Genomic DNA, 43562 nt, shown 5'->3' on the forward strand with positions numbered 1-43562 from the left:
AGTTTGTCACATTAAGATGCAGTTTGAGACATTTTTGGCTTGGTGAAATTACGATTTGTCTCATTGTGTATGTGTTTAGGACACTTTTAGCTTAAGTTGATTTTGGTTTGTCCCATTAGGGAGGATTTCGCGACACTTCGGGTTTGATCGTGCTTCGGTTTGTCACAATAAGATGCAGTTTGAGACATTTTGGCTTGGTGAAGCTACGATTTGTCTCATTGTTTATGTGTTCGGGACACTTTTAACTCAAGATGATTTTGGTTTGTCACATTAGGGAGGATTTCATGTCACTTCGATTTTAATCGCGCTTTGGTTTGGCATATTATGATAACCTTCCCCTCTATAAATAACCTCGCGAAGTGCTTCATTCACCCTATGATGACCTTCTCCCCAATTCGCATTTCTAATAACTTCAATCCGAAGCTTGGAATCCATTCCTTTCACCCAAAATCACAATAATTCTTAAAAGGTTGTATTACTTTTCAAAATTAATCTTTATCTTATATAATAATAGATATAAAGTATACTTGAAAAAACAATCCCACATCATTTTCAATTAGCTCACCCTATTTTCAATAAGTCGTATTCCTCATACATAACAAAAACTCTAAGTGATCTTATAAACCTGTTTAATGGCAAATATATTAAACCCCTCAACTTAACCTACACTGTTGTTTTCCTCGCCATCCCTTAATCAAGAATAACCGATCTCCATCGCAGTAAAAGTCAAATATTAAAAATAGTACATTAAATATAAACATTTCTTAAAAAGAATTATTATAATTTAGTAGAAATTATGATTTAGTTTTGTTATACTCGTTTTTGAAGAGTTTTAATTTAATTAGGAGGTACAAACATGACAAACAATAACCAACGTTTGACTACTGCTACTGGTACTCCAGTTGTAAGTAATGATGATGTATTAACAGCTGGTCGTCGTGGCCCAATTTTATTACAAGATGTTTTCTTAATTGAGAAATTAGCAAACTTTAACCGTGAAGTTATTCCGGAGCGCCGTATGCACGCTAAAGGTTCTGGTGCATTTGGTACATTCACAGTAACTCATGATATTACTAAATATACGAAAGCAAAAATCTTCTCTGAAGTTGGCAAGCAAACAGAAATGTTCGCTCGTTTCTCTACTGTTGCTGGTGAACGTGGAGCTGCTGACGCAGAGCGTGATATTCGTGGATTTGCACTTAAATTCTACACAGAAGAAGGTAACTGGGATTTAGTTGGTAACAACACACCTGTTTTCTTCTTCCGCGATCCATTACACTTCCCAGATCTAAACCACGTTGTTAAACGTGACCCAAAAACTAACATGCACAACGCTAATAGTAACTGGGATTTCTGGACAAGCCTACCAGAAGCATTACACCAAGTAACAATCGTAATGTCTGACCGTGGTATTCCAGATGGCTACCGTCACATGCACGGATTCGGTTCTCACACTTACTCAATGATTAACGCTGACAATGAGCGCGTGTATGTGAAGTTCCACTTCCGTACTGAACAAGGCATTAAAAACTTATCTGGCGAAGAAGCAGCAAAAGTAATCGGTCAGGACCGTGAATCTTCACAACGTGACCTATTCGATTCTATCGAAAAAGGCGACTTCCCTAAATGGAAAATGTACATCCAAGTGATGACTGAAGAACAAGCTCGCAATTCTAAAGATAACCCATTCGATTTAACTAAAGTTTGGTACAAATCTGAATACCCACTAATTCCAGTTGGTGAATTCGAGTTAAACAAAAACGCTGAAAACTACTTCGCTGATGTTGAGCAAGCAGCATTCGCTCCATCTAACGTTGTACCAGGTATTGGTTTCTCTCCTGACCGTATGTTACAAGCGCGTCTATTTGCTTATCAAGATGCAACTCGTTACCGCTTAGGTGTAAATCATCACCAAATCCCGGTTAACCAACCACGTTGTCCATTCATGGTTTACCATCGCGATGGTCAAGGTCGTGTTGATGGAAACAATGGTAGTGCGATTTCTTACTATCCAAACAGCTACGGTGCACTGCAAGCTCAACCACAATATAAAGAGCCTGCATTAGCATTAGATGGTGGTGCTGACATCTACGACTTCCGCGAAGATGACAACAACTACTTCGAGCAACCGGGTAAATTATTCAACTTAATGTCTGCAGAGCAAAAAGAAGTTTTATTCCAAAACACTGCAGAAAACTTACAAGGTGTAGAAGAATTCATTCAACGCCGCCACATCTTACATTGCTACTTAGCTGATCCAGCTTATGGTGAAGGTGTTGCAAAAGCTCTTGGCTTAACTTTAGATGGCATGGACCTTTCAAACCCTTACTTAACTAAAGTAGGTCAATAATTGCAAAACGAGATAAGGTGTAATACAGGCTTATCTATTATTCATTGATATCCAATCCAAACTAAAAGCTTCGCAATCTATTATTTATATGATTGCGAAGCTTTTTCAAGATTTTATAACTGTGATCAAACTACTCCGGATGCAGCCTTGGACACTAAATTGCCAAGCTGGCACCCACTATTCATTCCCCCATACTATTTAACCAAACAAGATCGTTGATAAATAGATGACAAACGTTACCGTTAAGCAGCTAACGATGGTAGAAAACAAAACGGTTTGCGCGGCAGTATTTGACTCGATATCGTACTCGAGCGCAAGGCTTGAGCTGTTTCTGGAAGTTGGGAATGAACTCGCGATTAACAGCGACTGCGCCACCACCCCATCAATTCCCAAACAATAAATGACAACCAAAGCCATGGCCGGCCCAATAATCAGTCTCGTGAAACAACTGATCAAGATCGTTTTATTTATCATAGTCCTTAGTTCAATTTGAGCAAGCTGCGCGCCAAGTGTAATCAGTGCCATGGCAACAAACCCGTCGGAAATATGATCAAGAGGAATTCGGAACGATTGCGGTATTTCAACATTAAAGATATTCAGCAATACTCCTAAAATTAGGGCATGAACAATCGGCATTTTCAAAAAGTCTTTAAAGATTTCCTTCCCCGATTTGGTCGCTGAGATTAGATTGTACAAACCATATGTATAGGTCGTCATATTTTGGAAAATTACGAGGATTACCTGAATTGCAACCCCTATAGGTTGGGCAGCAAAAACCAATTGGGCTACCGGGATTCCGTAATTTCCTGAATTAATCAGGACAACACTATTTTTAAAGACAGCTGATTCCCTTCTGTCAAGACCAAGAAATTTGGCAATATAATGGCTCAAAATCATTTGACTCCCGATAAAAATGATTATAAATAATGCCACTTGCCCAAGTACGGTCAATTGGATAGAGGTTTCGTAAATATTTAGAAAAACCGCTATAGGCATAAAACAATACGTGAGCAACTGAGACATTGCTTTTAGATTAAATTGGAACTTCTTCTGTAATCCCACACCAATCACCAACAACACCAAAATCGGTGCGACGATTTGGAAGAATATCATAGATAAGTAGGTCATCGTCCATTCATCCTTTCCATGAGCACGGCTTAATTATTTTTATTTTACCTCTTTCTCAGTTGATAAGATATATGAGAATAACACCTAGCAAATGTACCGCTTATTCAAGAACGTCTCGGAAGATCCAAACTCTCTACTCAGAAAAGTGAATATTGCGTACTATAATCGATAAGCTACCGTGCAATTATAGCAGATTATGATTTTTGGAATTGCCAGGAGGGAACGAATGGATTGCCAGCACTTCCCTAACTCTGTTACCATCAAAGTAAATCCAACTAAACGAGGTTATTTATGAAAACACGTAGTAATAAAAAGCACTTCTACATATGTCTTTTTATCTCTGTCCTATTTACAATCAGTTTAATAAGGAGTTATTCCAATACCGGTGAATTGCCGATTGGAAGCGTTATATTTACAGTTGTTGTTTATATTGCAACAATTCTATCGGCATTGACGTTAAAGAGTGCTCCTAAAAAATAAAAGCGTCTATAAAGGGGAGACTTCCCCCTTTACAAGACGTTTTTTATAATAGTAATTTGATGAAATTTGTAAATTTCAGTTTTTTGCACAATGAAGCCTAATTTTTTGGTATATTTTGATTATCATTCTTTTGGAAGGAAGATTACAATGCTAAAAGTTGATGAATCGCTACTGAACACTTCTAAAGGGATGGTTGGAGAAGCTCTTGAAAGTGCAATATTGAGCTTGACTCCAAGTGGGGGATTCCATCATGACATTTTTGGCGCGCTACTTCCGATTGAAACTATACTGGTGAGTAAAACGAGAGCCCAAAACCTTCTCTTCTCAGTTGCTAAAAAATACTGGGGAAACATAGATTTATTTTTACATTCAACCTTGCATGAGACGGCAATAGATCTTGAAAGTGCCAATGATCGTTTAGCAGCATTTTTCTCTACTCAAGCAGGTAAGAAAGCTGTTTGGGATTATATCACCATCCACAACCGGTTGGAGTTTGATAATTTGATCGCGCTTGTTTTCGGGAAGGAAATAAAGTTATCTAAATCAAGATCTGTCGGAGGATTAAGAAAGCTTTATCTTTATCAAGTCGGCAATAAATATTTCTTGCATACAGTCCTTAATGATACTTACAAGTTTTGGGATATCCTGTTTATAAAAAAAATATATTCTTTATTTATGCAAACCCCGCTGGATAATATCCATAATGCCAATGAATTAATAAAGCACTTTAAATCATTACTAGAAATCCATTTAACGCTAAATCAATCAGTCATCATCACCAATCATTTAATAGCCTTTATAGATCAGGAAAATATTCGTTCATATCATTTAAAAGAGCTTCATCTATATAATTTAATCTCGCATTTTAATGGCGGAAAACGACACTTTCGGAAAGTAGATTCGCTGATCGAAGAAATAGTTGCTTCTTGGGGGAAAGGAAAATGGGCTCTATCTGAGAAGGAATATACGCTTTTGTCCTATATTCGAGCTATCACTGCTTCAGAGCATAACGATGCGTCCAGCGTTATTGAATATGGCAGTTACTTAATTACGAATGACCGATTAATCAATCATGCCATCGAACTATTCTTAGAATATAGTGATGTCCTGCCCCATTTAAAGCCTGAACCGGACACACTCGTAAAACGTTATGATAAAAACTACTTAGAACAAATCTTTTATGTCCTCATTGACGCACTTGTCCAGAATAGCAAATATCATGAGGTTGTTGAACTGCTGAAACAACATGAAATTGCTTCATGCGCCAGTCTTTATGCATATTTTAACCGTGAGCACTCAGACCAAAATGCAATCTTCAAAATCGAAGCTACTGTACAACGTGATATTGCTTATATTGTCGATAATTCGCCCCAACATGTTGTACAGTCCATCGAAATTTGGTTACAAAACTATCCAGACGAGCAAAGCCGCTATTTTGAAATTGCCCTTATGACATCAAAACATCTATGCAACATCCTAAAATCACTTTTTGTTACGCAGCACTATGAGCTATTTGAGAAATTAATAGAAGTATACAAAAAATATTTAGTAATAGATGCACACTTTAGTGATTTAAGAGACTTTGTTTCTGCCCATGTAAATAGCTGATAGGGCGAATGCATGGATAGAAGCAAGTCTTTTTTTCTTTTGCTTTTCTTCACTGCAATAACCGATGAAATTTTCCACTTTTCCTTTATAGACAAATGTTAAATATGGTAAATGTACAAAATCGTACGGTTTCATGAAGTATGGGCATTTTCCATAAAGCGGGAGATCTGCTTCTTCGAATAAAGTTGCTATAAATTGAGAGCAGAAAAAAGCTCTCTCCCTTTTTATTTTCACACGGCAAGCAACACCAAATAACCCTATGAAATTATATTTATATTCATTTTTATTTTGTTTATAGTAAGCTATTCTATTTTTTAGAATAGCATATTGGTGTTCTGTTACAGGACAAGCAAAAATTACGCAGTTGGATTCTCTTAGCAGGGTTGATGATGGATTTTCATGAACAAAACCGCCGATCCAAGGATTATTAATATTTTTCCTCCCGAAACTATACATCTCTTTTAACTCCGCATCGAAGGAGATTGAGACATGATTGAAATCATGCTGCGTATAGATCTGGATAGCCTTTGATAATACCGTTTTTGTTTTCGTTAGCACAATATAAATCGTTTTGTTCATTTCATCACCCCGCAAACTCAATCTACTCTCTATAATAACAAGAAATTGTTAAGAATAAATTAATAAAAATATGAAGATTTCCTTAATTTTGGAACCTCACTAACAAATACGTTTCAAAATAAAAAAAGTTTCAAAAGGAGGCGCCTTATTCAGACACCCCCATATAATTCATTTATTCCAACACTCCACTTTCATTTAACCACTTGATTTGTTCCTCTGAGTAGCCGATCGATATCAAAATTTCTTGTGTATGTTCACCGAGCTTAGCCCCTGCAAAGCTATAGATAGGCTCCATTTGATCAAATTTTATGGCAGCCCCAATTTGCTTTTGCAGACGACCATCCGCCAAAGGAACGTCAACAACCATATTACGCGCTTGAATTTGTGGATGGTTGATAGCCTCCTCGAATGTTAAAACCGGTTCGACACAGCCATTAAAATCTTCGATAATTTCGAGCCATTCATCAAAATTTTTCGTTAGGAACGCATCTTTTATCGCTTCTTTATAACGTTTTTGAGTATAGGATGAATCATTGAATGTACTTTGAATCAACTCCGGTATATCTAGCGCCTCACATAAAAGCTTTCTAAATTGCGGCTCCAAGCTGCCGACAGAGAAATAACGGCCATCCTTTGTTTGATAGTAGTCGTAAAAGGTACCCCCGTTTAATATCTCTTCTTCAGGCCTCGGCAATTGCCCACTTGATAAGAACGAAGTCCCATATAAAGCATTGAAGGTAAATGCCGCATCGGTCATGGAGACATCAATTAATCTTCCTTCACCTGTTTGTTCACGATGTAAAGCTGCAGCGAGCACCCCTACTGCTGCATGTAATGATCCCCCAGCGATATCTGCAATTTGAATCCCCATAGCTACCGGCTTTTTTCCCTTTAACCGGGAATGATCAAGCACCCCTGCTATCGAGAGGTAATTATTATCATGACCTGGTCGGTACTGATAAGGTCCACTTTGTCCATAACCAGTGATTGAACAAAAAATAAGCCTAGGATTTACTTCTTTTAAAGTTGCATAATCCATCCCTAAACGCTTCATCACCCCGGGTCGAAATCCTTCAATGACAATATCATATTCATGAATTAAAGATTTTACGATTTCGACGGCTTCCGTTGTTTTCAAATTGAGTGTAAGCGATTTCTTGGAACGGTTTAAATGCTGATGAATGTAGGATTCCTTATCCTCATCATAAGGTGGCATAATGCGCATCATTTCCACTCTTCTTGAAGATTCAACATGAATTACATCCGCCCCATAATCAGCAAACATCATCGTTGTAAAAGCCCCTGGCAATAATGAAGAAAAGTCGAGAATTTTTAATCCCTTTAAAATCGTCATCTTCCCATCCCCCTTAGTACAAAATGAATTGTACAATGCATATAATGTTATAATACAGTTTAAAATTTAATTATCAGTATTATAACAGAATGTTCCGTATATTTGTATATGAAAGAAATATTCATGTATTATTATCTGAAAATTATATGGGGGGTACGGAATAATTATGAATAAGCCGCACCTTTCTATCCTGAGCTTTTCAGTGTGAAGTTTAAATTGTGCGTTTAATTTCCATCAAGTTAGTTTTATTATCCGACTTGAACTCCTTGCATTGGATTGCATGTTATTTCGAATCTAATCTAAACCCTTCAAACAAACGTCCTCCGTAGGGCTGTAAAATTTGATCTACTAAGTCGATAATTTTAGACTTATCATCTTTCTTATAAAAGGTATCTAATGCATCTACAAACTGACTTGCAAATAATTTATCTAAGTTGTTCAACTCTCGTATGATCCATTTCGAAGAGCCTATCCAACAACCATTACTCCTTAAAACAAATTCCTGAATCATATCCGTCAATGTATTGGCTATCATCAGTTCTTCAGCTCTAGTAGTAGAACCAATAAAATCGTCGAGTACGTCGGTGATAAAGTACCTTTTAATTTGAATTATTTCTGAATTCCATATTTCAGGACCCTCGCTCAAAATAATATTGGCTTCCCTTTTAATCTGCTGAATAACACCAAGATCTCTAATGATAATCCCCTCTGAGATCATTCTTGGTAAGGAAGGTCTTGCTCTTTTAGAATCCTCTTCGAAAAATTGTTTATATGAAGATAAATTATGAACAAAAACTTCAATTGCCCATTCAAATTCCATGATTGATTGTCTATAGGAGGCTAGAATATTGTCGTCGAATATTACAATATCAAGGTCGGAAGTATCCGTATCCTCCCCTCTTACAACACTTCCAGCGAGCAGTGCACCTTGGCAATTTGGAAAATTCTTATCTATAAATTGTTTGGCTGCATAGAGAGGTTTAAGTCTCTTTTTAGTGTCCATATGATCCCCCTAATTTCAACTTCATTATCATTGTACATTGGAAATATTATACATATAGACATTGATTTTTCCTAGACATACTTCAACAAACTTTCGAATTCCCCCATCCCGTTCTTCTCTTGGAAATTATTAAGTTTATTAATTATTATTAAGACTTTGTAAAACCACTCCCTTTTTAATAAATTTACAGTATGATTAATTCAGAGCTAGAAGCTATCATTCATGGCAATAGCTCCCTTTATACGTGAAATAGCCTAGCTCCCCGTGTTGGCAGCTAGGCTATTTATATTTTAATATGTTGTATAAATCCCACCCAATATTGAAAAAAGAGGTACAACTATAAGTTGCACCTCCTGTTAGGCTATTCACTATTCTCTTTTGTTAACTCTTCCTTGCAGAAGTTTAAGATCATTGCTTCTTCATCTTCTTCAAGTTCAAAATCTAAGTAAGAATTATCCCCTTTATCGATGATGAAATAATTTAGAAGGAAGATGTCGTCTTCCGCTTTTTGGCCGATTAAAACACGAATTTCTAAACCTGCCACTGTATACAGCTCGTCCTCTTCATCGACTTCAACGTCCAGTAAAAACTCAAACCGTTTTCCTTCAATAATATTTGTTGGATCTTTAATTTCTTCAAACGAGTATTGTGTAATCTCCATTCATCAAACTCCCTTACGTTTCTCTAACAAAGAACGATATACCTTATTGTAGATAGTTTTATAATACACATACCTTAATTAAATTGTAAATTTAGATAGACGTACTTGTAATTCTTCCGCAAGATTCGCCAGTGAGACTGCTGCTCCCGAGATTTCTTCCATTGAGGCTAATTGCTCCTCGGAAGTGGCCGCCACAGAAGTTGAGTTATCAGAAGTTGACTTAGAAACCTCCGACATTTCCTTCGCATGTGCCGATACTTTTGAAACCTCAACTTCGATTTTGTCTGAAATTGATGTGATATTCACAACTTGAGTTTGGACTTGTCCGACCGCCTCTTGGATTTCACCAAATGTAGTTTGTGTATCAAAGGCGATTTCCAATCCTTTTTGGACACGATCCTTTACGTCATTTATTGAAGTCACTGTTTTTTCTGTATCCACATCGATTTGTTTTGCAATTCCAGTTATATTCGCAACTAACTGTCTTGTTTGATCGGCAAGTTTTTTAACTTCATCCGCAACTACGGCAAATCCTTTTCCGGCTTCACCCGCTCTTGCTGCTTCAATGGATGCATTTAATGAGAGCAAGTTTGTTTGGTCGGCTACTTCCGTAATTTGAGATAGGACTTTAACAATTTCTTTTGTTTGATTGTTTAGGATGGATAATGCATGGTCGGTCTCATCAACTGATTCATTAATTTTCTCCATTTGCGAAACCGTTACCTCTACAAATTTTGATCCTTGTTCTGTCTTCTTGCCTGTCGAAACAGATAATTGTTGTGCCAAGCTTGCGATCGTTGAAATTTCATCCACATAGGATTTACTTTTATCGGCTGATTGAACCGACTCAACCGACATGAAAGATTGCTTCTCCGCCCCACTTGAAACCTGTTGAATCGAATCCGAAATCAATTCGGCACCCTTCATTGTTTCATCCGCACTTGCCATCAGTTCTTCCGAAGATGCTGCAACCTGGCTTGAACTATCCTGGACATGGGATAAAAATTCCCTTAGATTTGAAGACATCTTTTTGAAGGCACGCTGTAAGGTAGCCACCTCGTCTTTTGATTTTACATCTTCCAGTTCAATAGCCAAATTCCCGTCGGCAATCTCTTCCGCACTTCGCGTCACTTGCTCGATACGACCTACAATACGATTCGTTAATAAAAGTACCGTTATGATACTTCCTATTAGCAAGATGGCCATCAAGGCGATCGAAATATAAATAATTCTATCGATATTATTTTGTATTTCGATTTGCATCGTTTTGTATTGTTCATTAATATCCCGTTTCAGCTCAATGACATCATTGATTAGACCTTTGATTCTGAATGATTGTCTCTTAATTTCTGCTTGATTGTTCGCTTCAACTGCAGGCGTGGATTCGTCAAGGATTTGGTCGTATTTGCGCGCAATCTTATCACTATGCTGTTTTTGTTCTTTACTTACTAGTAACGGTGCCAACGCCTCATAATTTGCTTTCACTAATTGCAGGTCTTGTTCGATGTTATTTTTATTGCTCTCTGATATATTAAATGCATAACTATCCAATGACTTTTGCAAGCTTTGGGCAGAGCTATTCAACTCTTCTACCGTAATTAGTGAATCCACTATTTCCTCCGTTGAGGACTGCAGGGTAAATAATTGGCTAATATTAAAACCAATAATGCCCGTAGAAAGTAGTAAAGGAACAATGGATAGCAGCAATAATCTTTGTTTCAACTTCATCTTCATCACCCTATTCTAGTATTGTAACTTTTCCGTTAGAGATATCTTCGATGTACTGATCAAGCTTCTCCTGCTCTTCTGGTGACAAGTCAATCACTCGAATAGGGGCAGTGCCAACTCCATTTTCTTTTAAACCGAGATGTTTATTCTTTTCACTAATGGAACCATTTTCGACTAGTTCCTTTACTGTATCGTAGATGGCGACATCTACCTGTTTGACCATTGAAGATACCACTGAGCCTTCCGCTAAATAAAACTGGTCGCTGTCTACTCCGAAGGAATACGTTCCAGCTCTCTGTGATTCAAGGATAACCCCTACCCCGGTAAATCCGGCTGCAGGGTAAATATAGTCCGCTCCTGCTGCAATCATTTCTTTTGCTATACTTTCTCCCAACTTATCGTCTCCGAAAGTTCCGGAATACTTCGATAGAATTTTCGCCTCTGGGTTTCCTGCCTTTACTCCAGCTACAAAGCCATCCTCAAATTTGTGGATGAGTTCCACATCTTCCCCACCAACGAAGCCAACCACATTACTTTTTGTTTTCATGCCGGCTACCAATCCAAGCAAAAATGATCCTTCTTCTTCTTTAAAAGTAATATTATATACATTCGGCAATTCCGATTGGGAGTCGATTATTAAGAAGGAGACATCTGGATTTTTCTTTGCGACCGTTTCTAATGCCTCTTGAATCGAAAAGCCAAGACCGATCACTAAGTCGTTTCCTTGTTCCACTAATTCTTCTAATCCTTGTTCATAGCTTCCTGTATCTTGCAATTCACGATAATCAAAGGAGATACCTAGGTCATCCCGTGCTTGTTCTAGTCCTGAGAATCCCATATCCGAGAAAGACTGGTCACCTAACCCAGCGTCGGATAACATGATTCCAACATGAAGAGATTCCGATTCTGTACTCTCCTGCTCATTAGAACAAGCAGTAAGAACCAGTAAACAAATAGCGATGGTAAATAAAATGGCATATTTTCTCATTTAATAACTCCTACTAATATATATTTTATTGTGTGAATATTGTCTAAATTTCGCGAAAAACAAAATATAATTGATACTTTTTCGCTATGTTAAGTTTACAATAAGGCTTTTACTATGGAAATAGATAAATCTCTAATTAAAGATAACTTTCTTCTATCGAGTGACACAATTTGGCGGATATGCAACAATAAAAGTAAATAGTTAGCCTTAAAGGAGATTTTTGATGAGGGAATTATTATATTATCAAGATGTAATGATGCAACAATTTACGGCCCAAATTGTACGTACAAGCAAGGAAGAAACGAGATCATATGTTGTCCTTTCGAATACAGCATTTTATCCAACTGGTGGAGGACAACCGCATGATACAGGAATGATTAATGATTGTCGCGTAGTGGATGTAGAAAAAGTAGATGATGAGATTCGACATTATGTCGAGGGGAATGTTGATGCTCTTGAAGGTGAGGTAACGGGGCGCATCGATTGGGAACGCCGGTTTGACCATATGCAACAGCATTGTGGACAGCATATTTTAACCGCGGCTTTTGTTGAGTTATTTGATTTCCCGACGGTTAGCTTCCATCTTGGTACTGAGCTTGTCACAATCGATATTGCTGCTGGTCAAGTTTCCGATGAGCAACTGGCTCAGGCGGAGAAACGTGCAAACGAAATAATATTGGAAAACCGACCGATTGAAACTAAATGGCTATCAAGAGAGGAATTATCTAGTTACCCTTTACGCAAGGATGTTGCTGTAGAGGAGGATATCCGCCTTGTAATCATCCCCGAATACGATTATAACGGGTGCGGCGGAACCCATCCAACTTCAACCGGCCAAGTGAGTGCCATTAAGATTATGGGAACGGAAAAAATGAAAAGCAATACCCGCATCTCCTTTGTTTGTGGAAACCGTGTGTTACATCAACTGGCGATGCGAAAGGCTGTTTTGTCAGACATTGCCCGTCAATTGAGTGTTCCTGAACATTCAGCAGCTGAAGCATTACGTAAGATGTTCATTGATACAAAAGATACAGAAAAAGCTTTGGAAGATGCCCAAAACAAATTGCTTGAGTATGAAGCAAGGGAGCTTGTTGAAAAGAGTGAAAACGGAATTGTAGGTGCTACATTTGAAAATCGTACCGTACAAGCTCTGCAAAAGCTCGGCCGTATCGTCGTTTCCCAGATGGAAGATGGAGTTTGCCTTCTTGTGGCAAATAACGAAGATAAACTTCAATTTATCGCAGCGCGTGGGAGTCGGGTGGAGAAAAGCATGAAATTGATCTCGGGCGCCATTCTTCCACTAATCAATGGAAAAGGGGGCGGAAGCGATGCTTTCGTTCAAGGCGGCGGTGAAAAATGTGTTTCTGCTGTTGAATTGCTTGGTGAAATGGAGAAGTTGGCTGCAAAATAGTGTAAATTCCTTCTGTTGGTTATCAGCAAATTTTAATAGTGGGCTATGTCAATACACCTCATATGCGTTACATTGCAAAGTAATATATTGATTTAATCAAAGGGAGCCGTCCAATAAAACGGCTCCTCCAGACTGTTGACAAACGCTTTCATCCTGCGTTGGTTGTCTCGTTCGTCCCCTCATGAACGTAATGTTCTATTCGGGTCTTCACTCAACTGCCCGCCTTGTCTGCCAAGCGTTTTCAAGACAGTCTGGTAATTTTTCATTGAAGAAAATAGCCTAAAAAAACGTGTAGACAAAGTCGAGGATCGACTTTGTCTACACTCTGAAGGAGCCGTCCAATAAAACGGCACTTCTTATTAATTCCATTCATCCCGCAACATGCCATATACAACATGATCTACGTAATGGTCATACAGCCATTCGGCACTACGGATGGTTCCTTCCTCTTTAAAACCTAATCGTTTAGGGATGGTGCGACTTTTATCATTTTCTGCAGCTACATGAATCTCCACTTTATTTAGCTCATATTCTTCAAAAGCAATTTTGACGATCGCCTTTGCCGCTCTTGTCATGATACCTTTGCCTTGGTAAGCTTCGTCCAGCATATAGCCCACGTAAGCAGTTTGGTTAGCCTTGTTAATTTTATTAAAACCGATTTTTCCGACAATTTTCCCTTTATAAACAATGGCCGTATCCAGCCCTTCATTCGTTAAAAACAATAGTAAATTGTTCTTGATGTTGGTCTTCGTATCTTCCACTTTCATTGAATGGTCTAGCCAGCCAAGCCATCTTCGCAAATGTGCCCGAGAAGCGTCGATCATTTGGAAGATTTCTTCTGCATCCCTTTCCGTAACTAGCCTTAAATTAATTTCCTCATCAACAGGATACATAAACATGAGTCCATCCCCTTACTTCGATTTTAGCTCCACTACGACCAGTTGAGGCAGATTGAATATCCGGAAAGGCACCGTACTATTTCCCAACCCTCTACTGACATTCATGGATGTTTCGCCATCTTCAAATATCCCGGCAGTGTATTTCGGGAAATACCCCTGTCCAGGTGCTACAAGCCCTCCAACAAAAGGAAGTCGGATTTGCCCGCCATGCGCATGCCCCGAAAACACGAGGTTAATATTGTTTGCGACGTAAGTATTGAATTTCTCAGGTCTGTGTGCCAACAAAACAGTAAGGTTCTCCCGATCCACATCACTTAAAGCCGTACTTAGCATATCCTGTGTTTCATGGCCATTAAGGGGATCTTCAATTCCTATTATCGAAATCTGTTCCCCACCTCGCTCTATGGTTGTTGATGTATTGGGAAGGACATGGACACCCAGTGCCTTCAATGCTTCATATATTTCTTGAACTTTGTTGGTGGCCACCTCATGATTTCCGATTACGTAGTAAACATCTGCCATTTCCACAAATTCCCTTACAGCTTGTAAGCTCTGTTCTAAATTATATCGATTGCTGTCAATGACATCGCCTGTAAGGAAAATTACCTCGGGATCCGTAGCCTCGACTTTTTTCACAAGTGATTCTTGATGGTTTCCAAACAAAGCATCGTGTAGATCCGAAACTTGGGTAATCCGAAAACCATCAAAGCTTTCCGGAACCTTTTCCGATTCAAAAACATGCTCATCCGTAACGATCCAATGATTATTTATATATAAAAATAGATAGATTGCAATTATAAGTAGGAATAATTTAAACAGTTTTTTCAAAGCGCTCGCTCAATTCATTTAAAAGATTATAGGTAAAACCGCAGCTCACCCTCATCAATAATAGTAACATGGTTTGGAACAATCAAGTAAAGAAACGTTGAACCTGTTACAGAATTGTTAACTATGTCACTTTAAAAGTCCATAGCATATAATTTCATACTGTGTATCTATATTTTTGAATCGAACCTACTGCTCATTTGTTAGGTGGTGCGATTGAGTACTCGAACTCAGCAAAAATCTTATCCACAAGCCCAAAGTACAATGACCACTTTCTTCATTTTCTCCACAGCTTTATCCCAAGAAGTTGAACTTGTCCACATGAAAACTAGTAATTTCACCTTAAAATACTTAAAAAGTTATCCACAAACAAAAAAACATCCACTTTTTAATGTGAAAGTGAATGTTTTTCCTTGTGGATAACTATTTATCCCCTGATTCTTCATTTAATATTTGTGCTGTTGTGGTAGTCGCGATATCACCGTCGAATAGAATAGCCTTCAGCTCATCTTCCCCGGAGTTTTCCGCTAACGGCACCCGGGAGCGATAAGCTGCTCGGCATATTAGATGTCCAGCTACAGGGGCCGTGATAAAGACAAATATAATACCCAAGATCAACCGGATACTTACATATCCATCATGGCTCCAAAAATAAATAAACGCACCTGATAAACATGCCAAAACGGCCAACGTCGAACTTTTCGTTGCTGCATGTGATCTTGTATAAACATCTGGCAACTTAATAAGTCCAAACGCACTGATTACGCTGATGATGGAGCCAAATAAAACAAGCAACACTGCCACCCATTCAAGAATCTCCTTTACGGTCAACGATAATCCCCCTCTCGATATACTTCGAAAAGGCGATTGTGCCAATGAAGGCCAATATGCCCAATATTAATATGGCTTCTAAAAACGCTTTAGTTGATAAGACGATGGAAACAATGGCTATTGCAGAAATCAAGTTTACTCCGATTGTATCCAATGCGATGGCACGATCTGGCATGGATGGTCCTACAATTACGCGATATAGTAGCAAAGCTATGGCAATCATGAAAAACGTTAGTGCCAATAATAAGATGGTTTCTTTCATCTATCGGTCACCTCCAAAATAGCTTTTTCAAACTTCCCCATCGATCGAATAATAGATTCTTTCGACTCCTCTAAATCCATAGCGTGTATATAAAAGACATCTCCACTTTCCGATACCTCCATCACCACAGAGCCCGGTGTAAGCGTTAAAAGCAATGCTAAAGCGGTAACCTCCCACTCTCCCTTTAAGCTCGTTCTATAGGTAAAAATCCCGGGTGTAATTTGAAGATTTGGTGTCAACACTTGTTTTATAACCAAATAGCTCGATGACAATAGCTCTTTTATAAACAGCAAAATTAAATATAAAATCTTTATTACTTTTCGAAGATAAAATTGAGTACCGAAAAAGCGATGCATTACATAGAGGATTCCAATCCCTACAACGAAGCCGGTAAAGAAGGTCGTTAGTTGCGGAACTGGTTCATCGACTAGTAAGAGCCACAAAAGTGCAAGAAATAAATTCAATAAAAACTGTGCGAACAACTACTTCACCCCTTTAATATGGCATCAATGTAGATTGATGGATTCATTAATGTTCTTGCCGCATCCTTTACATAAATGGCTATAGATTCTGCCCCGACTCCCACATAAACAATCGAAATGGCCAGTAAAACGAAAGCTAGGTATGCGCCTTTAGGAATTGGCTTGCGATCCTCAAAACTGATTGTCGACTCACCAAAGAAGGACGCAAGGAAAATTCTCAGCAGCGAATATAGGACGATGATGCTTGAAGCAAAGCTTAGTGCAAGTAAAACATAGGAGCCCGTTTCTATCGCTCCCTGTCCAATCAACACTTTACCCATAAATCCACTAAGTGGTGGGATTCCCGCCAGTGCCAGCATAACAAGGAAATAAATCCAGCCAAATAAGGGATAGTTTTGTATCAGTCCATTCATTTTCTTCACAATAGACTCGCCACTAACAAAGAACACCATACCGACCAATAAAAATAAGAGCGCTTTCGCCAACATGTCGTGAATTAAATAATAGATCGCCCCTGTCAATGAAGCCTCTGTCCCTACGGCCAAGCCTATCAAGATAAACCCGACACCGATGATGACGTTATATGTAGCAATCGTGTAGATATCCCGCCCTGCTAGCGCCCCCATGCATCCTGCAATGAGAGTAATACCTGCCATAACACCAATTATCGTATGTGTTACATCTTGGTTCAACGGGAACATCAGCGTGAAAGTACGAATAAGGGCATAGATTCCCACTTTTGTTAATAGAGCTGCAAAAAGTGCTTGCACAACGGTCGGTGGCACACTATATGACCCTGGCAGCCAGAAAAATAGGAGTAATCCCGCTTTTAAACTAAACACGACCAAAAACAGAATGGCTACTGTCGTTAGCAGTGGATCCTGCCCTGCTTCAGCTACACGCACTGCGATATGTGCCATATTCAACGTCTTGACTGTGCCGTATAAAAAGGCTAGGGCAATCAAGAACATCCAAGAAGCCACAACATTAATGAGCACATATTTCAGTGACTCCCGTAATTGTTTTTTTCTTCCGCCCAGGGCTACCAACACATACGAGGCTAGCAGCATAACTTCGAAACAAACAAATAGATTGAAAATATCGCCAGTCAAGAATGAACCATTAACACCGGCAATCAAAAATAGTACAAATGGATAAAAGAACATCTTTTCGTGTCGATCCCCTATTGTGGAGAACGCATAGAGTAAACAAATCGACGTTATGATACTTGCAGTTAAAACCAAAATAATCGAAAATGAATCCCCTACAAAAAGAATACCAAACGGGGGCAGCCAACCACTGAAATCCAGTCGCAGGATTCCTTCGGTTTGCACAGTGTTTAGCAACAGAAACGAAATGATGCTTATGAACACCATCGTAACTATACTGATGATTCGTTGCAGGATAACTTGTTCACGCAAAAAAACGAGAATGACTGCAGTAATGATTGGAATAATTAATGGCAAAACGAGTAAGTTATTCATCAGACATTCCCCTCAATTCCTGTAAATCGTCAGAACCGTTCGTTTTGTATGTTCGATAGGCCAAAACGAGTAGAAATGCTGTTGTAGCAAAGCTAATTACAATGGCTGTTAATATCAACGCCTGTGGCAAAGCATCGGTAAAAGGTCCTTCTGATTGACTAAGTAGTGGGACAACCCCTTTCTTCAGGCCGCCCATGGTCAAAATAAGTAAATGAACAGCATGTGACAATACGGCTGTCCCTAAAATAACGCGGATTAAATTTCGAGAGAGGATTAAATAGGTGCCAACTGTAACAAGAACACCAATTAATATCATGATCAATGATTCCATACTACTCATCCTCACTTATACTCAAAATAATCGTTACAAGCGTGCCGATGACGGTTAATGCAACGCCTGCTTCAAAAATGGTAACTGTCGTTAAATGTTTCTCGCCTATTACCGGGAAAGTAAAATACGCATCTGTTTGGGATAAAAATGGTGCATCGAAAAAGATGGCTCCTATCGCTGAACCCGTGGCTAAAAGTACACCCAAGCCTGCTACTTTTTTAAAGTCAAAAGGCATTTTCCTATGAACCGTTTCAAGATCATACGTAATGTAAAGAAGCACAATCCCCGAACCCAGTACAAGACCTCCTATAAAACCGCCACCTGGTGCATTATGTCCAGAGAAGAAGAGGTACACTCCGAGGGTCAAAATAATGAAAACTACACCCTTAACGACAGTTCTTAAGATGACATCATTAATTTTCAAGTGTCCGCATCCCCCTTCTTCGCTGCTTTTAGTTTAATAAGCGTATAAACACCTAAACCGGCGATAAAAAGAACAACCACTTCCAGCATCGTATCAAAAGCACGGAAGTCCCCAAGAATCGTATTGACTATATTTTTACCACCAGCAAGCTTATATGAGTCTTCGAAATAAGTAGATATCGATTCAAACTTCTCATAGTTGATGACTGCCAATCCAATCAGCGTCACTGTAGAGCCTACCAGAATAGAAATAAGCCCATTAGATACTTTTACACGTTTGGAAGACTGCTCCGGCTTTAATTCCGCCAAGTATTTAAAGCAAAGTAAATATAATGCAGTTGTGACAGATTCAACGACAAGCTGTGTAAGGGCTAGATCTGGTGCCCTGAATATAACAAAAAAGAATGCAATGCCGTAACCTAATACGCCGTTTAATAATACGGCCGTAATTCGAGACTTCGCAAATAGTAGCGCGAAGCTTGCGAAAATCATGACGAATATCAGAAGTAATTCAAAGTTTTCAACAGGTGCATCCAAGCTCGGGTTCCAGGTGAAAGCCTCCAGAAGCAAAAAGGTGCCCGCAACAATTACTACAAAGCTGATATATATATAAATAAAGTAATGCATTAGATTACCGTTCATATATCGTTTAGTCATATTTTCAGACATATTCTCGCTCGAGGAGATGATTCTTTCATACATCGCATTGAGTGTCCAATACTGAGGGAATATGCGGTAAATCTTAATCCAATATTTCATGTAGCGATATAATAGAAGCCCCAAAACAATAACGCCGATTGTCATATACAACTCTATATTGAATCCATGCCAAGCATGGATATGTGGCGTCATTTCAGCAACCGGGAATGTTGGATAGACACTGGCCATGGCAGGTCTCAAAATATACTCTCCCAAAATATTCGGGAAAAAGAAAATTGTAATTACCAATCCGATTAGAACAAATGGGGAGATTAACATACCAAATGGAGCTTCATGCGGATTCTTTTCCGCTACATCCGGCTTGATCTTGCCAAAGAACGTTTTGCTAACAATAATGACGCAGTAAACAAATGTTAAAATACTTGCTACCCAAGCAATAATCGGGATAAATATCCCGATGTTCTCGATAGAGAAGATATCCAGTTCCGTAATTGTCACTGCAGCAGCAAAGAACATCTCTTTACTTAAGAAACCATTGAAAGGCGGTAACCCGGCCATGGAAAAACAGCCGATTAAGGCAATCGTGAATGTAAATGGCAGAATCGACATTAACCCACCAAGACGCCTTATGTCACGTGTTCCTATCTCATGATCGACAATTCCGACCATCATAAATAGTGCACCTTTAAAGGTTGAGTGGTTAATTAGATGGAAAAGAGCAGCAAATGTTGCTTGCGTATAGATGATAGAGCTTGTTGAGTAGCCTAAATGGACCGCAGCGGAACCCAGTCCCAATAAACTCATGATTAAGCCGAGTTGGCTAACTGTGGAGAATGCTAAGATCGCTTTTAAATCGTACTGTCGAACTGCATTGAACGATCCCCAAAACAGCGTCATTAACCCGACTCCCGTCACCGCCCAAAACCAAACCATCTCTCCGCCAAAAACAGGTGTAAAACGTGCAACTAAATAAATACCAGCCTTCACCATTGTTGCAGAGTGCAGATAGGCACTGACGGGTGTTGGAGCTTCCATTGCATCCGGGAGCCAAATATGAAACGGGAACTGGGCGGATTTGGTAAATGCACCTAGTAATATCAAGACAAGGGCCGGAATAAATAATGCATGTTCACTGATCTGGTTAACATCCGCTATAATTTCTCTAATGCTGAATGTTCCAGACATCGTATAAAGCATCAGGAATCCAACCAGCATGGCTACGCCACCCGATACGGTGATTGTCATGGATTTACGGGCACCTGCCCTTGACGCTTTGCGGTGATGCCAAAATGCGATTAAGAGGAAGGACGATACACTCGTTAATTCCCAAAATGCATAAAGCACCATTAAATTATCCGAGAATACAACGCCTAACATTGCCCCCATAAAGAGCAATAAATAACAATAGAAATGATGAAGTGATTCTTTCATCGATAGATAAAAATTGGAATACAATATCACTAAACTTCCGACACCGGTTATTAATAAGCTAAAGATCAGGCTTAAGCCATCTATATACGTCGTGAAATTTATATTGAATGAGGGGATCCACTCAAAAGTATGGGAAACGGTTTTCCCATTTGCTATATGAGGGATATATGTAGTCAGAATAAGGAATAAACTAACGGGAACTACGAGAACGACCCAACCTATAAAACTTCTTTGCAGTCGCCTATAAAACAAGGGAATCAGTGCTGCCATAATAAACGGAGTTAGTATGATGGCAATTTCAATTGTCACAAGCTAATACCTCCTAAATTTGTAACATAGCTCGAATTTAACGAATTCGCTCTATCCTCTTGACTTGCAAAATTACTCACTTCATAATAATGTGTCATAAAGAAGTTAAATTCCAAAGTCTTAACTATTTTACAAATATGTCAATTTTAATGTACTTTTCGCAAAAAGTATTAAATATTACAATAGTAAGTATACATTAGGAACGGATGAGATGCACTCAATTCGCATTTACTTTTGCTTATTTATACAGTCTTTTGCTTAAAGATAAATAGTATATTTTAATAACAAACTTATATTAAGAGGAGCAAACTATCAATGAAGCATGTGAAGAGAATGGATGAAAGTATTTTAGTTTGTGTTTATTACGGACTTAATGGCGAGCGTCTTATTCGTAGAGGGCATAAACTTGCGACGTTACTAGATTGTCCGCTTTATATATTAACCGTTGACGCTAAGCCGCTTGATGCTTTTGATGCTGAAAAGTCAGGCTATATTGAAAGATGGTCCGAACTATCTAGAGAATTAGAGGTAGAAGAATTTATCATTCGGGATAACGAAAAACACCCAATTCAAAAAGTAGTTGCAGAGATTGCGCGTGAAAAAAATATCACCCAAATAATTGTTGGACAAAGTGCTCAAAGCAGGTGGGAAGAGATTACAAAGGGTTCATTTTTGAATGTTTTACTTAAAGAAGTCCCTTTTGCCGATTTCCACATTGTTGCCGTGAAGCGTCCCGTTGATGAGGAACATGAAACATTTGAAAAAGGTGTACGTGCATATGTCGTCCAGGATCTAGATAACTATAAAATCGTATTCACATGCCCAAAATCAGTATCCATCGAAGGAATCTTCTTTAAAGAACTTGGAACAGACTTTGACAATGGTATTTTTAAGTTCTCCCATCAAAATAAAATGAACGAAGTCAGGATAAAAGAAGGCCTAGTCACGAATCCGCACCTCATACATTCGATCTACGGCGTTTCAAACATCTAAATAAAATTTCACAGAACTGCACCCCAAAGGCTAGAAGGAATTCTAACCCTTGAGGTACAGTTTTTTTATTTCCACATCCGTCAATCTGCATACAGTACCTTCCTTCCGCCCATGATAGAACTATAGCGAAAGGAGAATTATCATGGACGGTTTTAGTAACATTCATGTCGGGGAGACACTCTTAAGGTCAATACTCTCCTTCTTTACGATACTGGTTTTGGCTCGCATTATAGGAAAAAAACAACTTAGCCAATTAACCTTTTTCCATTATATTACCGGGATTACAATCGGGTCCATTGCGGCTGAAGTTTCTACCCAGCATGACACCGACTATTGGGATGGTTTTTTGGCACTGATTTGTTGGACTCTCCTTACTCTTTTAATTAGTTTTCTAACCTTGAATTTTTCAAAGATCCGAATACTCATTGATGATCGGCCGACGATATTAATTCAAAATGGAACAATTTTAAAAAAAGGCATGAAGAAGGCACGTATCCATACAGATGAGCTCGGAATGTTATTGAGGGAACAGGGTATTTTTTCCTTCAACGAAGTCCATTACGCAATTTTTGAAACAAATGGAGAACTTAGCATATTAAAGAAGCCTTCCTTCGCAAATGCAACAAAACCGGATGTCGGTGCAGACCTCTCCCTCCCATGCCATTTACCTACAGAGATTATCAGAAGTGGAAAAATAGTAAGAAAAAATTTAAAGGAACTCAATCTTTCTGAAAAATGGGTCATGGATAATTTAAAAACTAAAAATGTCGATATTAAAGACGTATACATCGCCCAGGTGCTTCAAGATAACTCACTGTACATTAGCTTAAACAGTCAAGACAACTAATCCCCCAACTAAAAAAACCGGCAGCATCAAGTGCTGTCGGTTTTACTATTAAAGCCATTCTTTTATTTCATCATAATGCGGCAAGGCAGTTAATGCACCAGCTTTTGTTGCAGCAAATGCTCCCAATCGGTTTCCGAAGCTTACACATTTCACTAATTCTTCATTGGTTGTCGGTAATCCGTTGAAGTGGACAAAGCGCAGCACACCGGCCATAAACGCATCCCCCGCTCCAGTTGTGTCAACTGCTTCTACCTTTTGAGTCGGGACGTGGATGGTTTCACCATTCAACACTGCATAAGCACCATCCGCTCCCACCGTGATTAGCACAATTGGAACCAGATACTGATTTAATATCTCGATTCCTTCTTGAATGCTATTAGTTTGTGTTAGGAAAAACAGCTCTTCGTCAGTTAATTTTAATATATGTGCATCTTCGAAAAAAGAGGTGATTGTTTCACGGCAGATATCTTCGCTGCTCCAGCGCAGAGGACGGATATTGGCATCAATTGCAATGACTACCCCTTTATCCTTGGCCATTTCCACAGCTCTTCTTGTAGTTGCAAGTGCTGTTGGATGAAACATTGTTCCGGAACACACATTAAATACAGAAGCTTTTTTAAACGCTCCTTCATTTAGCTGCTCTGGCTCAACTTGCAAATCTGGCGCCTCATCAACGTAATCTTTGAAAATGCGCTCACATTCTTCAGTTAGATGAACATATACGCCACTGACACGTTTTTCGGGTGTAATAATGGCGAAATCCATATTTACGCCTTCAGTTTTAAGTTCATTTCGTACAAATTGTGAAATTTCATCATCACCAGTTATTGTGATCAGGGATGATGGAGCACCGATTCTACTAATTCCTGCTGCTACATTTACTGTTGCACCACCAAGAAATGTTGTAAATGATGTATTTGTTCTATCATTAGCTATATAATCAACAAAAGCGTCACCGTATACTAATACGAAATCTTTATTATACTCACTCATGAGTTGTTAGGCCTCCGAATTTTTACTTAACTCAGCGTAACACAAAATTTATGTAATCTTAAAATTTAAAACTATTCAGACAGGTGAAAAGGACATATCTTCCTTCAAGAATTTGTTATAATTTTTATGAAAGGAAAGATGACTCATGACATTTTACATAAGAAAAGCTATATTAGAGGATGGTCCTCAAACCGCCCCTTTAATTTACGAAGCTATTGGGGATATTGCAAACCGTCTGACAGGTGAAACTGAAATTACCCAAATAATATCCGCTCTTGAGGTGCTCTTTGGAAGAACAGACAATCGGCATTCTTACTTAAATACTTATGTTGCAGAAAATGAAGGATCAAAGGAGATCTTAGGTATACTAGTTTCGTATAGCGGACAAGTTGGTTCAGAGCTGGATGTCAAATTGCAGCGATGGCTTGAACAAAAAAATGGACCTATCACTATGATTGATGCGGAAGCACATCCTGACGAATACTATGTAGATACGGTATGTGTAGCCGGTCATGCACGCGGATTAGGCATAGGTACAGCACTTTTGCAATATGCAGAGCAAGTCGCACTACTGGAAGGGTATTCAAAAATCGCTTTAAATGTTGAGGCAAAAAAGGTGAAGGCCCAAAAATTATATGAACGACTGGGCTATGTTGTTACAGAGCCCTGGACAATTATCAACGAACCATTTTTTCATATGGTCAAAACAATTAATTAGAAATGCAGGTAATACATCATGAAATTACAACTTTTATATCCATTGCTAATCGTTATCGCATCGAGCAGTTATGGCTTATTATCAACCATCATTAAAGTAGCGATGGGGCACGGATTCACATCTAACGAGGCTGTATCCAGCCAATATATTATTGGATTTATATTGGCATTGGTTTTATTTCTTTTCACACAAAGAAAATTACCAAAAATAAATAAATCCGGAATCATCACAATCGTATCGGCGGGTGCCATTACCGCTACTACCGGGATGGTTTATGGATTAGCCTTAAATTATGTAACCGCATCACTTGGTGTCGTATTATTTTTCCAATTTACTTGGATAGGATTACTGATTGACTGTATCATCCATAAACGATTACCCAACCGTTATGAGGCGCTTTCACTTGTCTTCTTACTTGGTGGGACAATTCTGGCTGCCGGTGTACTGGATACAGATCTTTCAACAATACCATGGCAAGGCTGGGTCTATGGGTTACTGGCAGCTACAAGCTTTGCCATATTTATTCAAATTAACTCTAGACAAATTGAAGGAATGCCGACCGTCACACGTACTTTCCTGATGTCGCTTGTGGCGTTGATCATGATTTCCATTTTCTTATCACCCGAGATTATTTGGAATGGCACATTATTTAAGACAAACTTGTGGATTTTCGGAATAATATTGGGGATTTTCGGCATTATCTTGCCGATTTTACTGCTCTCTATTGCCGTACCGAAAGTAGGAGGAGCGCTATCTTCTATTTTAAGTGCCATGGAATTGCCTGTAGCAATTATTGCATCCGTCATAATATTACACGAAACTCTTACAATGTTGCAGTTGCTTGGAATTGTACTAGTGCTTGTCGGAATGGTACTGCCTACTGTCCTAGCCCAAAGAAAAAATGCCGCCTAACATTTAATAGTAGTAGATAATTATTAAGGTCGATTGAGCTTTCGAGTTGAAATCGGCCTTTTACTACTATTAGGACTGATCAGTTAGAAATACATGTTTTGTCGAAAGGCGTGTTTTTATGTTCCAGGATTATAAGAGTCGGATAAATGCGCACGAAGGAGAGCATTTCCCTTCCAATACTTACCGTCAAATCGTGCTCCAACCTGCCTTTGAAGAAGCAAAAAGGAATTTTTTAATATCAATGGTGCATACACACATTGCCCATTTATTCATGCTTGAAGAACAAAAGCTGGTGTCGGAAAAAGAAGCCAAGCAAATTGGTAAAGCGATTGCAGAGATAGACTTGAATACCTATGCACAATCCGAGTATGATCCTCAATTTGAAGACTTGTTTTTCCGTATTGAGCATCAACTAATTGAATTGGCTGGGGATATTGCTGGTAATCTTCATATTGGGCGAAGCCGAAACGATATGGGGATTGCGATTTATCGAATGACACTGCGAAAAAAACTATTAGCCTTAATGGACGAATTACTGCACCTGCGATCCTCGCTTATCATCTTTGCAAAACAACATACCGATACCATCATGATAGGGTATACCCACACACAACAAGCACAACCCACAACCTTCGCCCATTACTTAAAAGCAGTCATCGATCAATTAACAAGGGATTTTAAAAGAATGCAAGCTGCTTTTGATACCATTAACCAAAGCAGTATGGGAGCGGCAGCTTTAACAACGACTGGATTTAACATTGACCGTGAACGGATGAAGGACCTTCTTGCATTTGATGCTATTATTGAAAATGCTTGGGATGCTGTTGCTGGTGCCGATTACATTGCAGAGGCAGCCAGTGCCATACAACTTGCAGCACTTAATCTTGGCCGTACATCGCAGGACTTCCTTCAGTGGGCTACGCAAGAATTCAATGCTTTCAGTCTGGCTAACCCGTATGTTCAAGTTAGTTCCATCATGCCGCAAAAGCGAAACCCGGTATCCATCGAGCATACACGTGCTCTACTATCTTCGGTTGTAGGTGATGCCCAAACCGTCTTGCAAATGATTCATAATACGCCCTTCGGTGATATAGTCGATACAGAAGATGATCTGCAGCCTTATTTATGGCGTGCAATGGACAAATTGCGCGGAATTTATAAACTATTTGGAAGTTTAGTGGTCACAATGGAAGTGAATAAAGAACTGCTTTTAAAACGTGCTAAAAACAGCTTTGCAAATGTAACAGAGCTTGCCGACTCCCTAGTACGTTCAGAGAGGATTTCCTTTAGACAGTCTCATTGCATTGTGAGTAGCTGTATCCAAACACTTCTTGCTGAAAAAAAGGAATCCATTGAAAACCTTACTTGGGAACTAGTAAATGAAAAGTCCATTGAAGTAACGGGAAAACCCCTAAAAATTTCAAAACAACTTTTTTATAATGCTTTAAAGCCTGATTTTTTCATCAAGGTAAGATCACTGTATGGTGGACCCGCACCTGAAACCATGCATAAGTCTCTTTTGCAATCTGAACAAGCAACCACGTCAATGTCGCAATGGATTAAAGAGAAGCACGATAAAATCAATAACAGCGAAAATCAGCTTTATGAATATCTTGAAGGATGGACCAAAGAATGAAACAATCGATCATTTTAGCAGTGGACGGCGGAGCAACAAAAACAACTATTACACTACGGACAATCCAAGGGGAATGCCTTTTTGAAAAAACAACAACAGGTTCCAACTATCAAACAATCGGCGTAGATGCTGTCAGTGTGATCCTCAATGACCTACTCCACGGCGCATACCTTTCTACTAAACTTAAATCCATTGATGTAGCTGTTTTTGCCATGGCTGGTATCGATACAAAATCAGATCTCGAAATGGTTACACAGATTATTGAGCAAAGCTTGCAAAATACTCCCTTTCATATTGAAAATTTAGTTATCGAGAATGATGTTCAAGCTACCCTAATCGGTTTAGTACAAAATACTCCAGGTATGTTACTAATTTCAGGCACAGGTTCCATAGCATTTGGGACAGATGGAAGAAATAGATTTTTCCGTACAGGTGGCTGGGGGCACCGCGCAAGCGATGAAGGCAGTGGCTATTGGATAGGTCGACAAATTTTAAAGGGCATTTTTAGAGCAGAAGATGGGCTAGATTCACCAACTGTCCTCAAAAAACTAGTACTTGAGAAACTCAAGATTAATTCAGTGGACCAGCTGGTGAACTGGCTTTACCATCCAGAGTACACAAACAGCCACATGGCGAGTATCAGCTCCGTTTTGCAAGAAGCTATCTCACTCAATGATGAGAAAGCCATTCGTATAGCACAAAGTGCCGCAAATGAACTTTTTTTATTAGTTAATGCAACGCTCAAAAAACTTCATTATGATGGTGAGCCATTCACACTCCATCTAAACGGTGGAATTTTAAGGCATGACACGTATATCAGAAATGAATTGGTTCAATTTATTCACCAGGAATATCCTCATATTGCGATTGCTTTGTGCAAACATAACCCCATTGAATATATAGTGAGAAGAGCAAAATATGCATTAAAAATAAGCTGATTCCACAGAAGATGTAGCCTAAATAAATTAATCTCGGTTTATTGCTTGAGTAGGAAATCCATCTAACCATTTTCCGACCTCGCTCCCAAGCCGGCTTGAATCACAAACAAAGAGGTGTCTCAACATCTTATGAGACACCTCTTTCCATTTACTTATTATAATTCCATTTTCTTCACACCATCATCTGTAGAAAAGTATAAATAGCCTTCATCTACAAATAGGTTGTTCACTTCATCACGGTACAATATCGACTCTTCTGTACCGTCGGTTCGTATTTTGGAGAGGTAAGCCCCGTTGGAGTAGTTACTAAAGTACAACCAATCCCCAAAGCCAACAATAAATTGTGCCCTACTCTCTGTTAAGCGTGTCGATTCACCTGTATTCATATCCATTCGGTATAGGATATTATTGTCATCGACATTACTATAATAAATCAAGCCATCCTGTTCGTATGCATGATCGATTTGTGCCATAAAGTCATAATTCGTATTGGAGGCCTTTGGATAATCTACTTTAATCCAACTATGGTCTAGCTCCATTTTGTTATCATTGATTAAGAAATACTCGTAACGAACAACATTTTGACGGTCTGGCGTCGGGTCATTCCATGTTGTATCGAGATGATACCAATTGCCATCCACTTTTACTAGATTCCAAGCATGACCACCGGTATAGACTTCCCCCACAACATACTGCGTCTCAACACCTAAACCTTCCAGCATTTTTAACGCCAGCAAAGCATATCCCTGGCAAACACCTCTATGTTCTTCTAAAACGGCGTAGGCACTATGAGGGCTCGCCGTCGTGTCCTCACTATAGGCTGTCGATTTTACAATATAATCATTCACGAACTTCACTTTCTGGAAATCGGACATCTCTTCCGGTGAAACACTAGACAGGATACCTGCCACCTTTTCATTCACAATTTCCTCCTGGGCCAAATTCGTCAAGTATGTTTGATGAACTTTAATTTTGGCATCAAAACTGCTATATTCATATTCGATTGTGCGATCCGCCAGATGACCTAAAATATAATGATCGCGATTTGCTGCTTCGTTGACAGCTGTTTGAATCATCTTTTCAATGTTAGTCGTGCTTCCAACATAGTGAATCTCAAAATTCGTTTCCCATCTACTTAAATAATAGTAAAAGGCTTCTTCTAATTCTTCTTGTGTTTGGACACTATCCGGCAATTCTACATCCATGGTAATAAGGGTATCTGCTGCCGTACTTACAACGTTATCCCTTGCAGAGTTGACTGTAGCTAATACATCGGATGTCGCATCCTGTATGGTTACTTCATTTTCACCGATAAACTGTTGTGCTTCCTCCAGCCATTGGGAGCCGAAATCATACATCGGCTTTGCAAGTACTATAGCTATGACGAGAAAAGTTATTCGTATAAACAATGCACATCACCTCTACATGATTTCTAGTCCAATGTATTTTTCATTCTAATTGCTCGTTATTACCGTTTCTTATAATTAAATTTCATATTCAATAGAAGGTAGATATTTTTCCCCGAAAATCTTCTTTAAAACTTCTTGAGCTTCTTCTTTCATTTCATCTGTTATGGACGAATAAATGACTGAAATGGCCTTTGTAATAATGACGATATCGTCAGCCAAGCCTACAGCCGGCAACATGTCCGCAACCAAGTCGATTGGTAAAATGAAGTAGCCTAATACACCCAGGATCATCAATTTATGTTCCTTCGGCAATTCAGGACTCTTTAAAGCACAATACAATATGGCAACACCATTCAACACTCTAAACCCCAAATTTGCTCCATATTTTTTCAATTTATTTATAAATTTATCTGGGGAATAGTGTTTTGCCTTCCCGCTTATTGTTGTCTCCAAGTGTAAATTTTCGTTCATATAAACTCCTCCTCTATCCCATCAACAATATCTATTTCATTACTATCATTACCAATTAATAAAAAAAGTACTACACAAAAGGTTATTCTATAAAAGAAATCGTTTTCCTTTATGCATTCCCAAGGTATCAGAAGTTAAGTTTTAATTTCTTTTATCCCTTTATGGCATTCATATTGTTGTAGTTTTGTTGGATGACTCTTGTAGTTTCGGAATTTATACTTTTATCTTTATCAAATTTTATGTCTTTTAATTTGTTCGTTCAATGGAAAATTAATGAAACTGTCTATGAATCAGTGGAAGAAAAGTATTCCTTGAGGCAATAGAGGTTGATCGCCAGCTATTTTTTTAGTTACAGTCCTCTTTCATACCGAAGAGCATCAATAGAGTCTGCTAATTGTTCAAATGTCACAGTTCATTCCCTAATAATCTATTTTTTCTTCCCACTATCATATACTATATTCTCTAAACTCTATTATTATAACTACTAATAGAAATATAAATCCCTTTGAACATTATGCACTCAAAGGGATTTGATCATATGGTTTTTATTTTTTTGGAACGGCTACCCAATGGTTTGGCGATACTTCTATTAATTCCGTATTCTGAACATTATATTTGATTGCATTTGACTCTTTATCCAGCACTCTTTCCTTCTGCTTCTCGATAGCAGGGTCTGGAATCGGGATGGATTGTAGAAGTGCCTTTGTATATGGATGCTGGGGATTTGAATATAATTCCTCACTCTCCGCAAGTTCGACAATCTTCCCTCCATACATAACCGCGACTCGATCACTGATATGTTTGACCATCGATAAATCATGTGCAATGAATAGATATGTCAATCCAAGTCGATGCTGCAAGTCTTTCAACAAATCCACAATTTGCTTTTGAATTGATACATCCAGTGCGGATAAGGGTTCATCACAAACGATAAATTCGGGATCGACTGCCAATGCACGTGCAATTCCTATACGTTGACGCTGCCCGCCGGAAAACTCGTGGGGGTAACGACTTGCATGAGCTTTATTCAATCCTACTAATTCGAGCAATTCTTCTACACGTGCTCTACGTTCTTCTTTACTTTTAGCAAGGCCATGTAGATCTAGTGCTTCCCCAATAATATCCAACACTTTTTTCCGTGGGTTCAATGAAGAATAGGGATCTTGGAAAATAATCTGCATATGCCTTCTCATTGTTTTCAGCTGTTTCTTTGACAGACGTGTAATGGGAATCCCTTTATATAAAACATCTCCATCCGTTGGCTCATGTAATTGCAAAATTGTGCGGCCCGTTGTTGATTTACCGGAACCCGACTCACCTACCAGACCGAGAGTTTCACCCGGATAAATCTCAAAAGACAAGTCATCTACCGCTTTTAGCGTATCACCATGCCCTAAATCAAAATGCTTTTTTAATGATTTAATTTCAAGGAGCGGCTTGGATAAATCAAGGTTTGCACTTAACAACGGTGCTTTCTTCGGCTCCTTTTTTTCATGCAGTTTCGGCAATGCATTTAGCAAACGTTTTGTATAATCATGCTTTGGATTGTCGAATATTTCCTCCGTCGTTCCTTCTTCAACAATTTCGCCCTCTTTCATGACAATGACGCGATCACACATTCCTGCTACTACGCCTAAATCATGTGTAATCAAAATAATGGATGTACCTAACTTTTCTTGCATGTTTTTCATCAAAGTTAAAATTTGTGCTTGAATTGTTACATCCAATGCTGTTGTCGGTTCATCTGCAATGAGGAGGGATGGATTACATGCCAGTGCCATCGCAATCATTGCTCTTTGGCGCATCCCCCCCGAAAATTCATGCGGATACTGTTTATAGCGCTTTTCACTATGTTTAATCCCTACTAATTCCAGCAACTCAATCGTCTTCTTGTATGCATCCTCTTTTGACACTTGTTGATGTTTTTTTAAACTTTCAGCTATTTGTTCACCGATTCGGATTGTAGGATTCAAGGAAGTCATAGGATCTTGAAAAATCATGCTAATATGCTGCCCGCGGACAGATTCCATCTCTTTTTCCGACTGTTCGACTAAGTTCTTTCCTTGGAAATTGATCTCACCTGACTTTAAAAAGCTTGGCGGTGATGGAAGCAATCGCATGATGGACCTTGCAGTTACACTTTTCCCACTGCCGGATTCCCCAACAATTCCCAAAGTTTCCCCTTTTTCAACATGAAAGCTGATGCCTTTGACTGCCTCAAACTCCTTTTCATCACCAATGAAAGAAACTTGAAGGTCCTTCACCTCTAATAATGTATTATTCATGTTTATCTTCCTTTTAAAAAAGTAATTTCTTAGTTATATTGACATAATCGTTTCCATACTTTACTATACCACTAGGAATAGTTTAATATAGTGAGGATAATAATTCAAGGTGAAGATATCTATGTTGTTATGAAGGAAGGGGGGCAGCAGATGACACGAAGCATAAATACCCAAACTAAAAATACATCAACATTGCTTGACAGCACTTATCAGAGGCTAACAAACAGGGGAAGAATTGACGGAATTCTTTTATTTATTCTAGGGTTGCCGGTTCATATCGTAACATTTTTGTTGTTCTTCTTAAGAAAAAGCCAAAATCAATACGCTGATGCATATAAAAAAAGCGAAGAAGAATTGATTTCAAGTGGGATATTAGATACTTGGAGAAAGCAATTTTTAGAACAGGAACAAACCAAAGCAAGTTTTTTCCATGAATCTTTAACAGCTGATCAACTAAACAGAAATGTGGATTTACTTGTTCAAGGAAAGCTCCAAAAGGAAGTGGAGATACGGGTACATTCATCAGGATTAGAGAAGTATACGTATCATAACTACTTTAAACAGCTGTTGAAAAAGCGCAATTTTGTGATGGTTTCAGCTATACCCGGCATTTTGATGTATGCATTATTACTTTTATATAGTAATCCATTTGTTCAATTTATTTTCGAGCGTGTACTCCAGACAATATTCGTTATTTTGGGTGTGGCGACACTTGTATTTACCATTCTCTATATCTCGCCGTTGGATCCGGCAAGAAATATACTCGGTATCGAAGCAACACCCGAACAAATCGAAAACTTTAACCGACTTTATGGATTGGATCAACCGTATTTAACTCAATTGTGGAATTCCCTATCCGGATTATTCACCTTTGACTTGGGGACTTCCTTTGCAGGGAAAGAGGATATTGTTGCAAGTATAGCCAATAAATTTCCCGTCACCCTTAACATTGCCCTGCTTTCATTACTGATGGCAATCATCATTGCGATACCGGTCGGGATTATTTCTGCCATTCGCCCAAATTCATTCATGGATTATACATTTATGATTGTGGCGCTAATCGGGCTATCGATTCCAAGCTTTTGGCAGGGGTTAATTTTCATTTTGACCTTCTCTCTCGAGCTTAATTGGTTCCCTGCAACCTATAATCCTCAAAACTGGTTATCTCTCGTATTGCCAATAGTTGTGCTTGGTACGTCACTATGTGCCTCAATTGCAAGAATGACACGTTCATCCATGCTTGAAGTCATAAATGAGGATTACATTATCACAGCCAAAGCAAAAGGATTAAACGAAAGAAAAGTCATTTCAAAGCATGCAATTCGAAATGCAATGATACCGATCATTACTGTCATCGGGCTACTGTTTGGAGGGATGTTGGGCGGAGCTTCCGTTACGGAGAAAGTCTTCAACATTAGCGGGATCGGGAGCTACATTGTAGATAAACAATTTATACCGGATATTCCTGCAATACTGGGTGGCGTTGTTTATATCGCCATCACCATTTCGATTGTTAACTTGATTATCGACATTACTTATGCATTTTTTGATCCACGAATTCGCTCAAAAATGAAAAAGGAGGGGTAATGTGAAAGTCATATCAAACTTAAAGCTACTAATGAAAATTACAAAGGAGTATGGGAATGCTCACTTTACATTATCCTTTTCCGCCATTTTTTCATTGCTATTTTTACTATATAGTTATAACTTCAATACCCAAAGCATTCGTCCTATTGTTCTAGCATTTTTTATTATTTATTTGCTAACAACAGTTTATGCTTGGTTTATCTCTAAATCTATAAAAAAAGATTTGGCAACTAATAGAGAGATTCGGGGACGTACACGAATGCTTGGCTATCCATTGATACTGACCGTACTCGTTGGAAATGTTTTCGCCAGCAGTTATGGGATTTCATTGGTTTCGAAAAACAAAACGCCCGAATATACATTTGCAGCTTACGCATTGTTGACCCAGTTGTTTATTATCGGGATTTCAGGATTCAATCTTTTTAAACCTTATGTCATCGATACATTTTTACCGGCGATCAGTGCTTTTGTTTTACTTGCTGTAATTTTCGGCCTGATGGTTATTCTTGTCGCTAAATATGTGACGTCAACATCTGCACCAAAGTGGATGTTTCCGATTGGTATCGTTTTGCTATTGCCTGTTTTGACAGGTAATTTATTTTCTTTGCTGCTCGGGTATGGTCTTATTAAAAAGGCGCGGCAAAAAGATGCTTCTTCTATTGAAAAGTGGCAAAAAATATGGAGTAAAATCCTGCGCAATTCAATGGCCGTATTCGGAATGTTTTTTATCATTTTCATGTTTTCATTGTCCGTCGTAAGTCCCTGGACATTTGATTATGACTTTGCAACACAGAACAATTATTCTGCCATCTTACAGACACCAACACTTGAATACCCACTAGGTACAGATGACTTCGGTCGTGATTTGTTCTCAAGAATTGTCTTTGGTGCCCAAATTTCGTTAATCGTCGGGTTCTTCTCAACGATTATACCAGCCGTAGTTGGTGGTTCACTTGGCGCAATTTCAGGTTACTATGGCAAGAAGACCGATAACATCATCATGCGTCTTCTCGACATTTTATATGCGATACCGGGTATTTTACTGGCAATCGCCATCATCGCTGCATTCGGTGCAAATACAGTCAATTTAATCATCGCCCTTAGTGTAGGTTCTATTCCTACTTATGCACGTACGATGAGAGCTACTGTAATGCAGATTTCCAATTATGAATTTGTAGAATCTGCCAGGGCCTTAGGTGCTTCCGACAGTTCGATTATTTTTAAGCATATCGTTCCAAATTCTATGGCTCCGATGATTGTAAAAGCTACTTTAACAATCGGCAGTGCCGTCATCTCAACAAGTAGTCTCAGTTTCCTGGGATTAGGCGTTGAACCGCATATTCCTGAATGGGGGAATATTTTAAAAATCGGTAGTACTTATCTTGAAACCCATTCATTTTTAGCTATTTTTCCAGGGTTATGTATTATGCTGCTCGTGCTTTCATTCAATTTCTTTGGTGACGGCTTACGGGATGCTCTTGACCCTAAAACAAACTAACAAACTATTTTTAGGAGGATTACTATGAAAAAGCTATTAGCTTTATTATTTGTTGCAGTCCTGGCACTTGCTGGATGCGTACAAAAAAAATCGGATGTTGAAGGCGGAGGCAATGCCGAGACATCTTCTGGTGAAAAACCAACAATCGAAATCCTAGGTCAAACAGCAAATGAAAATGATCTAAATATTTTGCGTGACCAACTATCGAAAAATGGATTTGAAGTAGTATTAAACATTCAACCAGACTATGGTTCATACTCTGCACAAAAAGATGCAGGGAATTATGATATTGCTCTATCAAGCTGGACAACAGTAACAGGGAACCCTGACTATGCTGTTCGTGGCCTGTTTAAAACTGGTGGTGACTACAGTGTTGTTAGTGATTCAAAATTAGATGAATTAATCGACAAAGCGAGTTCTTTAACAGGTGATGAAGCAAAAGAAGCATACGCTGAACTTGAACAGCTTTTAGTATTCGATCAAGCTTACATCGCACCGCTTTACATTTCGAAAAAAGCTCAAGGCATTTATTCAAAGAAGGTTAATCCTGAAACAGTCCTTCTTCCGAAATCTCGTGCGCAAGTTTGGGAAAACATCTCATTTAATGATGAATCCCTTAACGCCAGCGAAACTTTAGTATTGCACCAAGCTATCTCATCTTTGACGTCTCTTGACCCGATCAAGGGTAATGATGGTTCTATCAACACATTAAACACAAACATGTACGTTCGTTTAGTGAATTTAACTGAAGACGATCAAGTGGTCTCTGATGGTTCGTTATCATACAACCATGTAATGGCCGATGGTAACTCGGAATATTACTTCATCTTGCGTGATGATATTAACTTTGCCAAAGTTGAGAATGGTGCAGCGGTTGATACAGGGGAACTTGTATCTGCAGAAGATGTTGTCTTCTCTTTAAACCGTGCAAAGGATGAAAAATCCGTACCGGATCACCGCACATATAGTATTCATGAAAATATTGAAACTGTCGAAGTTGTAACAGACTTAGCGGAATTGCAAAACGCCAAAGCGGCTGGTTCTGATGAAACAGTTTTAGATGCATTATCAAAAGAATTGCCACAGGCAGTAACTGAAGTAGTGGAGTCAGAAGATCAAGTTGACAATGCTGCCGGGAAATATCAAGTTGTGAAAATCACTACACCAAACCCATTCCCGCAAGTTTTAAACTACTTAGCTCACCAATCAGGTGGCATCGTTTCTGAAAAACAAGTAACAAGCATTAATACGTATGACGTAGCAAGCTATGACCCAAACACGGATATTGCTTACGGTGACCAAGCAACAGTGACGGAAGGCAATTCTTACAACAATCACTTATATGCAAGCGGGCCATACATTTTGGTACAAAAAAATGATTATGAAGCTACATTTGTAAAAAACCCTGCTTACCGTGTAGGTAGTGAATACGAACCAAAAATCTCAAACATTTCAGTTCGCTTCATCGATGATAACGACAGTGCACTTTCTGCATTGCGAAATGGCGAGATTGATGTATTGCAAACAGTACCTGAAACAAAAATTGACATCGTTAAATCAGATGAGAATTTAAAGTTGAATGAAGCGGATAGTAATGCTGTGGCCTACTTGCAATTCAATACAAAAGGCCGCGAAGTTTCTGATTCTGCCGACTTACGCAAAGCTGTCCTTTACTCTATTAACCAAGAAGAATTCATTACGTATTACCAAGGGAATAAACTTCCGGCTGTTTCGACTGTATCGCCTCTAATTGATACTGGATTAAAACTTGAAGCAGATGGTGAGAAAGTAAAAGAATTCCTGAAAGCTTATAACGAAAGTAAATAATCGAATTTTAATTTTAAAAGCTGGGGTATGTCAAAAATGACATACCCCAGCTTTTCTTTTTTTACCGAGAAACCATCTGTGATAACTCTGCTCTAAATGCTGTAATGGCTTCCTCTGTATTAACTTTTAACCCCAATTCGTATAACACATCACCTATGTGCCGAATTGCACTTTCCAGCATTTCACGCGTTGTATTGCCCATATGACCAATACGGAATGCATTGCCTGCTAGATGTGCCAACGCACCGGCTACAATCACGCCTTTATGTGAAAGAAGTGTTCTGAATGACATGTCGTCCACGCCTTCCGGGTATAACATACAGCTTAATGTCGGCGCTGCCACCTCTTCAGCGGCCAATGATTCCATTCCAAACGTGCGAAGAGCGGCGCGAACTCCACGACCAAAAGCGATATGACGTTTTTCTCGCTGTTCGATCCCTTCCTCTAAAATTATATTCAGCGCTGTGTTATAGGCATAGATTAAATTTACCGGAGGCGTTGCGAAATACTTGGATGGATCCTGCATAATCGGTATCCAATTCTTGATGTCACAATAGTAGGCCGTGATTGTACCCAAGGCTTCCCTTGCCTCCAAAGCACTTTGATTAAACGCCACAATGGCCAGCCCCGGAGGAACGCCAATTGCTTTTTGGGAACCCGTCAATACGACATCAATTTTATAATCCGGATGTCCATAAGTTTTGCTCATCTTCTCATCAAGAGCTGCTGTTGCTACCACTCCATCTAAAATGATCAGTGCTCCTGCTTGTTTTATTATTGGTACGAGTTTTTCCAAATTCGATATGACACCTGTTGATGTATCGGCGTGAGTGATTGTGACAGCTTTATAATTATCGATAGACAACTTTTCTTGAACGACTGATGGATTTACTTGTTTCCCCCATTCAGCTTGCAAAACATCCACTTCAATGCCATAAGCATTGGCTAGTGGTGTAAACCTGTCACCAAAATAGCCGTGACTAATGACAAGTATTTTTTCCCCTCTTCCAACTGTATTTACAATCGCCATTTCCATTGCCAATGTACCGGAACCTGCCACTATAAATACTTCACCATCTGTTTGCAGTAGGCGTTTTGTTTGCTGTATTGCCGATTTGAACGTGGATACGAAACGTGGATCGGTATGTCCTCTTGTTTCACTTGCTAGTGCCTCATAAATTTCATCAACTACTGGTGTTGGACCTGGTACTAGAAGCAATTCCTTATTTTTCATAACACGACATTTCCCCTTTGCTATGTAATTCCTTTATAGTTCAATTCTTTTAGCCTATGATAAATTCCTTCTAAAAATTAAAAGAATGTCCCACCGGCCCAATCCAGCCAGTAAGACATCCCATCCCCATCTCAAAAAATATATATAATCCCCTTGTTTGAAACTATCAGAAATAGTGGTTTGGAGGCAACTTGCTTCTGATAGATATTAGCTGATTCTTTCATAACCCGGTAGTGTTAGAAATTCAACAAACTCATCTTGCTCGACTAAAGTTTTAAACAGTCCAGCCGCCTCTTCATAACGACCTGTACGATATGCTTGTTCCCCAACAGCACCTTTAATTTTTGCAAGCTCTTCTTTCAAAAGTTCCAGCGTTAATTCAAGTGTCACTTCGCGCCCATCCTGGAGCATTCCCTTTTCATGGCGGATCCATTGCCAAACTTGGGTACGGGAAATCTCGGCGGTTGCTGCATCTTCCATTAAATTATTAATTGGTGCAGCACCATTTCCACGTAGCCACGATGCGATATATTGGACTCCGACGCTTAGATTGATGCGAAGTCCTTCTTCTGTAATTGTGCCTTCTGGAACGGCAACTAGGTCGCTTGCGGTTACATTGACATCCTCGCGTTTTTTATCAATTTGGTTTGGCGTTTTCATAATGGCATCAAATTGTTCCATCGCTACCTTTACTAATCCAGGGTGGGCCACCCACGTACCGTCGTGTCCATCAGTAGCCTCCCTAAGTTTATCTTCCGCAACTTTTGCAAAGGCTGTGTTATTAGCTTCTTCATCATTTTTCACCGGAATTTGGGCCGCCATCCCCCCCATTGCCGGCGCATTCCGCTTATGGCAAGTTTGGATGCATAAAGATGTATAAGCCTTCATGAACGGAACTGTCATCGTCACTTGACCACGATCAGGCAATACGACGTTCGGTTGATTGCGCAGACGTTTGATAAAGCTGAAAATATAATCCCAACGTCCACAATTAAGGCCGGCAGAATGCTCGCGCAATTCGTAAAGGATTTCATCCATCTCAAAAGCCGCGACAATGGTCTCAATCAGAACAGTCGCCTTGATTGTACCTTGCGGGATTTTCAAATAGTCTTGGGCATAAACAAATACATCATTCCACAAACGTGCTTCTAAGTGGCTTTCAAGCTTTGGCAAGTAGAAATAAGGACCTGTTCCGCGAGCAATCAATTCTTTTGCATTATGGAAGAAATACAGGCCAAAATCAAAGAAGCTACCTGACATCGGTTCACCATTTACCAATAGATTTTTCTCCAACAAATGCAACCCTCTTGGACGAACGATTAGTACAGCCGTTTGATCGTTTAAGCTGTATGTTTTTCCATTTGATTCTTGTGTTAATGAAATTGTACGGTTAATTGAATCACGCATATTTATCTGCCCTGCGATCATGTTTTTCCAAGTTGGTGTAGAAGCATCTTCAAAACATGCCATAAACACCTTAGCACCTGAGTTCAATGCATTGATGACCATTTTGCGATCGACAGCAGGCCCCGTAATTTCAACGCGACGGTCTTGCAAATCAATCGGAAGCGGTGCAATCGTCCAATTCCCTTTCCGAATTTGTTCCGTTTCTTTCAAAAACTGAAGCTGCTCTCCGTCATTTAAACGCTTTTGTCGTTCTTCTCTCATTTTAAGCAATTCTTTACGGCGCTCATTAAACTTTTCATGAAGAGAAACGATAAAATCCAATGCCTCAAGGGTCAATATTTCTTGTGTCTGTTCTGATAGTTCCCCCACAATTTGGAAATTTTGTGATGTAGCCTGTTCCATTTTACATATCCCCACCTTATTGATAATCGCTAGTTTTAATAGCCTTGCCCATAAATCTTGTTGTTATTGCGTTGAATTGGTTATGGCCTCATTGGCACAATCTTTATGCGAATTGTGCTGTTTCAGTAGATCCAGCCATCGCGGTAGTAGAAGATGTTCCGCCCGAGATTGCTTGCGCAACTTCATCAAAGTAACCTGTACCTACTTCCCGTTGATGTTTAGTGGCTGTATAACCTTTAGCCTCTAAATCAAACTCTGCCTGCTGGAGCTTAGAGTAAGCCGCCATACCATTATCTTTATAGTCCACAGCAAGCTCAAACATTGATTTATTAAGTGAGTGGAATCCTGCCAAAGTTACGAATTGGAATTTATAACCCATCTTTGCAATTTCGCGCTGGAATTCTGCGATTTCGCTATCTGAAAGTTTGGCCTTCCAGTTAAATGAAGGTGAGCAGTTGTAAGCCAACATTTTCCCAGGGAATTTTTCATGAATACCATTAGCAAATGCACGTGCTTCCTCGATTGATGGATTAGACGTTTCACACCAAATTAAATCTGCATAAGGAGCATAAGCCAACCCGCGTGCAATCGCTTGCTTAATACCCGCTTTTGTACGGAAAAAACCTTCAGGTGTACGTTCACCGGTGATAAACTCGGCATCTCGCGGGTCAATATCACTTGTTACCATGTCGGCTGCATCTGCATCTGTACGGGCAATCAAGATTGTATCCACCCCCATTACATCCATTGCAAGACGAGCTGCGATTAAATTACGAACTGCATTCTGTGTTGGAAGTAATACTTTTCCACCTAAGTGGCCACACTTTTTCTCCGAAGCTAATTGATCTTCTAAGTGGACACCTGCAGCACCCGCCTCGACCATTCCTTTTACCAATTCGAAGACGTTTAACGGACCGCCAAACCCTGCTTCTGCATCGGCAACAATCGGCGCAAACCAATCAAAATCATCGTTACGTCCTTCTGCATGGTCAATTTGATCTGCACGTTGTAATGCTTGATTGATGCGTCTCACCACTTGTGGTACAGAGTTGGCCGGATATAATGATTGGTCAGGATACATTTGACCTGCCAGGTTTGCATCAGCCGCTACTTGCCACCCCGATAAGTAGATTGCTTTCAAACCAGCCTTTACTTGTTGTACTGCTTGATTTCCTGTCAAAGCCCCCAATGCATTGATAAAATCTTCTTCCTGCAAAGACTTCCAAAGACGACGGGCACCACGTTTGGCTAAAGTTTGCTCCACTACAACAGAACCTTGCAGTTTTACAACTTCTTCAGCTTTATATGTTCTTTCAATGCCTTTCCATCTTGGATTTTCAGCCCAATCTTTTTTAATTCCCTCGATTTTTTCACTTCTTGTCGTCATGAATATTCACACCTTCCCCTTTGTTTAAATACTTACTGTTAAAAAATGTTTCATTCGCTGTTCCATAACAGAAGTATTTGTTGTAAATTAATATATAACAGGTTGATTAAATTTTCATTATTTTCTGACGAAATATCGCGTTTTTCAGATGAAATGGCAAAATGTAGGGATAAGTAGTTAGATATTGTTATCAAACAAGGGGGCTCTATGTAATGGAAATGACTGTTCGAGTATTGAAAGAGGAAGCAAGCAGAGGGGATCAATATAAAATTTTATTAGAGGATTGGATTCCAAAGGATGCTTCAATTGTCATAGGGATGCAGGGTACTTATATTTATTGCAGTGCAAGTATTGCACACGTACATCATAAACTTGAGGATGAGATACACCCGAAAAGTGTAGCATGGCAGGTATTGAAAAAGCGAGAAAAGACAGAAATCCTTTCAGATGGGACAATTTTTGGCACGCCTTATTATGCAATGGGTTATCCGATTAGAATCGAACAGCAGGAAGCGGCTCTTGTCATCGTTTTCCCACCCTCATATGTACCCAAAAGGCAGGAGCAATACAGGTTTCTAACAGGGAAGCAAGACGACTGTTGGATACCCGTTCCAATTGAACAAGTCACGCATATTGAGAGCTTGCAAAAACGTACCTGGTTCTATGCCAATAATGAACAATTTAAGACCAATGTTACTTTAAAGGAACTTCAATTAAAGTTGCCAGATTACTTTATACGCATTCATCGATCATATATAATCAATATTTATTTCTTACAACGCATTTCTAAGGACCTTACTTCCAACTTTGTTGTTGAACTTAAGAACGGAGCCTTGCTACCGGTAAGTCAGTCCTATATTAATCAATTAAGGAAAGTTTTAGAGTTCTAACCGATACCAAGTCAAAAAAGATGTTCTCCCCAAAACGAGAGAACATCTTTTCTATATGATGTATTTTTAAGACTGTATTTAATAATGATTACTTCCTTATTGCGGAATTATCATAAACTGCCACCAATTTTAAATAATAACGGTATAAGTGCTAACAAAGTAATTCCAACAACTAACGTCGATAATATTAACTCATTCCATATAATAAAATTCCCATTAAACATTTGATAAAGGACGAGAGAATTTATAGGAATATTAAGCAATAAGCCGGTTAGAAGCCCTGGGGCATACTTCCCCATAAACACCGTAGCTAGTAGATGCGGAAAAATTGCATTGACAATCATCGAGCCTAAAAAGCCAATGAATATCCACTTTATCAACTTTGTATCGGGTGAATATAAATAAGAAATCGCAGATAAATAAGCTAGAATAGTTATTACGATAACTGCAAAATGAAATTGCTTTGAAGTAACCGGTTTTTGAAACTTTGATGATTGTTGGGACCACTTAGGTAACCAGATGGCTTCTTCAATATTATGTAACGTAATCGCTACACAAAAAAGTAATACATATATACCACTCATCATTTCCTCCTTTTAAAGGCAATCTACATTTTGTTTAGTTACATATTCTATCCCATTAATAAAGTGAATCATAAGCTAATATGTTTTGTCTGTTGCTAGTCAATACGTTTCAATAAGTTGTCGCGAACCCTCGATTCAATCCAGGTTCATTTTGGACTTTTCCTTTCCATTATACAGTTACTGGTAATTTCTTTGAAGAGTAATTTTATTTTAAATGCCTTTTGGATTAATAGATTGGACTGTCTTCTTAGTCAAAAAAAAACCACTGATTACTCAGTGGTTTCTGTATGCCTAGCGACGTCCTACTCTCACAGGGG

The 43562-nt window shown here is 39.0% G+C and carries 39 protein-coding genes; 14 read left to right on the plus strand and 25 right to left on the minus strand.

Going from position 1 to position 43562, the window contains the following annotated elements; translation table 11 throughout:
- Nucleotides 1-282: 282 nt before the first annotated feature.
- Nucleotides 283-435, minus strand: coding sequence for a hypothetical protein (locus CD33_RS20095; RefSeq protein WP_156967292.1), 153 nt, complete (start codon nt 433-435; stop codon nt 283-285).
- Between the two features lie 421 nt (nt 436-856).
- Here CD33_RS20095 and CD33_RS01290 point away from each other — a divergent pair, with 421 nt between their 5' ends.
- Complete coding sequence (locus tag CD33_RS01290; protein ID WP_036197415.1) at nt 857-2350, plus strand: catalase; 1494 nt, start codon at nt 857-859, stop codon at nt 2348-2350.
- Nucleotides 2351-2548: 198 nt separating this feature from the next.
- Here CD33_RS01290 and CD33_RS01295 read toward each other — a convergent pair whose 3' ends face one another.
- Nucleotides 2549-3478: an AEC family transporter gene (locus tag CD33_RS01295; RefSeq protein ID WP_036197417.1), complete on the minus strand. Its 930-nt coding sequence runs from the start codon at nt 3476-3478 to the stop codon at nt 2549-2551.
- A 291-nt stretch (nt 3479-3769) separates the two neighbouring features.
- On the opposite strand from CD33_RS01295, the gene CD33_RS20100 reads away from it, so the two are divergent.
- A complete protein-coding gene (locus CD33_RS20100) occupies nt 3770-3958 on the plus strand; it encodes a hypothetical protein (protein WP_140422985.1) in 189 nt (62 codons plus the stop codon).
- 147 nt (nt 3959-4105) lie between these two features.
- Complete coding sequence (locus CD33_RS01300) at nt 4106-5566, plus strand: hypothetical protein (protein ID WP_036197419.1); 1461 nt, start codon at nt 4106-4108, stop codon at nt 5564-5566.
- On the opposite strand, the gene CD33_RS01305 is transcribed toward CD33_RS01300, so the two are convergent.
- From CD33_RS01305 to CD33_RS01330, 6 genes are all read right to left on the minus strand, one after another.
- Nucleotides 5531-6145, minus strand: a complete 615-nt coding sequence (locus CD33_RS01305) for a hypothetical protein (protein WP_052129881.1) — start codon at nt 6143-6145, stop codon at nt 5531-5533. The genes CD33_RS01300 and CD33_RS01305 overlap by 36 nt on opposite strands.
- A 172-nt stretch (nt 6146-6317) precedes the next feature.
- Nucleotides 6318-7499, minus strand: coding sequence for a CaiB/BaiF CoA transferase family protein (locus CD33_RS01310; RefSeq protein ID WP_036197420.1), 1182 nt, complete (start codon nt 7497-7499; stop codon nt 6318-6320).
- Between the two features lie 283 nt (nt 7500-7782).
- Nucleotides 7783-8502 carry a nucleotidyltransferase domain-containing protein gene (locus CD33_RS01315; RefSeq protein ID WP_036197421.1) on the minus strand — a complete coding sequence of 240 codons (720 nt, stop codon included), beginning with the start codon at nt 8500-8502 and terminating at the stop codon, nt 7783-7785.
- Between the two features lie 361 nt (nt 8503-8863).
- Nucleotides 8864-9163, minus strand: a complete 300-nt coding sequence (locus tag CD33_RS01320; protein ID WP_036197422.1) for a DUF6509 family protein — start codon at nt 9161-9163, stop codon at nt 8864-8866.
- Between the two features lie 78 nt (nt 9164-9241).
- A complete protein-coding gene (locus CD33_RS01325) occupies nt 9242-10891 on the minus strand; it encodes a methyl-accepting chemotaxis protein (protein ID WP_036197423.1) in 1650 nt (549 codons plus the stop codon).
- Nucleotides 10892-10901: 10 nt separating this feature from the next.
- Nucleotides 10902-11879 (minus strand): BMP family lipoprotein, encoded by a 978-nt coding sequence (locus CD33_RS01330; RefSeq protein WP_036197426.1) that lies wholly within the window; start codon nt 11877-11879, stop codon nt 10902-10904.
- 223 nt (nt 11880-12102) lie between these two features.
- On the opposite strand from CD33_RS01330, the gene CD33_RS01335 reads away from it, so the two are divergent.
- Nucleotides 12103-13290, plus strand: coding sequence for a serine-tRNA(Ala) deacylase AlaX (locus tag CD33_RS01335; RefSeq protein WP_036197428.1), 1188 nt, complete (start codon nt 12103-12105; stop codon nt 13288-13290).
- A gap of 359 nt (nt 13291-13649) precedes the next feature.
- On the opposite strand, the gene CD33_RS01340 is transcribed toward CD33_RS01335, so the two are convergent.
- The 9 genes from CD33_RS01340 to CD33_RS01385 form a co-directional block, all read right to left on the minus strand.
- Entirely contained in the window at nt 13650-14189 is a 540-nt protein-coding gene (locus tag CD33_RS01340) for a GNAT family N-acetyltransferase (protein ID WP_036197431.1), read from the minus strand.
- Between the two features lie 12 nt (nt 14190-14201).
- Nucleotides 14202-15017, minus strand: a complete 816-nt coding sequence (locus tag CD33_RS01345) for a metallophosphoesterase (protein ID WP_036197433.1) — start codon at nt 15015-15017, stop codon at nt 14202-14204.
- A 420-nt stretch (nt 15018-15437) separates the two neighbouring features.
- Nucleotides 15438-15845: a Na+/H+ antiporter subunit G gene (locus CD33_RS01355; RefSeq protein WP_052129883.1), complete on the minus strand. Its 408-nt coding sequence runs from the start codon at nt 15843-15845 to the stop codon at nt 15438-15440.
- Nucleotides 15823-16107: a Na(+)/H(+) antiporter subunit F1 gene (locus CD33_RS01360; protein WP_036197436.1), complete on the minus strand. Its 285-nt coding sequence runs from the start codon at nt 16105-16107 to the stop codon at nt 15823-15825. Before CD33_RS01360 ends, CD33_RS01355 begins: the two co-directional genes overlap by 23 nt.
- Entirely contained in the window at nt 16104-16589 is a 486-nt protein-coding gene (locus tag CD33_RS01365; protein ID WP_036197437.1) for a Na+/H+ antiporter subunit E, read from the minus strand. The genes CD33_RS01360 and CD33_RS01365 overlap by 4 nt, the downstream gene beginning before the upstream one ends.
- A 5-nt stretch (nt 16590-16594) precedes the next feature.
- Nucleotides 16595-18073: a Na+/H+ antiporter subunit D gene (locus CD33_RS01370; protein WP_036197440.1), complete on the minus strand. Its 1479-nt coding sequence runs from the start codon at nt 18071-18073 to the stop codon at nt 16595-16597.
- Nucleotides 18066-18404 (minus strand): Na(+)/H(+) antiporter subunit C, encoded by a 339-nt coding sequence (locus CD33_RS01375; RefSeq protein ID WP_036197441.1) that lies wholly within the window; start codon nt 18402-18404, stop codon nt 18066-18068. The genes CD33_RS01370 and CD33_RS01375 overlap by 8 nt, the downstream gene beginning before the upstream one ends.
- A gap of 1 nt (nt 18405) precedes the next feature.
- The gene (locus CD33_RS01380) at nt 18406-18828 is read right to left on the minus strand and encodes a Na(+)/H(+) antiporter subunit B (protein WP_036197442.1); all 423 of its coding nucleotides are present in this window, start codon (nt 18826-18828) and stop codon (nt 18406-18408) included.
- Nucleotides 18825-21227, minus strand: a complete 2403-nt coding sequence (locus CD33_RS01385) for a Na+/H+ antiporter subunit A (protein WP_036197443.1) — start codon at nt 21225-21227, stop codon at nt 18825-18827. Before CD33_RS01385 ends, CD33_RS01380 begins: the two co-directional genes overlap by 4 nt.
- Before the next feature lie 315 nt (nt 21228-21542).
- Between CD33_RS01385 and CD33_RS01390 the strand changes: the two genes are divergently transcribed.
- Both CD33_RS01390 and CD33_RS01395 read left to right on the plus strand, forming a co-directional pair.
- Nucleotides 21543-22220 (plus strand): adenine nucleotide alpha hydrolase family protein, encoded by a 678-nt coding sequence (locus tag CD33_RS01390; RefSeq protein ID WP_036197444.1) that lies wholly within the window; start codon nt 21543-21545, stop codon nt 22218-22220.
- 142 nt (nt 22221-22362) lie between these two features.
- On the plus strand, nt 22363-23067 hold the full coding sequence (locus CD33_RS01395) for a DUF421 domain-containing protein (protein WP_036197447.1): 705 nt from the start codon (nt 22363-22365) through the stop codon (nt 23065-23067).
- 48 nt (nt 23068-23115) lie between these two features.
- On the opposite strand, the gene CD33_RS01400 is transcribed toward CD33_RS01395, so the two are convergent.
- A complete protein-coding gene (locus CD33_RS01400; protein WP_036197449.1) occupies nt 23116-24060 on the minus strand; it encodes a carbohydrate kinase family protein in 945 nt (314 codons plus the stop codon).
- Between the two features lie 145 nt (nt 24061-24205).
- Here CD33_RS01400 and CD33_RS01405 point away from each other — a divergent pair, with 145 nt between their 5' ends.
- The 4 genes from CD33_RS01405 to CD33_RS01420 all read left to right on the plus strand — a co-directional run bounded on the left by CD33_RS01405 (nt 24206) and on the right by CD33_RS01420 (nt 28264).
- On the plus strand, nt 24206-24778 hold the full coding sequence (locus tag CD33_RS01405) for a GNAT family N-acetyltransferase (RefSeq protein ID WP_036197450.1): 573 nt from the start codon (nt 24206-24208) through the stop codon (nt 24776-24778).
- Between the two features lie 18 nt (nt 24779-24796).
- Entirely contained in the window at nt 24797-25690 is an 894-nt protein-coding gene (locus CD33_RS01410) for an EamA family transporter (RefSeq protein WP_036197453.1), read from the plus strand.
- Nucleotides 25691-25808: 118 nt separating this feature from the next.
- Nucleotides 25809-27326, plus strand: a complete 1518-nt coding sequence (argH, locus tag CD33_RS01415; RefSeq protein ID WP_036197455.1) for an argininosuccinate lyase — start codon at nt 25809-25811, stop codon at nt 27324-27326.
- Nucleotides 27323-28264, plus strand: coding sequence for an N-acetylglucosamine kinase (locus CD33_RS01420; RefSeq protein WP_036197457.1), 942 nt, complete (start codon nt 27323-27325; stop codon nt 28262-28264). The genes argH and CD33_RS01420 overlap by 4 nt, the downstream gene beginning before the upstream one ends.
- 155 nt (nt 28265-28419) lie before the next feature.
- Here the strand turns inward: CD33_RS01420 and CD33_RS01425 are convergent, their stop codons facing one another.
- From CD33_RS01425 to CD33_RS01435, 3 genes are all read right to left on the minus strand, one after another.
- Nucleotides 28420-29673 (minus strand): DUF5050 domain-containing protein, encoded by a 1254-nt coding sequence (locus CD33_RS01425; protein WP_036197459.1) that lies wholly within the window; start codon nt 29671-29673, stop codon nt 28420-28422.
- 75 nt (nt 29674-29748) lie between these two features.
- The gene (locus CD33_RS01430; protein ID WP_036197460.1) at nt 29749-30144 is read right to left on the minus strand and encodes a YkvA family protein; all 396 of its coding nucleotides are present in this window, start codon (nt 30142-30144) and stop codon (nt 29749-29751) included.
- A 545-nt stretch (nt 30145-30689) separates the two neighbouring features.
- Complete coding sequence (locus tag CD33_RS01435) at nt 30690-32429, minus strand: ABC transporter ATP-binding protein (protein ID WP_036197463.1); 1740 nt, start codon at nt 32427-32429, stop codon at nt 30690-30692.
- Between the two features lie 150 nt (nt 32430-32579).
- Here CD33_RS01435 and CD33_RS01440 point away from each other — a divergent pair, with 150 nt between their 5' ends.
- Genes CD33_RS01440 through CD33_RS01450 form a run of 3 tightly spaced genes read left to right on the plus strand, consistent with a single transcriptional unit; the run spans nt 32580 to nt 37341 of the window.
- Entirely contained in the window at nt 32580-34016 is a 1437-nt protein-coding gene (locus CD33_RS01440; RefSeq protein WP_036197465.1) for an ABC transporter permease, read from the plus strand.
- Nucleotides 34017-34047: 31 nt separating this feature from the next.
- Nucleotides 34048-35514, plus strand: coding sequence for an ABC transporter permease (locus CD33_RS01445; RefSeq protein ID WP_373906673.1), 1467 nt, complete (start codon nt 34048-34050; stop codon nt 35512-35514).
- A 24-nt stretch (nt 35515-35538) separates the two neighbouring features.
- Complete coding sequence (locus CD33_RS01450) at nt 35539-37341, plus strand: ABC transporter substrate-binding protein (protein WP_036197470.1); 1803 nt, start codon at nt 35539-35541, stop codon at nt 37339-37341.
- 61 nt (nt 37342-37402) lie between these two features.
- Here CD33_RS01450 and CD33_RS01455 read toward each other — a convergent pair whose 3' ends face one another.
- From CD33_RS01455 to aceA, 3 genes are all read right to left on the minus strand, one after another.
- Nucleotides 37403-38575: a pyridoxal-phosphate-dependent aminotransferase family protein gene (locus CD33_RS01455; RefSeq protein WP_036197471.1), complete on the minus strand. Its 1173-nt coding sequence runs from the start codon at nt 38573-38575 to the stop codon at nt 37403-37405.
- A 207-nt stretch (nt 38576-38782) separates the two neighbouring features.
- Nucleotides 38783-40384, minus strand: a complete 1602-nt coding sequence (gene aceB, locus CD33_RS01460; RefSeq protein ID WP_036197473.1) for a malate synthase A — start codon at nt 40382-40384, stop codon at nt 38783-38785.
- A 103-nt stretch (nt 40385-40487) separates the two neighbouring features.
- A complete protein-coding gene (aceA, locus tag CD33_RS01465; RefSeq protein WP_036197476.1) occupies nt 40488-41771 on the minus strand; it encodes an isocitrate lyase in 1284 nt (427 codons plus the stop codon).
- Between the two features lie 212 nt (nt 41772-41983).
- Between aceA and CD33_RS01470 the strand changes: the two genes are divergently transcribed.
- Nucleotides 41984-42661, plus strand: a complete 678-nt coding sequence (locus CD33_RS01470) for a LytTR family DNA-binding domain-containing protein (protein WP_235863420.1) — start codon at nt 41984-41986, stop codon at nt 42659-42661.
- 110 nt (nt 42662-42771) lie between these two features.
- Here the strand turns inward: CD33_RS01470 and CD33_RS01475 are convergent, their stop codons facing one another.
- Nucleotides 42772-43245 (minus strand): HXXEE domain-containing protein, encoded by a 474-nt coding sequence (locus CD33_RS01475; protein ID WP_036197477.1) that lies wholly within the window; start codon nt 43243-43245, stop codon nt 42772-42774.
- Nucleotides 43246-43562 lie beyond the last annotated feature (317 nt).

This window comes from Ureibacillus sinduriensis BLB-1 = JCM 15800, from assembly GCF_000772955.1.
GTDB classification, from domain to species: Bacteria; Bacillota; Bacilli; order Bacillales_A; family Planococcaceae; genus Ureibacillus; species Ureibacillus sinduriensis.

What these genes read in the sequence shown, in the direction of transcription:
- CD33_RS20095 (WP_156967292.1), bottom strand. Translation starts at nt 435, where the DNA reads ATGGATTCCAAGCTTCGGATTGAAGTTATTAGAAATGCGAATTGGGGA.
- CD33_RS01290 (WP_036197415.1), top strand. Translation starts at nt 857, where the DNA reads ATGACAAACAATAACCAACGTTTGACTACTGCTACTGGTACTCCAGTT.
- CD33_RS01295 (WP_036197417.1), bottom strand. Translation starts at nt 3,478, where the DNA reads ATGACCTACTTATCTATGATATTCTTCCAAATCGTCGCACCGATTTTG.
- CD33_RS20100 (WP_140422985.1), top strand. Translation starts at nt 3,770, where the DNA reads ATGAAAACACGTAGTAATAAAAAGCACTTCTACATATGTCTTTTTATC.
- CD33_RS01300 (WP_036197419.1), top strand. Translation starts at nt 4,106, where the DNA reads ATGCTAAAAGTTGATGAATCGCTACTGAACACTTCTAAAGGGATGGTT.
- CD33_RS01305 (WP_052129881.1), bottom strand. Translation starts at nt 6,145, where the DNA reads ATGAACAAAACGATTTATATTGTGCTAACGAAAACAAAAACGGTATTA.
- CD33_RS01310 (WP_036197420.1), bottom strand. Translation starts at nt 7,499, where the DNA reads ATGACGATTTTAAAGGGATTAAAAATTCTCGACTTTTCTTCATTATTG.
- CD33_RS01315 (WP_036197421.1), bottom strand. Translation starts at nt 8,502, where the DNA reads ATGGACACTAAAAAGAGACTTAAACCTCTCTATGCAGCCAAACAATTT.
- CD33_RS01320 (WP_036197422.1), bottom strand. Translation starts at nt 9,163, where the DNA reads ATGGAGATTACACAATACTCGTTTGAAGAAATTAAAGATCCAACAAAT.
- CD33_RS01325 (WP_036197423.1), bottom strand. Translation starts at nt 10,891, where the DNA reads ATGAAGTTGAAACAAAGATTATTGCTGCTATCCATTGTTCCTTTACTA.
- CD33_RS01330 (WP_036197426.1), bottom strand. Translation starts at nt 11,879, where the DNA reads ATGAGAAAATATGCCATTTTATTTACCATCGCTATTTGTTTACTGGTT.
- CD33_RS01335 (WP_036197428.1), top strand. Translation starts at nt 12,103, where the DNA reads ATGAGGGAATTATTATATTATCAAGATGTAATGATGCAACAATTTACG.
- CD33_RS01340 (WP_036197431.1), bottom strand. Translation starts at nt 14,189, where the DNA reads ATGTTTATGTATCCTGTTGATGAGGAAATTAATTTAAGGCTAGTTACG.
- CD33_RS01360 (WP_036197436.1), bottom strand. Translation starts at nt 16,107, where the DNA reads ATGAAAGAAACCATCTTATTATTGGCACTAACGTTTTTCATGATTGCC.
- CD33_RS01370 (WP_036197440.1), bottom strand. Translation starts at nt 18,073, where the DNA reads ATGAATAACTTACTCGTTTTGCCATTAATTATTCCAATCATTACTGCA.
- CD33_RS01375 (WP_036197441.1), bottom strand. Translation starts at nt 18,404, where the DNA reads ATGGAATCATTGATCATGATATTAATTGGTGTTCTTGTTACAGTTGGC.
- CD33_RS01390 (WP_036197444.1), top strand. Translation starts at nt 21,543, where the DNA reads ATGAAGCATGTGAAGAGAATGGATGAAAGTATTTTAGTTTGTGTTTAT.
- CD33_RS01395 (WP_036197447.1), top strand. Translation starts at nt 22,363, where the DNA reads ATGGACGGTTTTAGTAACATTCATGTCGGGGAGACACTCTTAAGGTCA.
- CD33_RS01400 (WP_036197449.1), bottom strand. Translation starts at nt 24,060, where the DNA reads ATGAGTGAGTATAATAAAGATTTCGTATTAGTATACGGTGACGCTTTT.
- CD33_RS01405 (WP_036197450.1), top strand. Translation starts at nt 24,206, where the DNA reads ATGACATTTTACATAAGAAAAGCTATATTAGAGGATGGTCCTCAAACC.
- CD33_RS01410 (WP_036197453.1), top strand. Translation starts at nt 24,797, where the DNA reads ATGAAATTACAACTTTTATATCCATTGCTAATCGTTATCGCATCGAGC.
- argH (WP_036197455.1), top strand. Translation starts at nt 25,809, where the DNA reads ATGTTCCAGGATTATAAGAGTCGGATAAATGCGCACGAAGGAGAGCAT.
- CD33_RS01420 (WP_036197457.1), top strand. Translation starts at nt 27,323, where the DNA reads ATGAAACAATCGATCATTTTAGCAGTGGACGGCGGAGCAACAAAAACA.
- CD33_RS01430 (WP_036197460.1), bottom strand. Translation starts at nt 30,144, where the DNA reads ATGAACGAAAATTTACACTTGGAGACAACAATAAGCGGGAAGGCAAAA.
- CD33_RS01435 (WP_036197463.1), bottom strand. Translation starts at nt 32,429, where the DNA reads ATGAATAATACATTATTAGAGGTGAAGGACCTTCAAGTTTCTTTCATT.
- CD33_RS01440 (WP_036197465.1), top strand. Translation starts at nt 32,580, where the DNA reads ATGACACGAAGCATAAATACCCAAACTAAAAATACATCAACATTGCTT.
- CD33_RS01445 (WP_373906673.1), top strand. Translation starts at nt 34,048, where the DNA reads ATGAAAATTACAAAGGAGTATGGGAATGCTCACTTTACATTATCCTTT.
- CD33_RS01450 (WP_036197470.1), top strand. Translation starts at nt 35,539, where the DNA reads ATGAAAAAGCTATTAGCTTTATTATTTGTTGCAGTCCTGGCACTTGCT.
- CD33_RS01455 (WP_036197471.1), bottom strand. Translation starts at nt 38,575, where the DNA reads ATGAAAAATAAGGAATTGCTTCTAGTACCAGGTCCAACACCAGTAGTT.
- aceB (WP_036197473.1), bottom strand. Translation starts at nt 40,384, where the DNA reads ATGGAACAGGCTACATCACAAAATTTCCAAATTGTGGGGGAACTATCA.
- aceA (WP_036197476.1), bottom strand. Translation starts at nt 41,771, where the DNA reads ATGACGACAAGAAGTGAAAAAATCGAGGGAATTAAAAAAGATTGGGCT.
- CD33_RS01470 (WP_235863420.1), top strand. Translation starts at nt 41,984, where the DNA reads ATGGAAATGACTGTTCGAGTATTGAAAGAGGAAGCAAGCAGAGGGGAT.
- CD33_RS01475 (WP_036197477.1), bottom strand. Translation starts at nt 43,245, where the DNA reads ATGAGTGGTATATATGTATTACTTTTTTGTGTAGCGATTACGTTACAT.